Source organism: Cellvibrio sp., assembly GCF_039207905.1.
Lineage (GTDB): Bacteria > Pseudomonadota > Gammaproteobacteria > Pseudomonadales > Cellvibrionaceae > Cellvibrio.
This window is the reverse complement of record NZ_JBCECX010000013.1, coordinates 1-57,671: the sequence shown is the minus strand read 5'-3', so window position 1 is coordinate 57,671 and position 57,671 is coordinate 1. Positions and strand designations below refer to the sequence as shown.

43 protein-coding genes (1 of these 43 running past the window's edge) are annotated in these 57,671 nt (G+C 45.9%); 29 read left to right on the top strand and 14 right to left on the bottom strand.

Going from position 1 to position 57,671, the window contains the following annotated elements; translation table 11 throughout:
- The 23 genes from AAGC78_RS09800 to AAGC78_RS09690 all read left to right on the top strand — a co-directional run.
- A protein-coding gene (locus AAGC78_RS09800) for a LysR family transcriptional regulator (RefSeq protein ID WP_435783893.1) crosses the window boundary here: on the top strand, positions 1–712 show its 3' portion. Its footprint begins 194 nt before the window's first position; the window shows 712 of its 906 coding nt (coding positions 195–906); its start codon lies beyond the left edge, outside the window; it ends in the stop codon at positions 710–712.
- 75 nt (positions 713–787) lie between these two features.
- On the top strand, positions 788–3,721 hold the full coding sequence (locus tag AAGC78_RS09795) for a bifunctional diguanylate cyclase/phosphodiesterase (protein ID WP_435783892.1): 2,934 nt from the start codon (positions 788–790) through the stop codon (positions 3,719–3,721).
- 336 nt (positions 3,722–4,057) lie between these two features.
- On the top strand, positions 4,058–5,632 hold the full coding sequence (locus tag AAGC78_RS09790; protein WP_435783891.1) for a pectate lyase: 1,575 nt from the start codon (positions 4,058–4,060) through the stop codon (positions 5,630–5,632).
- A gap of 259 nt (positions 5,633–5,891) precedes the next feature.
- Positions 5,892–9,581, top strand: a complete 3,690-nt coding sequence (locus AAGC78_RS09785; protein WP_435783890.1) for a thrombospondin type 3 repeat-containing protein — start codon at positions 5,892–5,894, stop codon at positions 9,579–9,581.
- Positions 9,582–9,672: 91 nt separating this feature from the next.
- Complete coding sequence (gene dmeF, locus AAGC78_RS09780) at positions 9,673–10,626, top strand: CDF family Co(II)/Ni(II) efflux transporter DmeF (protein WP_435783889.1); 954 nt, start codon at positions 9,673–9,675, stop codon at positions 10,624–10,626.
- A gap of 167 nt (positions 10,627–10,793) precedes the next feature.
- Complete coding sequence (locus tag AAGC78_RS09775) at positions 10,794–11,369, top strand: DUF4255 domain-containing protein (RefSeq protein ID WP_435783888.1); 576 nt, start codon at positions 10,794–10,796, stop codon at positions 11,367–11,369.
- Between the two features lie 15 nt (positions 11,370–11,384).
- Positions 11,385–12,194 (top strand): hypothetical protein, encoded by an 810-nt coding sequence (locus AAGC78_RS09770; protein ID WP_435783887.1) that lies wholly within the window; start codon positions 11,385–11,387, stop codon positions 12,192–12,194.
- A 17-nt stretch (positions 12,195–12,211) separates the two neighbouring features.
- Positions 12,212–13,858, top strand: a complete 1,647-nt coding sequence (locus tag AAGC78_RS09765) for a phage tail sheath family protein (protein ID WP_435783886.1) — start codon at positions 12,212–12,214, stop codon at positions 13,856–13,858.
- Between the two features lie 137 nt (positions 13,859–13,995).
- Positions 13,996–14,454, top strand: coding sequence for a phage tail protein (locus AAGC78_RS09760; RefSeq protein ID WP_435783885.1), 459 nt, complete (start codon positions 13,996–13,998; stop codon positions 14,452–14,454).
- Between the two features lie 22 nt (positions 14,455–14,476).
- Positions 14,477–14,959 carry a phage tail protein gene (locus AAGC78_RS09755; RefSeq protein ID WP_435783884.1) on the top strand — a complete coding sequence of 161 codons (483 nt, stop codon included), beginning with the start codon at positions 14,477–14,479 and terminating at the stop codon, positions 14,957–14,959.
- A 39-nt stretch (positions 14,960–14,998) separates the two neighbouring features.
- Positions 14,999–15,178 carry a DUF5908 family protein gene (locus AAGC78_RS09750; RefSeq protein ID WP_435783883.1) on the top strand — a complete coding sequence of 60 codons (180 nt, stop codon included), beginning with the start codon at positions 14,999–15,001 and terminating at the stop codon, positions 15,176–15,178.
- Positions 15,179–15,181: 3 nt separating this feature from the next.
- Complete coding sequence (locus tag AAGC78_RS09745) at positions 15,182–15,859, top strand: peptidoglycan-binding protein (protein ID WP_435783882.1); 678 nt, start codon at positions 15,182–15,184, stop codon at positions 15,857–15,859.
- 4 nt (positions 15,860–15,863) lie between these two features.
- Positions 15,864–17,654, top strand: coding sequence for a type VI secretion system tip protein VgrG (gene vgrG / locus AAGC78_RS09740; RefSeq protein WP_435783881.1), 1,791 nt, complete (start codon positions 15,864–15,866; stop codon positions 17,652–17,654).
- Between the two features lie 44 nt (positions 17,655–17,698).
- Positions 17,699–17,989 (top strand): PAAR domain-containing protein, encoded by a 291-nt coding sequence (locus AAGC78_RS09735; RefSeq protein ID WP_435783879.1) that lies wholly within the window; start codon positions 17,699–17,701, stop codon positions 17,987–17,989.
- A gap of 31 nt (positions 17,990–18,020) precedes the next feature.
- Positions 18,021–18,428, top strand: coding sequence for a GPW/gp25 family protein (locus tag AAGC78_RS09730; protein WP_435783878.1), 408 nt, complete (start codon positions 18,021–18,023; stop codon positions 18,426–18,428).
- Positions 18,429–18,473: 45 nt separating this feature from the next.
- Positions 18,474–22,295, top strand: coding sequence for a baseplate J/gp47 family protein (locus tag AAGC78_RS09725; RefSeq protein ID WP_435783877.1), 3,822 nt, complete (start codon positions 18,474–18,476; stop codon positions 22,293–22,295).
- Positions 22,296–22,307: 12 nt separating this feature from the next.
- Positions 22,308–23,087, top strand: coding sequence for a hypothetical protein (locus AAGC78_RS09720; protein WP_435783876.1), 780 nt, complete (start codon positions 22,308–22,310; stop codon positions 23,085–23,087).
- 15 nt (positions 23,088–23,102) lie between these two features.
- Positions 23,103–23,441 (top strand): hypothetical protein, encoded by a 339-nt coding sequence (locus AAGC78_RS09715; RefSeq protein ID WP_435783875.1) that lies wholly within the window; start codon positions 23,103–23,105, stop codon positions 23,439–23,441.
- Positions 23,438–25,978 carry a hypothetical protein gene (locus AAGC78_RS09710; RefSeq protein ID WP_435783874.1) on the top strand — a complete coding sequence of 847 codons (2,541 nt, stop codon included), beginning with the start codon at positions 23,438–23,440 and terminating at the stop codon, positions 25,976–25,978. Before AAGC78_RS09715 ends, AAGC78_RS09710 begins: the two co-directional genes overlap by 4 nt.
- A 3-nt stretch (positions 25,979–25,981) precedes the next feature.
- Positions 25,982–30,370, top strand: a complete 4,389-nt coding sequence (locus AAGC78_RS09705; protein ID WP_435783873.1) for a contractile injection system tape measure protein — start codon at positions 25,982–25,984, stop codon at positions 30,368–30,370.
- 23 nt (positions 30,371–30,393) lie between these two features.
- Positions 30,394–31,749 carry an ATP-binding protein gene (locus AAGC78_RS09700; protein ID WP_435783872.1) on the top strand — a complete coding sequence of 452 codons (1,356 nt, stop codon included), beginning with the start codon at positions 30,394–30,396 and terminating at the stop codon, positions 31,747–31,749.
- A 6-nt stretch (positions 31,750–31,755) separates the two neighbouring features.
- Positions 31,756–34,773: a hypothetical protein gene (locus AAGC78_RS09695; RefSeq protein WP_435783871.1), complete on the top strand. Its 3,018-nt coding sequence runs from the start codon at positions 31,756–31,758 to the stop codon at positions 34,771–34,773.
- Positions 34,774–34,844: 71 nt separating this feature from the next.
- Positions 34,845–36,290, top strand: a complete 1,446-nt coding sequence (locus tag AAGC78_RS09690) for an eCIS core domain-containing protein (protein ID WP_435783870.1) — start codon at positions 34,845–34,847, stop codon at positions 36,288–36,290.
- A 39-nt stretch (positions 36,291–36,329) separates the two neighbouring features.
- Here the strand turns inward: AAGC78_RS09690 and AAGC78_RS09685 are convergent, their stop codons facing one another.
- From AAGC78_RS09685 to AAGC78_RS09665, 5 genes are all read right to left on the bottom strand, one after another.
- Complete coding sequence (locus AAGC78_RS09685) at positions 36,330–37,502, bottom strand: hypothetical protein (protein ID WP_435783869.1); 1,173 nt, start codon at positions 37,500–37,502, stop codon at positions 36,330–36,332.
- Positions 37,495–38,868, bottom strand: coding sequence for a pyridoxal-dependent decarboxylase (locus AAGC78_RS09680; protein WP_435783868.1), 1,374 nt, complete (start codon positions 38,866–38,868; stop codon positions 37,495–37,497). The genes AAGC78_RS09685 and AAGC78_RS09680 overlap by 8 nt, the downstream gene beginning before the upstream one ends.
- Positions 38,869–39,049: 181 nt before the next feature.
- Complete coding sequence (locus AAGC78_RS09675) at positions 39,050–39,814, bottom strand: ThuA domain-containing protein (RefSeq protein ID WP_435783867.1); 765 nt, start codon at positions 39,812–39,814, stop codon at positions 39,050–39,052.
- Positions 39,815–39,918: 104 nt separating this feature from the next.
- Positions 39,919–40,596, bottom strand: a complete 678-nt coding sequence (locus AAGC78_RS09670; protein ID WP_435783866.1) for a YkgJ family cysteine cluster protein — start codon at positions 40,594–40,596, stop codon at positions 39,919–39,921.
- A gap of 20 nt (positions 40,597–40,616) precedes the next feature.
- The gene (locus tag AAGC78_RS09665; protein WP_435783865.1) at positions 40,617–41,234 is read right to left on the bottom strand and encodes a response regulator; all 618 of its coding nucleotides are present in this window, start codon (positions 41,232–41,234) and stop codon (positions 40,617–40,619) included.
- A 129-nt stretch (positions 41,235–41,363) separates the two neighbouring features.
- On the opposite strand from AAGC78_RS09665, the gene AAGC78_RS09660 reads away from it, so the two are divergent.
- Both AAGC78_RS09660 and AAGC78_RS09655 read left to right on the top strand, forming a co-directional pair.
- Positions 41,364–43,517, top strand: coding sequence for a hypothetical protein (locus tag AAGC78_RS09660; protein WP_435783864.1), 2,154 nt, complete (start codon positions 41,364–41,366; stop codon positions 43,515–43,517).
- 69 nt (positions 43,518–43,586) lie between these two features.
- Positions 43,587–45,149: a TapB family protein gene (locus tag AAGC78_RS09655; protein WP_435783863.1), complete on the top strand. Its 1,563-nt coding sequence runs from the start codon at positions 43,587–43,589 to the stop codon at positions 45,147–45,149.
- A 91-nt stretch (positions 45,150–45,240) separates the two neighbouring features.
- On the opposite strand, the gene AAGC78_RS09650 is transcribed toward AAGC78_RS09655, so the two are convergent.
- The 9 genes from AAGC78_RS09650 to AAGC78_RS09610 all read right to left on the bottom strand — a co-directional run bounded on the left by AAGC78_RS09650 (position 45,241) and on the right by AAGC78_RS09610 (position 55,056).
- The gene (locus AAGC78_RS09650; RefSeq protein WP_435783862.1) at positions 45,241–45,861 is read right to left on the bottom strand and encodes a cation transporter; all 621 of its coding nucleotides are present in this window, start codon (positions 45,859–45,861) and stop codon (positions 45,241–45,243) included.
- A 15-nt stretch (positions 45,862–45,876) separates the two neighbouring features.
- The gene (locus tag AAGC78_RS09645) at positions 45,877–47,307 is read right to left on the bottom strand and encodes a hypothetical protein (RefSeq protein WP_435783861.1); all 1,431 of its coding nucleotides are present in this window, start codon (positions 47,305–47,307) and stop codon (positions 45,877–45,879) included.
- A 67-nt stretch (positions 47,308–47,374) separates the two neighbouring features.
- On the bottom strand, positions 47,375–47,518 hold the full coding sequence (locus AAGC78_RS09640; RefSeq protein ID WP_435783860.1) for a hypothetical protein: 144 nt from the start codon (positions 47,516–47,518) through the stop codon (positions 47,375–47,377).
- A gap of 176 nt (positions 47,519–47,694) precedes the next feature.
- Positions 47,695–48,123, bottom strand: a complete 429-nt coding sequence (locus AAGC78_RS09635; RefSeq protein ID WP_435783859.1) for a hypothetical protein — start codon at positions 48,121–48,123, stop codon at positions 47,695–47,697.
- Complete coding sequence (locus AAGC78_RS09630) at positions 48,120–48,851, bottom strand: TIGR02594 family protein (protein ID WP_435783858.1); 732 nt, start codon at positions 48,849–48,851, stop codon at positions 48,120–48,122. Before AAGC78_RS09630 ends, AAGC78_RS09635 begins: the two co-directional genes overlap by 4 nt.
- A gap of 120 nt (positions 48,852–48,971) precedes the next feature.
- The gene (locus AAGC78_RS09625; RefSeq protein WP_435783857.1) at positions 48,972–52,091 is read right to left on the bottom strand and encodes an efflux RND transporter permease subunit; all 3,120 of its coding nucleotides are present in this window, start codon (positions 52,089–52,091) and stop codon (positions 48,972–48,974) included.
- A gap of 18 nt (positions 52,092–52,109) precedes the next feature.
- Positions 52,110–53,345, bottom strand: coding sequence for an efflux RND transporter periplasmic adaptor subunit (locus AAGC78_RS09620; protein ID WP_435783856.1), 1,236 nt, complete (start codon positions 53,343–53,345; stop codon positions 52,110–52,112).
- Positions 53,342–54,595 (bottom strand): TolC family protein, encoded by a 1,254-nt coding sequence (locus AAGC78_RS09615; protein WP_435783855.1) that lies wholly within the window; start codon positions 54,593–54,595, stop codon positions 53,342–53,344. Before AAGC78_RS09615 ends, AAGC78_RS09620 begins: the two co-directional genes overlap by 4 nt.
- A gap of 95 nt (positions 54,596–54,690) precedes the next feature.
- Positions 54,691–55,056: a hypothetical protein gene (locus AAGC78_RS09610; RefSeq protein ID WP_435783854.1), complete on the bottom strand. Its 366-nt coding sequence runs from the start codon at positions 55,054–55,056 to the stop codon at positions 54,691–54,693.
- A 204-nt stretch (positions 55,057–55,260) separates the two neighbouring features.
- On the opposite strand from AAGC78_RS09610, the gene AAGC78_RS09605 reads away from it, so the two are divergent.
- The 4 genes from AAGC78_RS09605 to AAGC78_RS09590 all read left to right on the top strand — a co-directional run.
- Positions 55,261–56,610 carry a type II toxin-antitoxin system HipA family toxin gene (locus AAGC78_RS09605; protein WP_435783853.1) on the top strand — a complete coding sequence of 450 codons (1,350 nt, stop codon included), beginning with the start codon at positions 55,261–55,263 and terminating at the stop codon, positions 56,608–56,610.
- An 8-nt stretch (positions 56,611–56,618) separates the two neighbouring features.
- Positions 56,619–56,873: a helix-turn-helix domain-containing protein gene (locus AAGC78_RS09600; protein WP_435783852.1), complete on the top strand. Its 255-nt coding sequence runs from the start codon at positions 56,619–56,621 to the stop codon at positions 56,871–56,873.
- Positions 56,874–57,003: 130 nt separating this feature from the next.
- The gene (locus tag AAGC78_RS09595) at positions 57,004–57,366 is read left to right on the top strand and encodes a DMT family transporter (RefSeq protein ID WP_435783851.1); all 363 of its coding nucleotides are present in this window, start codon (positions 57,004–57,006) and stop codon (positions 57,364–57,366) included.
- Between the two features lie 22 nt (positions 57,367–57,388).
- Positions 57,389–57,671 (top strand): YnfA family protein (locus tag AAGC78_RS09590; RefSeq protein ID WP_435783850.1); only part of this gene is annotated, 283 nt, incomplete at its 3' end.

The window sequence follows — 57,671 nt, the reverse complement described above, 5'->3', positions numbered from 1 at the left end:
GCGTTTGTATCTGGAACAGGCCAAGGGTGCTTTCGGTTTGATTGATGACGCCGAGCGCGCGATCCAGCAAACCGGTGCCGAAACCGTCGGGCGCATCCGCCTGAGTGTGCCGACCACTTATGGACATTACCGCCTGCCTTCCCGCCTTGCCCGCTATATGGCGCAGCATCCGGCAGTTAAGGTGGATGTGAATATCACTAACCGCAATGTGGATTTGATCGCTGAGGGGTACGACTTCGCCATCCGCCTCGGCGCCTTAAAAGACAGCGGCTTGGTCGCACGCAAATTGGAAGAGGCACCGCTGGGATTATTCGCTGCGCCCGATTATCTCCAGCGCATGGGTACACCCAGCTCGCTGGAGGCATTAAAAACCCACCGCTGTATTTTGTTTTTGATCCCCAGTACCGGCCGCGCAATTCCCTGGCAATTTCAGGAGGTTGGAGTCGATATTGATTGGATGCCAGAGGCGGCAATTGAAGTGACCGATGATCCGCTCGGCGTGGTGTCACTCGCCGAGAGCGGGATCGGCATCTGCCAAGCCTACGACTTTATTGTCGCCGACCGTATAGCGCATGGGACTTTGGTCGAAGTCTTGCCAGAGCTGCGTGGGCGCTCGCGCAGTTTTTCGCTGATCTATGCGCCACACAAAACCCTGACGGCAGCGGCCAAGGCCTTTATTGATACGATGGTTTCTGATGAAAGTTTGGGCTAAATCGGGCGGGCAATAGGTCGGGTGGCTGCTATAGTAATCATTAACGATCACTTTTTCGCCGGACTTTCCCCCTCGATGCCTGATGCTATACCCCTCCTACTGCGCCGCCCCAAGCTGCTGGCGTTGGTAGTGTTGACTACTTGCCTGAGTCTGGCGGCGCTGGTCATTTGGCAGCTGGAGCAAAACCAGCGCCATGCGATGCGCGCCGACGTAGAGAATATCGCCCAGAACCACGCGTTTCTGGTGCGCGATAGTCTGGATCAGGCGCTGACGCTCAATTATTCCCTCGCTGCCCTGATCCGGCTTAGCCAAGGCGAGCCGCGCCGTTTTGATGATGTCGCGCGCGAGCTGCTGCCCTACTTCGAAAGCGTTTCCCACATCAGCATTTCACCCAACGGCATCATCAGCCAGGTCTATCCGCTTGCGGGCAATGAAAAGTCGGTCGGCTTTAACCAGCTTGAAGATTCAGCGCAAAACAAAGAGGCGATCCGCGCGCGCGATACCGGCAGGCTAACGCTCGCGGGCCCGGTGCAATTGGTGCAGGGTGGTGTTGGCGCCGTATCGCGTCTGCCGGTTTTTCTGGATGACCAAGGCGAGTCCCGTTTCTGGGGATTTACCAATGTGATCATCCGCATCAATCGCCTGCTGGAAACCGCCAACCTCTACCAATTAGAACAACAGGCGATGGCCTATAAACTCTGGCGTACTAATCCGGACACTGGTGAAGAAGACATCATTGCTGCCAATGCACCGGAATATTTACTTGATCCGATCCACAAATCCTTTGAGGTTCCCAATGGCACCTGGACGCTCAGTGTTGCGCCTATTGGTGGATGGATCGGCGGCTGGCGGTTGGTGGGTGAAATATTTATCGCATTGTTGATCAGCCTGTTGCTCTCCTACCAAAGTTGGTTGATGGTGCGTTTGCAGCGTCGCCGTTTAACTCTGCAAGATGCCGTCGCCGAACAAACGCGTGAGTTATTGAATGCACGTGCGCAACTGCAAGCAACCCTCGATGCGATTCCCGATTTGTTATTCGATATAGATGCGAACGGCATCATCCACAACTATCACACCAACCAACCTGAATTACTCACGGTCGCACCGGAGCGATTTTTGGGTAAAAGTTTTCATCAATTTTTATCGAGCCACGCCTGCGCAATTGTTCATGAAGCTATTGATGAGGCGATGGAAAAAGATGTCTCCATCGGCAAAAGTTATTCAATTAATTTGCCGCGTGGGCTAGCGACGTTTGAACTTTCGGTATCGCGCAAAGCGAATGATCACGATGGCCTCGCGCGTTTTGTGGTTTTGAGCCGCGATATTACCCAGCGCCGCGCTGCAGAAGATGAGTTGCGTGTAGCAGCAACGGCATTTGAAGCGCGTGAAGGCATGATGATTACCGACCCCGATGGTACCATCGTGCGCGTTAATAAAGCCTTTACTGAAATCACCGGTTATGAAGCTGACGAAGTGGCCGGAAAAAATCCACGCATATTAAGTTCCGGCTATCACAATGCCGAGTTCTATCAGCAGATGTGGGAAGCGATTATTGAAAAAGGAAATTGGAAAGGCGAAGTCTGGAACCGCCGTCGCACAGGAGAGATTTATCCTGAATGGCTCACAATTACTGCAGTAAAAGACCAGCAGGGAAAAATCACCCAATACGTTTCAACATTGGCCGATATTAGCGAGCGCAAAGAAAGTGAAGAGCGCATTAACAAGCTCGCGTTTTTTGATCCGCTGACGCAATTGCCCAATCGCCGTTTGTTACAAGAGCGATTGGAACAGGCCATCGCCAGTAGCCACCGCCAGCACACACTCGGCGCATTATTGTTTATTGATCTTGACGATTTCAAAACGCTCAACGACAACCGCGGCCATCACATTGGTGATTTATTATTAATCGCGGTTGCCGACCGTTTGCGCAATGCGGTGCGCAAACAAGATACAGTCGCGCGACTCGGTGGCGATGAATTTTTAGTAGTGCTCGAAGGGCTCGGACAAGTGCACGACGATGCTGCTGCGCAAGCAGAGCAAGTCGGCGAAAAAATTCTCTCTAGTTTGAACCAACACTACTCGCTTGAAGGCCAGGATTATTTTAATTCGCCCAGTATCGGTATTTGTTTGTTTGGCGATCAGCCCGCGCAAATTGATGAATTGTTAAAACAAGCTGATCAGGCGATGTATCACGCAAAAGCCGCCGGGCGAAATACCCTGCGCTTTTTTGATCCGGAAATGCAAGCCGTCACTGCGCAGCGATTTGCGATGCAAAACGAAATTCGCGAAGCATTGAATCAACGCCAGTTCCAACTCTATTACCAACCACAAGTGGACCACACCGGAAAAATTGTCGGTGCGGAAGCATTGATTCGCTGGTTGCATCCGCAGCGCGGTATGGTGCCGCCGCTGGATTTTATTCCGCTCGCCGAAGAATCCGGTTTGATTTTAGCGATGGGTAATTGGATCTTCGCCACTGCCTGTTCGCAGTTGGTGGTGTGGAGTAAATCTGTCGCCACTGCCGATATTATTCTTTCGGTCAATGTCAGCGCGCGTCAATTCCAGCACCCGGATTTTGTTGCGCAACTGATGTTGATTATTCACGGCAGCGGCGTTGATCCGCGCAAGCTGAAACTGGAATTAACCGAGAGCATGCTGGTCGCCAACCCGCAAGACATCATCACCAAAATGGATGCGCTGAAAACCCACGGTATTAAATTTTCGCTCGACGATTTCGGTACCGGTTATTCGTCGCTCTCCTATTTAAAACGCTTGCCGATCAGCGAATTAAAAATCGATAAATCCTTCGTCAATGACATATTGATCGACCCCAACGACGCCGCCATCGCGCGCATGATTATCCGCCTCGCCCAAAGCATGGAACTCACTGTGATCGCCGAAGGTGTAGAGACAAAAGAACAGCGCGACTGGTTGGAAAGTGAAGGTTGCTATAAATATCAGGGGTATTATTTTGGCCGCCCGGTTGCGGTCGATCATTTCAAAGCTTGATGTACTAATGTCTATAAAGAAACATCCTATTACTGAATCTGTTTCCCTCGCACCAAGTGTTGTAACTATTGGAAACGACCAAAACGGTCACCATCGGATAATCTGGATTTATCAACTTATAAGTGCAAAGATGCGCTCCACGGCCTGCAACTCATGCAGCGTCGGATCCGCATCCAAGAGCGTCTGTAGTGTAGATGGCAGTCTGAGGATGAAGGAAAGAATAACAATAATGCTTGAGTAATCCTTACAGGAAAAGTTGTACTTCCGCGTAATCGCAGCACGGCATCATCGGTCAATCCGTCCTTAATAATTAATAACTAAGACGAGATTGTAACTATGTTCACTACCAAAACAGCTGTATCAACCAAGAACGATATTTGTTTTACCCTTAAATCCATTTCTGCTGCAGTAGCTATGCTCACTGCAAGTTCTGCTTTTGCTGCGGCTACCGGTGGTTTCTCCACTACCGACGGCGGCAATATTTCGGGTGCGCAATCTTTTACTGCATCTACCTACGAGCAAATCAACACGATTATTGCCAACGCAAAAGTCAATGCGAGCGGCACTAAAGTGACTGGTGGTGCTTATCCGCTCATCATTACTTACACCGGCAATGAAGATGCATTGATCAATCAGGTGATTGCAGATCACACTGTTAATGCGTCTGGTAATTGCCCCAAGCCGCGTTGGAATGATGCGTATCGCTATGTAGAAATTAAAGAATTTACCAAAGGTATTACCATCATCGGTGCCAATGGTTCGTCTGCGAATTTCGGTATAGTCGTCAATAAATCCAGCAACGTAATTGTGCGCAACATGAAAATCGGCGCGCTCGCCGGTGCAAATAACGATGCAGATATGATTCGCATCGACAGCGGCACCAACGTGTGGGTTGATCACAACGAACTGTTTGCGGTGAACAATGAATGTAATGGTTCACCGGATGGCGATCTCACCTTTGAAAGTGCAATCGATATCAAAAAAGATTCACACAATATCACTGTATCTTACAACGTCATTCGCGATAGTAAAAAAGTGGGGCTTGATGGTTCCAGCAGTAGCGATATCGCGGGCGGCCGCGAAATTACTTTCCACCACAATATTTATCGCAACGTAAATGCACGCTTGCCATTACAACGCGGTGGTTGGACGCACATGTACAACAACCTTTACGATGGCATCACCGATTCCGGTATCAACGTTCGCCAAGCCGGTTATGCATTAATTGAAAGCAACTGGTTCCAGAATGCAAAAAATCCGATTACCTGCCGTTACGACAGCAGCAATTGTGGCTTCTGGGATTTGCGCAATAACAACGTTAAAAACCCGGGCGACTTTGCAACGTACAACATCACCTGGAGCAGTGGCGGCACCATCGACGCAACCAACTGGACCACTACCGCACCTTTCCCGATTAGCATTCCTTACAGCTATTCACCGGTAACACCGCAATGCGTAAAAGATAAACTCGATCAGTACGCCGGCGTAGGTAAAAACAACGCGCAATTAACCACATCGGTTTGTGGTGGCAGCACTACCAGCTCCGTAGCAAGTTCAACTACACCGGTTGCCTCATCAAGCAAATCATCCAGTTCAATCGCCGCCGTTTCTTCCAGCAAGTCATCAAGCTCAATTGCGGTTAGCTCATCAAGCAAATCATCTGTCGCCGCAAGCTCTATCAGCAGCGCTCCGGTATTGAGCGGCACCGGCGATTATCCAAGCGGCTTTTCCAAGTGCGCTGACTTAGGCGGAACCTGTGCAGTAGATTCCGGCGATGGCTGGGTAGCCTTCGGCCGCAAAGGCAAGTGGGTCACCAAAAAAGTAACCGTCGGTGGTTCAATCGCCTGCACTGTAGCAGCCTTCGGCTCTGATCCAGGCGGCAACCCAAACAAATGCTCTTACAAAAAATAATTACTTAAGATGTGAAATAAAAAAACCGATCCCAAAAGGATCGGTTTTTTCTTATCAATAGATAAACTTAAAGTCAAAGATGGCCAAACGTCTTGGGCACTTCCTGAGTGTTGATCCTCTGGCTCCTGGGCAAAGACAACAAGTTCAAATTTTTTATATCCTCTCACTTTAGTATCACGAATAACTTTATAATGATCCGGCCAGCCGTCCCGTATGGGATATTGCCCCTAGAAGGTCTTCATTACTCAAGGAGTTCGTCATGTCTGTGTTTCCAAAGGGAATTGCGTTATGCATGCTATTCCTGTCCACCCTGCTTTTGAGTGGTAATGCTGCGGCATTGCACGTAAGTACAAAAGTTGAAGGTGGATCTGTTTATTTCCTTTTCTCTGCACCAAACAAAATCGCCCGTTACGATATGGCTAGCCAAAGCCAGTTGGAAGACGTTGCTTTGTCCAAAGTGCCTACAGCATTTGCTGTCAGCGGTAACAAAGCCTATGTTGCCTTCCATCGCGAATTGCGTGAGATAGATCTCGCCACTGGCAACAGTGTCTTTATTCGCAATACCAGTAACGACATCACCAGTATAGTTGTGCTCAAGGATCATCTCTATGCTTCGGAAAATAGCGGCACAATTTACGTAATCAAGAAGACAGATTTTAGCCTTACAGAAACATCTTCCGTGAGTTATCGGGGTGCAGGTGGCAGTGTTGCTTCACCGACAAATAATGCAATCTATTCACGCTCTACAGGCGTATCCCCCTCTGATATTGAAAAAATGAGCGTGGGTAGCGACGGTAAAATTACTGGCAATATGGATAGTCCTTATCATGGCGCTTATCCGAATGCGACTGCTCTCTACCTGAATGCATCCCAGAGCAAAGTGTATGATAACGCGGGGATAATCTATTTTGCTGCTGATCTAAAATACGCCGGTAGTTTGGCCGGTAGCCTTGATGCAATTACTTTTATTGGCGATAACCCGGTGGTGTTGCGCAATACCAAATTGACTTTGTTTAACAGTAGTCATTTGGAATTGGGGTCTTTTAATTTAACAGAAAAGCCGGAGTTCATTTCTGCGTACAACGAGCGCATTTTCACCTTCAAAATTTCTGCCAGTAATGTGCAAAGCGCCAGCTTTGATGCCTCAGGTTTTGATCTTCCAAAACCCGGTGATGCAGTTAATCCTGTTGGATTGAATTACACGCCGGAATTTATTGTGCATGACAATAACAATATCGTGTATCTGGTTGATCGCGAATCCCTCAGCGTATTTCGCTGGTCACTTAATGAGAAAAAATATTTATCCACTTGGCCATTATTGGCTCCGCCAAGTTGGGCAACTTATTCGGAAGCGCATAAGCGGTTGTATCTGGGTTATGAGACGGGAAAAATAACCTATCTTGCAACCAATCAAGCTACTCCTGCAGAAACACATTTTTCAAGCTTGCCAAGCCAAACCCAGGGATTGTTGGCAACAGGTAATTTTTTATTTGCAGTTGATAATTCCGGAGCTTGGGCAACACATTATAGTTTTGCCGCAGATGGGCGTATTGTTGACTCGAAGGATTGGGCTTATATCGGGCGTGAATACGTGTGGAATCCAGTTACCCACCGCGTGTATTCACATCGCGATGACACTTCACCGAACGATATTGTGTGGCGTGAGTTGAATACAGAAACAGGTATGTTTGTAGATAGTGGCGATTCGCCCTATCACGGAGATACCTTGAATATTCGCTATCCATTGGTGGTAAGTAACGATGGTGAATACCTTCTTAATGGTGCCGGCCAAATTGTCGATGCGCATAACATCAGTGTGCTTAATGCCTTATCCAATAGCATCAGTTCCGGTGTTTGGATAAACAATAAACCGGTCACTATTACGCAAAGTACCAATACATTGCAGTTCTGGAATAGTGATTTTTCGCTCGAATCAAATTTCGCAATAACCGATGCTATTAGCGTGTCAGTAGCAAATGTGAATAATCAATTAGTGTTGATAAAACAAACTGCAACTGGCCCCGGTATTAGCGTTTTTGATGTGTCTAATTTGCCTGACACAGATGCCGACGGTGTACATGATCTTAAAGATAACTGTGTAAAAGTCGCTAACCCGAACCAGTCAGATTACGATGAGGATGGTATTGGCGATCTGTGTGATAGCGATGACGATAATGATGGTATCCCGGATGATATTGAAATTAGTTGGGGTTTGAATCCACGTAATGCAGCCGATGCCGATGGCGACCTTGATCAGGATACTTACTCCAATCGTGTGGAATATCTTTTGGGTTCCGATGCGAGAAATAAGCAGTCTCTTCCGGTTGCATTGGATATCTATAAAGAAAACTTTGAAAAAGGTTGGCCCAAAGGTTTTTACACACCCAATGGAAAATTGCCGTGGACTATTCAGTCTGGTGGCTATGAAAGTGGGTTTGCGTTGCGCTCATCACCTGTTCGTTCGACCAACGCATCGAGTGAAGTTAGTTTCACCGCACTTTTTAGTAGCACCAATGTTTCATTTCGCTTAAGTAATACCGGAAATAATAATTATGTTTTCCGTTTGCGTGTATTTGTAGATGGACAAGAAGTGTCATCAGCTTATGGGGATTATTCCAACAGTAATTGGTCAACCTTATCGTTCAGACTTAATCCCGGGTTACACACGATCACATTTAAAGTGAGCGCTGATTATCTTTGGGGTAATGAAAACGAAATAAGCTTCTTAATAGATGATATTAGCTTCGATAAAGATACTGACGGGGATGGTGTAGGTGACGCGCTTGATAACTGCCCTGCCGTTAGCAATGGATGGCAAGCTGATTATGATAAAGATGGTATTGGCGATGAATGTGATAACGATCCATTTAATCAGGATACCGATGGAGACGGTTACGGCGATGCGCGCGACAATTGCCCTGCTCTAGCGAACCCGGATCAAGCTGATATTGATCGCGATGGTTTGGGTGATGCTTGTGACTCGACCGACAATCGTCCGAAGGATACCGACAATGATGGAATTTATGATTACGCTGATAACTGCCCATTAATTTCGAATCCACTGCAAGAAAATATGGATTACGATAACAAAGGCGATGTTTGCGATGATGATATTGATGGTGATGGTATCAGCGGAGAGATTGAATCCAAATACAGCTTTATGAATGATCGCAATGCAGCAGATGCATTACTTGATCAGGATGGTGATGGTGTAGCTAATGGAATAGAAATCAAATCTGGATATGCACCAGACAAGGCTGACACGCATTCGGTAGTCAATTTATTTGATTATTATTTGGTAGGCGAAATTGAATACACCTATTTATCTTCAACTGGTAATTATCGCCGCTACACAATTAAAAAGGCGCAGGTAAAAGATCAATTCCAGGTCACCTCTAGCGATGGCTGGATGAATACAATTGATCGTCGTAGCGATGGATTTTATTTCCGCGAAACTGTCACTGTTGACCAGAGCTATCAGGCAAAGAACGTTTACACAAATTGGATGTTGATTCCTAAATCACTTAAATTAGGTCAGAGTCTAAAAACCAATGCTGTGTTGGATATGTACGATGACAACAATAAACCCTACGGTAAAATCAATTTTGAACGGACATTTCAATTAGTCGAAATTGGTGAGCGTGTCTGGAAAGGCAAAACATATCCATCAGTGACTTTGCAGATAACAAACTTGCAAGATGGAAATTACCCAAGCACTTATTTCATCACCTATCTTAAAGGTGTAGGGAATTTCGATGAGGGCGACTATAAGTTGGATTCAGCAGTATTAACTTCGGTAGATAAACCCGTTGTTGAAGGTGGCGGCGGTAATAATGGAGGCAGTGGTGGTGATAAGTCCGGCGGTGGCGGTGGTAGCAGCAATCTCTGGATGCTTATCCTGTTGGCTGGCTTGATGAGTTATTACCGTTTGAGTCCTGCGAAAGGGTAGAAAAACCTATAAAAGTATCGATGAGAAAGGAGGCATTTGCCTCCTTTTTCATTTATGGTAACTGCATTGTATTTATTTTTTGGTTATCGCTATGACTTCAACTTTCAAAACCTGCCATCACCCTATTCCCACCCAAACCAATCCGCTTGCGGAAAAGAACACACTGCGTGCATTGGTGCTTACGGCCGTGATGATGGTTTTGGAAATTGTCGGGGGCTGGTATTACAACTCCATGGCGTTGCTCGCCGATGGCTGGCATATGAGTTCCCACGTGGTTGCGCTTGGGTTGGCACTATTTACTTATATAGTTGCGCGCAAGCTGGCGGCGGATGGACGTTTTACATTTGGCGTGTGGAAAATCGAAGTGCTCGGCGGTTATACCAGTGCGATTTTATTATTGCTGGTGGCGGTGACCATGTTTTATCACTCGGCGGAGCGATTAATTAATCCTGCGCAAATTCATTACAACGAAGCAATCACCCTTGCGATTGTAGGGCTATTGGTCAATCTGGTATGCGCCTGGTTATTAAAGGATGGACACCATCATCATCACGAACATGCACATGATCACTCCCACGGTGACCATGCACATCATCATGATCACCATCACGGCCATGAAGATTTAAATCTGCGCGCTGCTTACATGCACGTGGTAGCCGATGCAGCGACATCGGTACTGGCGATCATCGCGTTGTTCGGTGGAAAATTATTTGGTGCAGACTGGCTTGATCCGGTCATGGGCATTGTGGGTGGCGTATTGGTTGCGGTCTGGGCGATAGGTTTAATGCGCACAAGCGGTCGCGCATTATTAGACGCGGAAATGGATGCGCCGGTAGTGGAAGAAATTCGCGAGGTAATTGCGGCGAGCCCTATAGCGGCAGAAATTCGCGATTTGCATGTGTGGCGAGTTGGGCGAAATCAATACGCCTGCGTGTTGTCATTAATCACACAAAACAATGTACAACCGGAATTTTTTAAAAACCAATTACAAATTCATGAAGAGTTGGTTCATATCACTGTTGAAATTATTAAGCGCGAAGAATAAAAAATAATCATTATTTTAATCCGATGTAATGCGCGGTAATAAAATTTGTCGTCGAACTCTACCAAAAACCTTTTATGACTGTGTTGGTATTTAAAAAAGAACAAGACGTCAAAATTTTTTGTGCTAACATCTTTCAAACATAACGAAAACACCGGTCAGGAGTTCAGGTGATCCAGGCTGCTCTCAGTCATTTAGCGAATCAGCTGAATGCTTATCTCAAACGTACTAATAATCTCACAGAAGATATTGTGGTAGTTTCGAGTTTAATAGAGAGCGATGGCAGCGCTGCACCTCATACAAATAACAAATTAGTTTTACTCCTGACTAATATTGAAAAAGACACTGTGCCCCAATCAGTTACGTCGCGCGCCTCTGGATTTGACGGTCGTGCGTTAGTTGGAAGCCGGTCAGTTCATTTAAATTTGTCGGTCATTTTGGCAGCGAATTTCAGTGGCAGTAATTATGCTGAAGCGCTCAAGTTTATTTCCAAAGCAATTGCTTTTTTTCAGATGCAGCCGGTGTTTGATAAACATTCATCACCGGATCTGGACTCCCGCATCGATAAACTCGTATTGGATATCGAGAACCTGAATATTCAGGATTTAAGTAATCTGTGGGGTTTGTTGGGCGGGAAGTACCTTCCCTCCGTTTATTACCGTGTGCGCATGGTAACCATCAATCCTGATAACGTATTGGCGCAAGTGCCTCTGGCAACGCGGCCGCAGAGTGATGTTCGCAGTTAATTCGGGTAACTGGCTATGGCCCATTTCACCACCCTTTTTACGCTGGATGTTGAACATACTTTTTTTGCCGATGGGCGCTGTAATAATTTGATATTTGTGCCGACCTCGCATTCGCAGCGAGTGTTGCAGCAATATCAATTGTTAGTAAAAGAAAATGAAAACGGTTTTTCGATTATTGCCGATCAGGAATTTGTAGTTCCTTTTGATGACGATGCTGTGCTGCGTTTTGATGTGTTTGCGCAAGATCCCTATTTTGGATTTTATACCGCAGAAACAAAAGGCCGAACGCAGCCGTTGTATTGCACGACAAAAAATATTACTGCGGATAACAGCAGTCTTGTGATCAGCAATGAACAACCGGCAGAATCGGAACAGCGTGATATCCGGCGCGCAAAGCCGGGAACAAAAACACCACTGTTGGTGTTAGACATCGAATTAAATGGCATTGAATTTTTGTCGGCACTGAAAAATGCAGCGCCGATTGCGCGCACTATTAAATTTAATACGCGCGATATTTATTGGAAATATTATTTTTTTGGTGAACTTGCGAAATTGGAATTGGACATCCATGATCTTAGTTCACAAATGGCAGCAGATTTTTATCCCAGTGATGAACCTGTTGCGAGAAATGGCAAAGCATTTATTTCGCATCACCCAATTGCGATGAGCAGCGAGCCGAAACAGCGCTTTCAGTTAAAAGATAAAAATAATTCGGGCAAGATCCTGATCAAGCGTTTACCTAACGCAGGAGTTAACTTGATCGGCAAGAGCAGGGACCTCAGGGGGCAGCAGATCCTTGTTGCAGAAATTTATGTAAATCAATAGCACTTAAAGGAAAGAATATGGCTGGCGCGTACAAAACTCCCGGTGTCTACATTCTCGAAAAAGACGCCTTCCCCAACTCCGTTGTTGAAGTAGCTACCGCCGTACCGGCGTTTGTTGGCTACACGGAATTTGCCGATAACAAAGGTAAAAGTCTGCTCAACAAACCTTGGCGTATTTCTTCAATGGCTGAATTTGTCAGCTACTTTGGAGGCCCACCGCCAGCCACATTTACCATCTCCCGCAAAGGCAGCACGGCGCCTACTCCCGCTACTTTTGTTGCATCGCCCGGTGCCTCGGATGATGAAAAGAAAATCGCTGCTGAAATTAATAATGCTCGCCAAGCGGTTGCGGCAATTGCCGGTGCAGATAAAAACACCGACACATTCAGCGGTGATGAAGAAGATTTTTCTACCGGCAAAGACGATAAATTTTTCCTCTCGCTGGATGGTTCCTACTATCTGCTGTATCGCAGCATGATGCTGTTTTTCCAAAACGGCGGCGGTGCATGCTATGTGGTTTCTGTTGGCGGCTACGAGAATGGAATTGAAGAAGGCGAATTGTCGGAAGGCATTCAACTGCTGAAGAAAGAGCAAGAGCCAACCATGTTGGTAATTCCGGATGCAGTGTCCCTGGCTTCGGCAGATTGTTACAAGTTGCAGCAAACTATGGTTGCCCATTGTGGCTATGAAATGAAAAATCGCTTTGCCATTCTCGATGTGTTTGGCGGCTTCATGGATAACCGCGACAACTCTTGCATCGATAATTTCCGCAATAAAATGGCGACTAATTTCCCCGCCTACAGCGCGGTTTATTATCCCTGGTTGAACAGCTCGGTTGTGCCGGTAAGTGAATTGTCATTCCGCAATATCCATGAAGACAGTTTGGATAATGTTGTTAGCCTGCTTAGTTTGGAAGTGCGCGAAACAATCGCTTCGCTGAAAAAACAAGAAAGCATTATTACTGAAATCAAAAAGCTGCCAGATACCCCGAACAAAAGCAGTGCCGAAAATAATGAACTGCACAAAACCCTTACCGCTGTTTGCCCGCTGTACACCAAAATCCTTGCGGGTCTGCAACACAAATTAAATTTGTTACCACCGAGTGCGGCAATGGCTGGTATTTACACCATGGTGGATAACACTCGCGGTGTATGGAAAGCGCCGGCGAATGTTAGCTTGAGTGCGGTATCGTCACCCACCGTAAATATCAATCACGAAGAGCAAGAAGATCTCAACGTGAATACCGCCGGTAAATCAGTGAATGCAATTCGCACCTTTATCGGCGAAGGCACTTTGGTGTGGGGCGCGCGTACCCTTGATGGCAATAGCCTCGATTGGCGTTACGTGAATGTGCGTCGCACCATGATCATGTTGGAAGAGTCAGTGAAACTTGCCAGCAAAGCTTATGTGTTTGAACCGAACGTTGCCAACACCTGGGTCACCATCAAAAGCATGATTGGTAATTTCCTGACCGGTGTGTGGAAGCGTGGTGGTTTGGCAGGTTCAAGTCCTGAAGATGCATTCAGTGTGCATGTCGGTTTGGGCGAGACCATGACTGCTGAAGATATTCTCGAAGGGATTTTACGCGTGACGGTATTGGTTGCCCTGAGCCGTCCAGCGGAATTTATCGAGATTACTTTCCAGCAACAGATGCAAAAATCTTAAGTGCTTATTTGTACTGCCGAGTCAGTACATAAAAATTAACGCGAGGTTTTTGTCATCAATTGTCAGCGAGATATCGCTGGCAAGCAGGGACTTCGCACATTTTTTCACCCCATAGATAAATTAAGGTAGAGATTACTATGGCAGAAGACGGCTCAACACAATCAGCCAATATTTGGCCACTGCCCAAGTTTCACTTTGAAGTGAAATGGGATTCAAACGTTATGTCCTTCCAGGAAGTCAGTGGACTGGATATTCAATCCGAAGAAATTAAATATCGTTCGGGCGACAGCAAGCAATTTTCCGTGATCAAAATGCCGGGCATGAAAAAATTCGGCAACGTGACCATGAAAAAAGGCGTGTTCAAAGGCGATAACAAATTTTGGGATTGGCTCAACCAAATTAAATTAAATACCATCAAGCGTGTTCCTATCACCATTAGCTTGCTCGATGAGAGCAGTGCACCAACTATGGTGTGGACTCTCGCAAATGCCTGGCCAACAAAAATTTCTTCTACTGACCTAAAAGCAGAAGGCAATGAAGTGGCTATCGAAAGCATTGAAATTGTTCACGAAGGTTTAACCATTGCGAATAGCTAATGGTTGGAGTGTGCAATAGCAAATGTCAGCAGCATCCCCAGCAGCAAATACAGAAGGCGGTTTTTATCCGCCTTCTGCGTTTTATTTCAAAGTAGTTTTTGGCAACCGCGCCAATAGCCCCGATTCGTCTTTTCAAGATGTATCGGGTATATCCAGTGAGATGTCGACTGAAGAAGTGCCTGAAGGTGGCGAGAATCGTTTTGTGCATAAATTGCCGACAGCGATTAAACATCCAAACCTGGAATTAAAGCGCGGCATTGCACCTAGCACTTCACCATTGGTGGTGTGGTGCCAAACGGTGATGGAGCGGGGTTTTATCGAAAGGATCGAACCACAAACTATCCGTGTTTATTTATTGGATGAAAAAGCGCAACCGCTACGTGGATGGGTATTCGTTAATGCATTTCCGGTGAAGTGGGAAGTGGATGGTTTTAACTCAACCAAAAATGAAGTGGCAATTGAAAAAATAACCTTCAGTTATACCTATTCAAAACGTATTAAATAATTGTAACCCCGGTTTTTGAAAATAGTTGGATAGGCCGCCATGGCAATAGAAATTAAACAGTTGATCATTAAATCCACGGTGGTGGATGAAGATGAGGATACAAACACCAGGGAGGCCTACCAAGACAGGGATTCAGTAAATGCCAATATCAAACACGAAGTATTGAGCGAGTGTCGTCGCTTGATCGTGGAAATGCTCAGCGATAAAGGGCTGCGTTAAATCATGACTTCTGCTACTGGCACTAAAATAAAATTAAGAATATCGCCTTGCGATGTCGCCGATGGTGTGGCAACTGTAAATGGTGATCCTTCATTTGAAGCCCTGATTAATCCCGCTGGCTACACCCACAGCTCATCGATCCAATACGCCGAAAACAAAGCATTTGGCCCAGGTACAGAAAAAAAATATTCAAAGTCCGAGCCAGATAAAATCGCATTCAAAGAAATGGTGCTCGATGGCACCGGTGTTGTTGAAGGAACACAAAGCAGCGTGCGTGAGCAAATTGCTCTGCTGCGCCAAGTTGTATATGACTACAATGGATCCGAGCATGAGCCACCGGTAGTAGAAGTTTCCTGGGGTCCGCTATTATTTAAAGCGCGCATGGAAGCGTTAAAAGTTCATTACACACTGTTCAAGCCCAGTGGTGAACCGCTGCGCGCGAAAATGGATTTAACGTTTACCGCGTACAAAAGTACGGAAGAAGTATTCCGTGAATCCAGTCTTGAATCTCCAGACTTAACCCATTTGGTCGAAGTAAAAGCCGGCGATACTTTGCCTATGCTTTGCTATCAAATTTATAAAGACAGTTCTTACTACGTCGCTGTTGCACGTCTCAACCAACTCAACAATTTTCGCCAGCTAAAACCCGGCCAATTGTTACGCTTTCCTCCGCTGGTGTAGTGCTATGGCTAATTCTCCCTTACTCACTTCTGGTGGCGTAGTTAAGCTGGATATTTTGGTGAATGGCAGCGTTATATCCAATGCATTTGAAGTCATCTCTATAGATATAAGTTGTTGTGTTAATCGGATTAATACAGCAACCATAGTATTTAATGATGGCAATATGCCGGAGGGAAAATTTCCCGGTAGTGATAGCGCCACTCTTTTACCGGGTGCAAAAATTACTATCAAGGCAGGCTACGATGCTGAATCAGTGGATATTTTCAGCGGAATCATTATCAAACACTCAGTAAAAATTAGTGGGATTAATGCGGCTCGTTTAATAGTTGAATGCAAAGACAAAGCAATTGGCATGACCGTCGGACGAAAAAATGCCAATTATATTGATAAAACAGACAGTGACATCCTCACCAGTTTGATCGGCAAGTGCGCCGGACTCTCTGCGGCAGTGACGGCAACAACCTACCAACATAAAGAGTTGGTGCAATTTTATTGTAGCGATTGGGATTTTATGCTCGCGCGTGCAGAAGCCAATGGCATGCTGGCAATTCTGGATGCAGGAAAAGTCACTATTGCTCCACCCGCCGTCAGCAGTGCTCCCGTACTTACAGTTACTTATGGCATAGACATTATTGACTTCAATGCGGAATTGGACGCGCGTCACCAATTTAGCAGCGTCACCACTAATGGTTGGGATTTGGCGACACAACAGCTGGTACAACAAACTGCGACAACGGAATCCCTAACCAGTCAAGGTAACGTCGAAGCGTCTACGCTGGCCGAGGTATTGGCGCTGAGTGATTTTCGCTTGCAAAGTACTACACCGCAGGGCACCGGTGCGCTTACTGCATGGGCCAAAGCGCAACAATTGAAATCGGCGCTTGCGCGTATTCGCGGACATGTGAGTTTCCAAGGCAGTGCATTAGCCAAACCCGGTGTGTTAATCGAGCTTGCTGCTGTTGGCGAGCGGTTCAATGGCAATGCATTTATCAGCGCAGTACACCATGAGATTAGAGATGGTAATTGGACGACGCGTGCTGAATTTGGCATGCATCCTAATTGGTTTACTGAAACCAATGAATTAGAGGCTCCATTAGCCGCTGGCCTTAACGCCGGCATAAATGGATTGCATATCGGAACGGTGATGAAACTGGATGCTGATCCGGAAAGCGAACACCGCGTGCAAGTCTCTATTCCTGAAATGAGTGCCGAAACGGATGGCTTCTGGGCGCGACTCACCAACTTTTACAGCTCAAATAGTTTTGGCGCTTTTTTTATTCCAGAAATTGGCGATGAAGTTGTGCTAGGTTTTTTTAATGATGACCCTTCCCATCCAGTTATTTTAGGCAGCGTTTACAGCAGCAAAAATCCACCAGCCTATGCACTGACGGCCGAGAACAATACCAAAGCTATTGTCACGCGCACCAAAATGAAAATGGAATTTGATGAAGATAAAAAAAACATCACCATCATTACGCCTGGTACCAACAAAATTGTGATCAGCGACGATGGAAAATCCATTTTGCTGCAAGATCAAAATAACAACAAAGTCACGTTGGACTCTGCCGGTATTACACTCGATAGCCCCAAAGATATTACGCTCAAAGCACAAGGCAAAATTGCGATGACGGCGAGCGGTAATATTGAAGCAACTTCGCAAATGGATATCAAACAAACCGGGTTGAATATCACCAGCACCGCCAACATAGGTTTCACCGCCAAAGGCAGTGCGACGGCGGAAGTCTCTGCATCTGGCACCACCACCATTAAAGGTGCAATGGTGATGATCAACTAATCCGGTAATCCGATTTTATTTTTTGACGAAAAGGAAATTAATAAATGCCACTCGCAGCGCGAATTACCGATATGCATGCCTGCCCTATGTTCACTGGCCCGGTTCCTCATGTAGGTGGACCAATTAGCGGCCCCTGTGTGCCTACCGTGCTAATTGGCAGTCTACCCGCAGCGGTGGTCGGTGATATGTGCGTTTGTGTTGGTCCTCCAGATTCAATTGTAAAAGGCTCAGCCACAGTAATGATTGGTGGCAGGCCAGCAGCGCGCATGGGTGATGCAACAGCGCACGGCGGCAATATTGTATTGGGTATGCCAACGGTAATTATTGGCGGCTAAACAAGTTAAAACAGAGTCACGACTATCTGCTATGAGCAATAAATCTTTTTTAGGTACCGGCTGGAGTTTTCCGCCGCAATTTACCAGCAAGGGATTAGCGACGGTAAGTGCGGAACAGGATATCCACGAGAGCCTGTTAATTTTGTTATCCACCACTCCCGGTGAGCGAGTGATGCAACCCATATACGGTTGCGGTTTGAAAGCTCACGTATTTGATACGCTCGATGAGAGAAGCTTTGCGCTAATGCGCGATACAGTAGAGAAAGCAATTTTATTTTTTGAACCGCGTGTAGTGGTTGAGCGAATTGATGTCAGTGATGACGACTATCGCGAAGGTAAAGTGCAAATCCATGTCCACTACCGGGTAAGGGCGACTAACAACCGCTACAACCTGGTGTATCCGTTTTATTTTAATGAAGGCACTAATGTCTCGCTTTAATGTGACCTTTCATCCATGGCCGATGTGCAATCAGCGAGTGCAAGTATGAGTATCGCACCGGTTACGCAAACAGTGCCGCCTCTGCAGCTGCATGTCCGCGATGGCATGAGTCGGCAGCGACGCTATTTGTCTGCGCTTGCGCCGGGTTATTTCAACGTCGATGAAATGTCATTCGAGCAATTGCTCACCCAGATGCAGGATTACGCGCGTTTGGTGCAATTGCCAGGAGTGGAATTTTCGCGCGAGGATATAGAACAAATACTATTTGCGCGCGACGAAATTGTAGTGATCGCGCAAATTATGGCCCTGAATGTGGATGATCTGGAGCGCCGTTTTAAAACTCGCTTGCAGCAGGAAATTGAGAGTGAAGAGTGGGCATTAAGCGAAGCACAAAATCCCGCCTCGGTATTGGGTTTGGCGCGCATGCTGGACCGGTGGCTGTGCCTGCTGAAACACCCACAAAGTGATGCCGGTGAAAATCTCTACGGCTTGATTGAAAGTGTCATCCTTGGTCTAGCCAAAGAAATGTACCGCGTGCACGGTGTTATGCCTGAACGGGTTAAACAATCGAATTATTTTTCCGCGCATTTTATGAGCCTGATTACCACCGGTGATGAGTTGGATGAGCAGCGCGATGAAGAAAATCAAAATCCCCATGTTGCGCTAAATATTCGCTCACTATTTTCATCGCTACTTAAAGCAGCGGATATGGTGCAAGTCGGTGCGCGGCAATTATTGCCGGAATCCATGCACAGCAAAAATCATGATCCCGCTCTGGCATTACGCGTTGCTTTCGTTACTCTCTATCAAAAATTACAGCTGCGCTTGAATCGCTTTACGCTGGATTTTATCGATTTTTATTTTACCCAGGTATTACAAGCAAAGCCGCGCCCGGTAAAACCGGATAGTGTGTATCTGGTATTTCAACCCGGTGCCAAAGAGCGGGAAATATTTTTACCCAAAGGTACAGAGTTTTTTGCCGGTATTGATACTGCCAGCCGCGATATTGTGTACGTCTCTGATGCTGATGTGATTGTTAACGATGCGCAGGTAGAGCAGTTATACAGTTTGTACTTTCCACGCTTCAATCTCGACTTGCGCAAGAACTTGGGCGCGCCAGCAACTCAAGAGAAAACAAAAGTAAGCACACGCGCTAGTGTGTCACTGGCAGAAGGCTGCTGGTTAAACGAGATCAATGCGCAACCAAAAGCGGAAAAAAAGCAGCGCGACAAATTTATTGCGCAACCTTTTTTTGGGGCTGGGCGCCATGTATTCGGCAGTGATGGACGCGCGGGCGATTCTGCTACAGCTGCACGGCTCGGATTTGCCATTGCCAGCAATGTATTGCTGCTGCGTGAAGGCCAGCGACAAATTACTGTCGATCTGACATTTGAAGAACTGCAGCGTCAACCCTGGAGTAAGCTCAATAATATCCTGCGCCATCTGCCTAATATTAAAGACAGTATCGCCGATGATAAAGCCAAGTTCTTTGCTTACTTTAGTAAATTATTTCAGCTCAGCCTTACGACGGCAGAAGGTTGGCTGGCGATTGCAGAATATAAACCGGCATATCAGGCGACTGACGCATCGATCAAACCTAATACGATACGCTTGAGTTTTCTGCTACCGGAAAACAGCCCGCCGATTTGTACTTATAAAACCGATCTTCATGGTGATCCTCTCACTACCGCTTTACCCGTTTTACGTTTCACCCTGAAAGAAAATTACTTGCAGTACCCTTACGACATTCTCAAACAGTTAGTGTTGAAAGAAGTTCGTATTCAGGTCGATGTGAGAGGTTGCCACGATCTACTGTTGCACAACAATATTGGCCAGCTATCGCCACTTGCACCTTTTACTCCCTTTGGCCCAATGCCGGATGTAGGTTCCTATTTTATTGTTGGCCATGAAGAAACCCGCAGTAAACAATTAACTGCATTAACAGTTGATGTTGAATGGAGCGGATTGCCTGTTTGCGCTGGTGGTTTTAAAAGCTGGTATCGCGGTTACACACTGCCAAAAGAAAACCATCAATTTGTTGCCAATGTGAGTGTACTGGCTGATGGCCGCTGGCAACCAGTAGTTGCAGATGCTAATGGTGCGCAACCTCTGTTTAATTATCCGCTAAAAAATGGTACTGCTCATTTGGTCGCTGCAAAAACATTATCAGCGAATGCAGCAATTCCATTTTATAAACCGCAGGATCAATACCAGGCCAAGCGCCCGTTTAATTATTCACCGTCAACGCGTTCCGGTTTATTTAAATTTACCTTGCAAGGTCCCCAAGGTGCCTTTGGTCATCGCGAATATCCAACGCTGCTTGCGGAAGTACTAACACACAATACCCGTGCAAAACATCCACGCTTATCGCAGGCAATTCCCAATGCGCCCTACACTCCGGAAATCAGTGCAATCCGCTTAAATTATTCGGCGATGTCGACTATGACACTCGCCGATACTGGACGCGAAGATGATCCTTACTACAAGGATCAATTTTTTCATTTGCATCCCATGGGCTGGGAATCCATATCACCCTTGCGTCATCCGCGTTTATATTTATTGCCGCAGTATCCGGACGACGGCTCTCTATTTATTGGTATATCCGCGAGCGATATACAGCAGCTGAGTTTGTATTTTCATTTGCAAAATAATTCGCTGCCTTTGGGTGATGAATTGTTGACCGAAACACAAGATAAGGGTCGCGCACGCGCGCTTACACCAGCGGCATTATTGAGTTGGTCCTACTTGAGTGATAACCATTGGCGGCCGCTGAATCCGCGTTATATTTTGAGTGATTCCACCGAAGGTTTTATGACTTCCGGTATTGTCACCCTGACCATGCCGGAAAAAATAACCACCACAAATACAATTATGCCCGGCGGTTTATATTGGTTAAAAATCAGTGCAAACAAAGCGCTCAATCATTTCAGCGATTTATTTTCCGTTTATGCGCAAGCAGTAAAAGCCAGCTGGCGCACCGGCGAGCATCCGGCCGCAGAACATCCGATGCAACTACCTGCCGATACAATCAAACGCACTCGTCAAACTATCGCTGGTATTACCGGAGTGAGCCAAATCAGCAGTTCATTCGGTGGCGTACCGGCAGAAGACCTTGCGCATTTACGCACCCGCGTCAGCGAGCGTTTGCGCCATAAAAATCGCGCGCTAACGCCACTTGATTACGAAATGTTAATCCTGGAGAAGTTTCCGCACATTTATAAAGTGAAATGTTTTGCAAATTTACGCAGCGATCCAGCGTCGCCTATATGCCCAGGGCATCTCTTAATCATTCCTATTCCTCATCACCATTTAAATGATGGCGACAACTTCAAACCCTATTTTGATGGGCATTTGATGTTGGCAATCAAAGAATTTATCCAGCCGTTAACTCCCAGCGTGGTACAGGTTGCGGTGGAAAATCCGGTGTACGAAGAAGTACAAGTGCGCTGTGCAGTGCAATTTAAAAAAGGTCTGCATTTAGGACGCCATCAAAATTTACTCAATCAAGCGCTATGCGATTATCTCTCGCCCTGGTGCGGCGTGGGCAACACTGTGCATTTTGGTTGGAGCGTTAATGAGCAGGAAATCAGGTCTTTTATTCACAATCTGGAATATGTCGATTATGTAACTGATTTTTCGCTCCTGCGCATCGCACCGCAAACCGGTGGTTTATTTATTCTCGATGACACCGGCGGTGTCGAGGGCGTTGAAAAATATCGCCAAACACTCACGCCGACTTATGCCTGGAGCACTATGGTTCCACTGCAGCATCATTACATCCAGACAATTGATCAACGCCAACAAATCCATGCCCAACGCACGGGTGTAGACGAACTGGAAGTGGGCAGCACTTTCATTATTCCCTAATAGGCCAGCACGATGGAAAAGCTAGATAGAAATGCGCTGAAAAATAAATTCAAAAAAGGAAAGATGCCGTCTGAGCAGGATTTTTCCAATTTGATTGATTCCATGGTCAATATCCTTGAAGAAGGATTTGATAAAACCAGTCGCGATGGTTTGAAAATTTCGCAGTTAATGGGATCGGGTAGATTATTCAGTTTCTATAAAAATATTGCGGTGGAAAGTCCGCAATGGTTTCTGGAGCTGAGCACCAGCGAAAATAAATTGCATTTTGGTACGCCGAATAGTCCGCGCGTATTGAGCCTTTATGCCCACAGTGAGGATGCGCAAGGCAACTTGCGTGTTGCGGTTGGTATTAACAAAGAACATCCGCAGGCGACCCTCGATGTTGAAGGAACAATTGCCTCGACCGGGCGCATGGGAAAAAGCGGCGAAATGGCCGCACCAGCCGACGGCGAGTGGCATGACATTACCAGTGCATTAACCGGTTGCGAAGCATTTGAAGTTGTTGCCGGTGTGGGTGGGCAGGACGCAGATGGTAAATACGCCCTGCTCCATGCAACTGCGCTAAATACATTTAATGGCAAAAGCAGCATCAACACACAGGATGCACACTTCGGTAATAAATGTAACCGTATTGAATTGCGTTGGCAGCCAGTCCCCGACCAAGGTCAATTTCATTTTAAATTGCAAATGCGTGTGCAATGTTCTTACGGCAAAGGCATTTGGATTAAGTACCACCTGACTCGCTTGTGGTTTGATCCATTGATGTTAGAGAGCAACCAAGCACCGGAATAATACCGAGAAAACATTATGACTGATGCCAGCAAACGCGAATTACATTTATATCTCACTCTTGATCAGAGCAGCTTGATTCTGGAAGCTTTGGTCGAGCAACCTTTTAAATTAGTGTTTGAAATTATTGGCCAGCTAAATCATCAAGTGCAGCAATTTTATCGTGCAGATGCTGAGCCTGATACTCCGGCGCTATTTGTAATTAACGCGGCAGATTTCAGTTTGTGTATTCAGGCGTTGGGAGAACTTCCTTACAACCGGGTCTGTCAGTTGGTAAATAATTTGCACCAACAATTGCACACCCAACATGGGCAATTGGCAACTGAAAATAAAATAATCCAGGGCATTGAAAGATGAGTTCATCCGAAGTCATTGCCCGTGCGCAACAAGATCCCGATGGTCTTGATTTTGCCAGCTTGCGCGCCGATGGAATTGCCCGTGTGCAGGAACTCGCTGGTAATATCTGGACGGATTACAACTTACATGATCCAGGCGTGACTATTCTTGAGCAGCTTTGTTTTGGTTTAACCGAGCTGGCTTATCAGGCCAATGTGCCGGTTGCAGATTACCTCGCCAATGAGCGCGGCATGATTGATTTCAATCACTATGCCCTTTATAAGCCGCAGGATATTTTTCCTACACGCCCGGTTACCGCGGAAGACTATTGCAAACGCTTACTGGATGAAGTTCCGGAGATAGATGCAATTAATGTATCCACTGCTGATTACCCCGGTAGTTATGGCGCATGCATTTATCAAATCTCAATAAAGTTATTGGAACCACTTACCGGACCGGCCTATAGCGAGGAGCAAAAACAACAAGTCATACAACAAGTGCACAGCGTGTTTGTTAAAAACCGCAACCTTGGTGAAGATCTTGAGCGCGTAGTGATTGAAAAAAGCGAGCCCTGCTTTTTAAAAGGAGTAATTGAAACAGATGGCAAGCGCAATCAAGCTGATATTTATGCGGATGTTTTCTTCCAAGCTGCACGAAAAATTTCTTCCAATATTCGCATGGAACGCTACGAGGCTCTTGCTCAACAAGACGTTGATCTGGCCGATATTTTTACTGGCCCGCTTACTCGCCACGGTTATATCTATAGTAATGATCTTAATGCACAGGCCACCTCCAAGCCTTTGGAAGAGCTGAATGGACTGGTTGCACAAATAGATGGTGTTAAAAAGGTATACCGATTGGAGTTGGTGGATAGCGACGGTAAAGCACTCGATACCCAGACGCTCGACAAGCGTTCATTCTTTTTGAAGTTTCCCGATGATATTGAGCAACAACAGTGGCTCAAAATTGATTTTAATCCGGGCAAAACGACTGACCCTGCCGGTGTGGTAAAAGCGCGTGGCCAGACGATTGAAAAATTAATGGATGAAACAAGGCGATCCCTGCAAAAACTCGAATTTGAATATCGGGCGTTTCGCAACAATAAAACCAATACCGCCAACTTTTATTCCTTGCCGCAAGGGCGCCCTCATCAGCATTCAGCTTATTACTCGGTGCAGCATCATTTTCCTGTGGTCTACGGAATTAATGCAGCAGGTGTGCCGGGCAGCGAATCTATGGAGCGAAAAATACAGGCGCAGCAGCTTAAATCTTATCTCTATCCGTTTGAGCAGTTGTTGGCGAATATGATGGAGCATATCCAGAATTTACAACAACTCTTTAGTTTGCAAGAGCAACCGAATCATAGTTACTTCGCGCAGTTTCTCGACAATCATAATATCCCGAATTTTGTTGGTCTCTATACAAATAACAACATAGGCCTTGCTGACATACAAGAAATTCAAGCGCGCCATGACCCTGCAGCTGATCGGAAAAGCCGCGCGTTGGATACGTTACTGGCAATTTATGGTGAAGAGTTTTCACAAGAAGCCTTATTGCATTTTAATTACTACCACCAGGAGCAACCGGACTATTGGGCCATCGATAATAAAATGCGCTACCTGTTGCATTTGGTGGAAATCAGCAACAGTCGTTCAGGCGCATTTGATACCAGTGAACCTCATTGGCAATCAAGTAACCTGAGTAGCCTGCATAAAAAATTAAATATTCTGCTCGGCATCCAGCAGCTGGATAGCCTTGTACCTTTGGCAAAAAGTTTCAGCGCCAATCACATTGATCTGGTTAGCGATGAGCAGATTGGGCAGCGGTTGAATGAAGCAGATGCAGCTGCGCTTGAACAACAGGCCGTTCCTATACTCAAGTCCGCGCAGCAACAAAAATTACAGCAGTGGAGTTACACACCAAGTAAAGCCTTGACATTGAGCCCGGCAATGATTACCGAAGGCACCAGTATTGATGCTTATCGCCTGCGCGCCCATGAACAAGGCGACCAAGTGGATGTGTATTTCTACTCGCACACACATAAACGTTGGACACCGTTAAAAAAATCCGTCTCGCGTGATCAAGCTATCGCATATGTGCACAAATTCAAAAAAATCATCACCGATATAAATGCCAGTTCGGAAGGTTTCTATTTACTCGAGCACATATTATTGCGCCCGAAAAACAATTCCGGTCCCAATTCAAATGGCAGTAGCCAAGACAATTATGACGATAATTTCTACAACTGCCGATTAAGTTTTGTTTTTCCAAAATGGACGGCGCGCTTTGCAAATCCGGCTTTTCGTCACTTTGCAGAAAAAACCTTAGCCAACCAATTACCTGCGCATTTATTTCCACAGGTATTCTGGCTGAACCTCACCGAGATGGAGCAATTTGAAAGTGTCTATCGGCCTTGGTTGGAATGTTTGCAGGAGCATGAACAGCAGAAATTAACTGGCGATCCAAACGCAAGCACTACAGCAAACCTCAACCAAGCCGCGCAAAAAGTACGCGATTGGTTAGAGAAACAAACGCCATCTGCGGCCTATTGGATTTAAACCATGTACGCCGAGCATCACATTGATGACCTGATTATTGATTTGTCATTTACGACAACCAGGCTCGCTCGCCATGAAAAAGCTGCGCTTGCGGAGTGGCTTAGCGATGATCTTTTGCCTGCAATAGATCAGCTATTTTCGCGTATATCGCCCGGTAAACAGATTCTGCGTTTTGAAACCCTGGAATTTGATTTTGGCAATCTGGATAGCCGCAACTATCAACAGAAAATTCGCGAGCAGCTGCTGGTGCAATTTACGCGCTTACTACAAGCGCAATTAATTGCATTGCCGCTAGCGAGTTCTGGACAATTCTTTTCAGCACAAGATGAACAACAGTCCCAAGCTGCCTTGGCACAGACGCTGGAATATCTGTCGACTGGGAAAATACGCGCGCATCACAGCGACCACAATGTGTCTGACTCTTCAGCTTTTTATGGAGCGCAGCGCCGGTTATCAGTGGATAAAGCTATTGCATCGCATGCGAACGACAACAAACAGGAAACATCAACGCCAAGCAGTGAAGCCTCGGTAAATGTGGAGGTTATCAAACCTATAACCGGATCAGGAATTCATGAGCAACTACTGGAACAAGTATTAGGGCAACACAATATTGCCGAACTCCTCCGACAATTTCCTGATAAAAATACCTTAGTGCAGCGACTCCTGAAACAGTTTTCCGAACAGCAGCGACTGGAAATTTTGCGGCAGCTGATACCACTACACTTGGAAACTGCAGTTACGCTATTAGATCTACTGCAATTTATTAAGGATAATTCGGGTGTGCACTACTCAATCAATAGTGCTGCAATAAATACCATCGATAACAAGCTACTGCATAACATGGTATGGCAAGAATTGCTTCTCGATGGATTGGAAAATGAATTTAGTGCAGGGAATCTATGGTTATCCAAGTTGATTAACCGGATCGCAACTGCGCTAAGCGTGCCAAGCGCGCAGTTGCAGCAATATTTATTAGCAATTCAATTACCAGAGCATTCAACAGAAAACGCGCCGGCAAAACTGCAACAACAGATTGCACAAACTGCAGCTTCTGCTGGTCGGTTTGATGCTGGAACCAATATAGACCAAATCAGTATTGCTGTAGATAATCAGTTAGATAAAAACCAGCGGCATAATCCGGATAATATACGCCTGTTAATTGCAACAGCTCTTGTCCGGGGTGATGCACATCCATTACTGGAACTCTGGCCAGAGTTAATAACCAGTGAATCACAACTTGTATCAACGGCATTAAAGCACTATTTAATTCGTCCGGAAATTCGCCAGCAAGTAATGCTGAATTTTCCTATCCCATTGCTGGTGGATATGGTGGGTTTATTAGCCCCACAACTCAACACGCTATTTTTGCAGCTGCAAGGAAAAGTCGTATTACTCATAGATTCAGTTCATGAGTTGTCAGGGTTTAGTGGACATAAATTATCTGTAGAGCAATTTCAACGACGTTTATGGGAAATTGCCATTGAACTGGTATTGAAGGATGAATCTGGAATCTCAACTGCTAATAGCAGAGCGAACGAAATAGATAGCACGACAGGCAAAGTTAATAATAGCTTAAACGAAAAAGCATTTTTAATAGCAGTAATTACTGCCTACGCTCAATCGAATTCAGTTGAACCGCAATCGTTACACCAACGCTGGCTTGCACTCCTAAATAATCTTCCCCTAATAAGATCGCCAAAAAGTACAAATCATAAGGACGATGATAATTTACCGATAGCCAAGCTTGAACATAGTCTGCTTGATAAATCTTCAGACACCTATTCGTTAGAGAACCAAACTCAGGAATATAGTGAAAATTGGCCACAAGATAGTTTTTCATCTAGCGCGCGTGATTTTATTGCAGAACGAAAATCGCCGATTATCACATCAAGTGATCTCACCAAAGTAAGCGATCATCAATTATTTGACTTATGTTTACGCTTAAAAAGTGGCGCCCTGACTTGGAGCCAGTTACCGGATGAAATTGAGTTATTGCAGCGGTTGATCAGTAGTTATATTCGGCTGGGTCATAGCGCTACCGCAGAAAACTGTGCTGACTTTGTTGCTGCTATAGATATGCAAGCTGAGACTACAGCGTCAAGAGTGAGTTTTTACACCAGGGTTTTACAGGCATTGATAGCGGACAAACTTGTTGATTTGGAAGAGATTGCATTAGGGTTAGCTACAAATGTAAACGTAGCTAAAAATTTAAATACAGAGCAAACTACAAATAACATCACAGCCAGTAATGAAGCCACCAAAGTCCGTACATTAACGGTAAGTGATGCAGCAACGAAAATCCGTTCTGAGCAAGCAATAATACCGATATTCAATTTTACTGCAGCGAATGTAGATAGCAGTTTGTCGCTGGATCAGTTAGCTGCTCAGCTTTACCAAGGGAAAATTCAACTCCAAGCATTGCAATTAAACCAGGATCAGCTCGCTCAATTAATTGACACATACGTTTATTCAAATACTGATATTGCCAAAGAAATGCAGCCTGAATTGCTTACTGCAATTCACCAACATGCCTGGCGAGTTAGCAATATCGAAGTGTATTATGAAAGAGTACTGCAACAGCTTATTGATAAGACAGCTTTGGATTTAACAGTCATTAGTGAACAGACAGACATTGCCCCACAAATAATAAACTCCACTCTTATATCGTCACCGTTGGAAACCAATTCAGCATTGGAATCAACAGCCATTGAAATATCTGTATATCAACAACGGGAAGTTGATTTATTGCCAGCAGCTGTATCAAGCAATCACACAACATCACTTACAAATAGCCAGGTTATTCGGCACGAATCAGCGTCCTGGATGGAGATTAAAGTTGTTCCTGCTAATGCTAGTGCAATTGTCCAATCCATTCTTGTTGCCTCTAATTCAGCTGAGCGCCTACGGCAATTGAATATTGATGCCCAGCAATGGCAGTTGCTGATTGCCGAATTTATTCGTCAAAGTAATAAAACAATTGGTGAGTACGATGATGAATTTTTGCAAGCCATTGATAATTTTGCACGCAGATCGGTAAATACCAATGTCTATTATCGTTTGGTAGCTAATGCCTTGGTAAAGCAGTTACCTATTGATCTGGAGGCTTTTGCAATCGCAACAACGGCCAACATCAGTTATACACCGCTTGTTAAAAGTGAACAGCTTGATCCTGCCCTAAATAATTCAATAACAACAGAAAATCAATCTACGCCTGTGGGTACGGTTAATAATATTTCACCAGATTCGGCAATAGAGTATTCACAGTTAACAGGGAGTGACGAATCCTTGCATAAACCGACGATTTCCTTGGCGCAACTACTGGCTGCGGAGCAGCCGTTGAATCAGGAACAATTATTGGCGCTGCAGCAGCACATTAATATTTTAATTAATCATTCAAATCCCGCACTGCTTGCTGAATGGCAAAAGTTGTTGGCGGATACCAAGTATTCACAACGGTTGGTGAATGAAGTACCTGCGCATCTGCTGCACAAAATAGTTATGCGCTTGCAGCCGGATGCTTATGTCTGGCTCGATTCCGTTGTTAAGGCGGTGATTGAGGCTTTGGCCCTGTTGATTACCGATATCAATAGTCTGGTTATTAAACAAATTAAATGGCTGTTTATTTTTAGCTACTTATTTTCACAGGATAAGAGCAATAACACTAAAACCGAAAATACAGCGCATGCAACTGAGTTATCGCGCGTATTGTGTGAGCAGCTTGCCGTCGCCATGGGAATGGACGATGTACAAAGGCTCATTAATTTAACGCAACGTCGAATTGCATTGCTAAGGCCACCGGCACAACAGAAGCCGTCAATGCGTTTACAAGATGTTGCTGCAATATCTAACCAGCAAAACGACGGATCTGCGCCGCAATGGGATGCGGGTTTGCATATTAATAATGCTGGCCAGGTATTGGCTGCGGCATTCCTGCCGCGATTGTTTTCCATGTTGAATCTAATGAGCGATGGAAAATTTATTGATCTTGGCGCAGCTGACCGCGCAATACACTTATTGCAATTTATGGTCACGGGTAACAGCCAAACTCCTGAATATGATTTGGTGCTAAATAAAATTTTATGTGGAGTCGGAACCAGTATTCCGGTTAGTGCAGGAATTGAAATAACAGAGCAGGAACAAACACTGATCGAACAAATGCTCACCAGTATGATCCAGCACTGGAAGGTATTGGGTTCAACGTCAATTGCCGGTTTGCGCGAAACATTTTTCCAGCGACAAGGTTGGTTAGTTCTGGAAGACGATTGCTGGCGATTAAAAGTAAAGGAGCAGACCTTCGACATGCTGATCGACCACCTGCCCTGGAGCATCAGTCTGATTAAACATGGATGGATGGATAAACCCCTGCGTGTTTCATGGCGCAATGATTCCTGACAACTACTTGAGATATCTGTGCAATGATTATTAGCCAAGCCAATGCGAAAACACTCGAACAGGAACTTGCCTGGTTTGATGCTGTGTTGAATTTGCGCTTCACCCATTATTTTGGCTCGCCTGATATCCAAAAGGAAACGGCTGATATCCGCACGCTCACACCCCCGGATTTAAGCAAAGACGAATCCGCTTACGCGCAGGTTATCCGCGATTATGAAATGGGGTTTGATGAGCGCCTGATATTTATTCTTTGCTTAATTCCGCATCTGCGTCCGCAGGCACTGGATATATTTTTCACCCAGAGCCAGGTTACTGGCCGGACTTACACTGAATTTGGTGGCTGGCGCGGCAAAGCCCACAGTGGTTTTTTGCCCACTGCAGAAACTGCCGTGTTTATTTTAGCGGGGCAGGAATTGAACCGGCGTTTTGATGCGCTGCAATTATTTGATGAACAGCACTACTTTTTAAAACAGCGGCTAATCAAGTTGGAGCATCAGGCGAGCGGTGAACCATTTTTAAATGCGACTATCTCGGTAACTTCTGAATTTTTGCATCGTTGTACCCATGGGCAAGTGCACAAGCCCGACTACAGTATTGAGTTTCCCGCAAAACTGATTACCAGCAAACTCACTTGGAATGATTTGGTGTTGTCGCAGGATGTGATGGAAGAAATTGATCATCTGCATACCTGGCTTCACCAAGGGAAGGAGCTGGTTAATCGCTGGGGTTTGGATAAATCAGTTAAGGCAGGTTATCGCAGTTTATTTTTCGGGCCACCAGGAACGGGAAAAACCTTAACCGCGACGTTGCTCGGTGCAAGTGTTGGAGTAGATGTTTACCGCATAGATTTATCCATGGTGGTTTCAAAATACATTGGTGAAACCGAAAAAAATCTCGCCGGTGTATTTGACCAAGCTGAAAATAAAAACTGGATTTTATTTTTTGATGAAGCTGATGCGCTCTTTGGCAAACGCACCCAAACCAGCAGTTCTAATGATCGCCATGCGAATCAGGAAATCTCCTATTTATTGCAGCGGGTAGAAGACTTTCCCGGTGTGGTGATTCTTGCCAGTAACATTAAAGCCAATATTGATGAAGCTTTCGCGCGCCGCTTCCAGTCTATTATTTATTTTCCATTGCCTGATGAAACGGAACGTTTGCGGCTGTGGAAAAATTTATTACCCAATGATTCGCTCTTGGCAAAGGACGTGGATTTAGGGGCGCTTGCAGAGAAGTATGAATTATCGGGCGGCTCCCTAACCAACGTTGTCCGCTACGCTGCAATTCGTGCGACGCGTATGAAACGCCAGCAATTGGAGCAAACCGATTTATTACAAGGCATCAATAAAGAACTTCTCAAGGAGGGGCGTACGCTCTAACTGATCATGACTATTGCCTCATCACTAAAATCGCTTGGTCTGCTGCTGGTATTTTTATTGCCAGTTGTAGCCGCAGCGCAAACCTTGCCCGAAGGTGCAACGGAAAATAAAGACAAGTGTCTGGGCTATGATTTGCCCTACAAACAATATTCGCGCGCGCTGGTTAATCAAATACAGGCTGACTTATTCCAGATATACCAGAATGATCCGGAATGGAAATCCACTGCAAAGCAAACTGGGCGCCCGTTGAATGATGGACTTTTAGGACCTATTACCTGGTCGTGGATGCAGCGTCTGTGTAGTCACTTTGCCCTTGAACAAGCAGTAGACATTGTCACGGAATTTCCGCAACGTTTAGCGGACTTGGCAAATTTCGCCAAGGCGTATCCAGCTGAAATAACACAATTAGTCAGTCGGGAATTTGCGCACTGGAGTGTGACCAATCCAAATCTATGCGAACTTAATGCACGCACCATTCTTTATCGCGGCAATAATGCGGAATTATTAAAACTGCTGCGTTGCTATCAAGACAGCTTGAAGCCTGCTGCACCGCCGCCGCAACAAACCCTTAGTCCGCAAAAAGCGCAACCCCATAGTTTGTATGTATTACGTGCGGACGATTATATTGCATTGGAAAAGCCGGACGGCTTGGTGACATTGGTTAATCAATTAAGCAACAAAACCTTTTCCGATCAAACCAGCGCTGCGAATGCGATTAATGAGTTGCTCAAGGACCAAAGTGAGGAGACGCGCAATGGTTTGCGCTCAGAAATCATTTCCAAATTGCAGATCGTTGAAACCTATCAACTGACCGATGAAATTCTAGCGTCGCTCTTTAAATCCGGTATTGGTGATGCACTGTTTGTTGAGCTCAAAGCAATACCGCAAACGCCATTTACCTCTGAAGCCAGTTTCAAAACTGCAATCAATGCAGCGATACAAAAAGCCCAGGCTGCTGAAACTGTAGTTTCAGAAAATCCTGCAGTTCAACCATCATCTGCTGAATCATCCTCGAGTACACAATCAACCATCAATACCAGTGGCGATGCAAATGGTAATAGCGCGGCGCAAAAAGCCAAGGCAAATTTGTTACTCATTGTGTTGGCGAGCAAGCAAAATAGCCTGATGTTAACGAAAGAGGCTGCACAAACTATCGCCAGCAGCATCGCGCATTTTCCACCGCGTCTGATAAAGCTATTAAAGGTCTTACAAGATATTGAATATCCAGAAGGTGAATTGCTGCACTACGCAATACAGAATAAATTGATTAAAGGGTTGTTGATTTGCAAAGTCGATAAACCGAATACACTTGATATTAATGTCGATCGACTGAGTGCAACCGAAAAAGAAGAACTGCGCTCAGAATTAGCAACTATCTTTCCTTCCAGCATCACTGATACTGATGAATTACCTATTTGCAATGACACACACTATCAAAATATCCAGCGCGAATATGACAAGTCGCTGCGCGCGGCAATCGAGCAAGTCTATAGCGAGCCAATGCCGGAATATAAACCGTTAGATATATTATGGAGCGGTGATGCCTGTGGTTGTGTGCCCAAAGAAATTGCTACCACGGCTTATGGCATTTATCCCTATTGGGCGACCGGTGAAAAAGAGCAGGAATTTGATTTCAGCACTTTCTCGCGTGTTGCTTATTTTGGTTTAACCGTTAACCAAAGCGGACATCTGGTACAAATCAACGCCAAAGGCCAGGCACAAACTTTAGTGCATGATAATACCGAGAAGAGTAAAGCCTTTATTTCGACCGCACGCCGTTACGGTAGCAAAGTAGATTGGGTAATCGAAAAAGATTGGAGCACATTTACAAATGAATCCATTGCTGCAAATCCGACGCAATTGGAAGTGGTATTGAATAATCTCAAATTGAACATCGTAACTCTTTTAGATACACCTATGACGGATGCTGAGTCTGTACTACGCCCTTACCTGAGTTTGGGGCTTGCGGGAAAAGCCACTAATGGTGACGGTGTAACCTTGTATTTTAAAAACTATCCGGATTCAGATGCAGCCAAGAAAATATTCGCTGAGTTTTTTACCTCAGTAAAAGATGAACTAAAGAAACTGAGTAAGAAACATGCGAGCTTTCATCGCAAAGAACCAAAGCTCTATTTTAACTTAATGATAAGGCAAAATGATTTCACTGCCGACGAAGGCGCTTTCACCAGCACCAATATTGAACAGCTGATTAAAACCCAGAATCTGGTGGATACCAATTTATCGCTTATTGAAATGCAGGATCGGTTGGAATCAGTAGTGCTCCTTGTTCTGGAGGAGCCCTATTACAACGCGCTTGATGAAATTTATGCGTTGACCTCTGGTACCAGTCGCTCGGTGATTATGCCGATGATGATTGCCAACTATGCAGATATGAATCGGCAAGAACAACGCGAAGCCTTGAGCAAAGGTATGGCGAGTGATGAACGTTTTAAAAAGTTGGCGTACATCCATGAGAGTTTTGGTGGTGGCGGTTTCTGGCCAATCACTACCTGGAATAAACCGGGTTATGAAGGCTTTAATGATTACGTCGCAACCCATTTTGCACCGGGTTATTCAAAGTCCGGTTGGAATGAAAAGCTTTGCGCGTATCGTTGGCAGTTAATCAGTGTGATGAATATCTGGCTGATACTTGCGCTTATTTTTGTGCTGGTAGCGTTTTATATCTACCCACATAAATGCCGCGAATTACCGTCAGCAATTAGTTGGTTATTAAAGCCATTTACATTAATTATTTTGCTATTACCACCCATTATTTTATGGGACTACCTATTGTTGGTGGATAACCAATTCCCATTGCTCAGCGTGACGAGCCTTTTAAGCATATTGCTGATTGTGCTCTCGTTGTGGGCTGTGCTGGATTCAATCAAAGAACTGAAAAAACAAAAGCCTAATAGAAATTTATTGCAACACCAGAAAATGATGGCAGTACCAAATCGATCTATTAATTCCACAGTATCGACAGATGAAATAGATGACACGGATGTAAGCGATAGTAATAAGTAAATATTGTAAACAACGTTAGTATGAACTTTACTCAACCTTATTAATTACGAAGGATTATCCAGGAGCGAACCATGTCCTACACCAGCAAACAAACCGCGCCAGAATCACAGCGCATTGAAAGCGGTGCGAATAAAGTTGTATCGCCCAAATTTGCCGACCAACGCGCCTCAACCAGCGTGCAATTAAAACAACAGGAAATGATGGGCGCAGTACAACGTGCAGGAATGGAAGAGGAAGAACCTCTGCAAGGTAAATTCGCTACCGCACAACGCGCTGAAGATGAAGAATTGCTTCAGGGGAAATTTGAAACGGCACAGCTAGCCGAGGAGGAAGAAGAGCCACTGCAGGGAAAGTTTGAAACCGCACAGCTCGCAGAAGATGAAGAATTGCTTCAGGGAAAATTGTCTAACTCTGATGCGGCTCAACTAGAAGAGAAACCGAATAATACGGGTTTACCAAACCAACTTAAATCTGGGATTGAGTCGCTTTCGGGAATGAGCATGGACAATGTGAAAGTCCATTACAACTCTGATAAACCTGCACAACTAAATGCGCACGCTTATGCACAAGGTACTGATATTCATGTAGCACCGGGGCAGGAACAACATCTACCACATGAGGCTTGGCATGTTGTTCAACAAGCGCAGGGGCGTGTGCAACCTACAGCACAAATGAAAGGCACATCAGTTAATGATGATGTGGGGTTGGAGACTGAAGCTGATGTGATGGGAGCAAGAGCAATATCTTATTCTACGAAAACAATGCAACGTAAGGTGTTAAAACCGATAAATAAGGGGCATTGTTTTTCCGCACAAAGATTGGCTTTTTATCATGGAGGCGGAAAAAGCTTTGTTGAATCCGCAATAGCCAATCCACATGCTGCAAAAGCATCAGAGGGGGAATTAGGTAGCAAGGGCATGTATTATTGGAAGGATGACGAAAATGCAGCTTTAATCTCAGCGGTGATTTACAACGCGGCTAAAGATTGGGCTGTGATGAAAATTGATGTAAAAAAGGAAGTGTACGACGCGAATCAAAATGCAATTAAGTCACTTGTATTCGCAAGTGATAGCGTTGCGCCGGTAAAGACTATAAACGGAACGAATAAGCGGGTATTAGGTGTTCATTATCGATTTATCCAAAACAATCTTGAAACGAAATTGAGTGATGCCAAGCCTGACAATAGTACAGAGGGTGTACTAGCAGATGAATATAAAAATATGACCGGACGCGAATTTCTTGATAGTTTTGATTTGATAATTTCACCGACCAAAGCCGATGCTTATATTCATAAAATGAAACAAGCCAGAGCAAACGATACGGCACTAACAAATATAATCTACGGTGAAGCCGGTGACGGAACTAAAAATACTTTCACCAAAACTTGGGAAGGGAAAATAACCGATGTAGGTCATCAGGCAACATTAGTGAATATGGGGTTGTCCAAAAAAAATGAAGTGCCTGATGTTATCCAGGGGCTGAATGGTAAAAAAGGAACGGTAGTAACTAAAAGCTAACTCCTGCACACAGAAGTTTATACCATTCAATTATCAATTTTAACGATTTTGCTCCAATCTAGTTGGCTCATGACTACAACTTTCCACATTCAATGTAGTCGGGCCAATTGCGCTGGCTGGTGCATCCATGCTGGAGTGTTGCCAGTTGAGCCAGTTGGCAAAACCAAAACCTATAACGAAAAGCAATGCAATCCAGAAGTTTTGTTTTGCGGTGAATTCGCGATCACAACGTAGTTCTACCAGATGGACGATTAGTTGTAGGAATATTGAGATAAACGAAATAATAATAATTTTCCCGAGGAAAGTGCCGTAAGGAAGCTTGGGGATTGAATCGGTGATAAAGAAGTTGAAAGCGTAGACGGTTAGCATCAGCGTGCTGATCAGTGATAATTGAGTTGCGCCATCTTTTACAAAGAAAATGCTCCAGGCACACAGCATAATGACGGTGAGCGGCAAAAAGATCTGTAGTAAAAAATATCCCGGGATGCGCTCAACCGTTAAGGTAAATGCGAACTGGGTAAATTTTTTCTCTGCTGTACTGTCTGCTAGATATTGATATTCCGCCTCACCGATTTGGCAAGCCCGTTTGGTGGCATGCCATTCCAGCATTGGCCATGAGCTAAGTTCTGTTGGGTAAACCCGGCTCTGTTCAGAAAAACGAACTTTGGATGCTGAATAGGAAAAAGGTTCAATCATTATCTGCAGCTGTTGCGTATCGAATGGAAACTTGCGGAAGTTCATCGAAGACTGCAAGGTTGCATTAAAACGCTCGTTGTAAAAAACACGCCCATCTTTGTAGATAACCAGTCTTTTATTGGAAACATCTTTAACACCTAACACATTGATTATTTCCAGTGATGGCATCCACACGTGCTCATGCCAATCATCAACGTGACCATCCTCTAGCGTTATCGAGTCTTTTCCTTCTGGTACTAATTCGCCTGCGCGAGGATCTAACCAATTTGCACCCAGATAAGCATCGACATTAAAACTTTCGTCGACTGGGCGTATGTCGTAAATTTTATTGATGTTGAGCGTCAGACGCACATCGATAGGTAAGTCTTTAACCGGTTCCTGCACAGGAATAGCGATGGTCTCGTTATCGCCGATAATGACAGGATCTGGAGTAGCGCTTTTGCGGCTACTAACATCCGCTGCTGCAGATGTTGCGCACAGGCAAAAAAGCGTAAGAAGCAGGAATAGCTTATTCATAATGATGTTCTTGTTTCAGATGCTTAACAAAGCGGTCAATTATTGTTGTAGTGACTTGTTTAAGGATAATGATATGGCTGAGTGTGCCCTGCACTGTGTCTTCACTCGCCAATGAGAACAAATCGATAATGTTTTTACTTGGTTGGGTAAAACAAATCATGGGAGCAAGATAGTTTGGGGCAAAAACCTGAAAAGGTTTTTCGTCGATCCACAAGCGCCCTTCCAATTTTTTTAACTCTGTGTAAGCGTAATTCACCATCGTTTGTAAGGCTTTGACTTCTAGCAGATGTTCTGCATGAGTCTTGGTGGCGAAGTAATGCCACGCGTGTACGCAGGCGAGTCCGCTGCGCGAGCCGGAAAAAGTGGAGTCCGGTGAGCCGATATATTTTGGATGCACCGGGGGTTGCAAGCGGAATTGCCCGCGGGTGAGATAAACCCCAAAAGGAAAAGGTGCACCAATCCATTTATAAGGGCTTGCGCAAATGGAGCTGACTTGTGGAATACGGAAATCAAAGTGGGGAAAATTTTCAGCTTGTAATTCAAATGGCCAGTCGCCACTTTTTTGGCATTGTTCGATCCAGGGCAAGGTATTACCGCAGATGGCTGCATCGACATGAATCCAATAATTACGTGCAGAGCAATCATTAAAAATCTGTGGTAAACGCGCTACAATTTTTTCAATCGGATCAAATCCGCCTTTAAAGGTGGTGCCCATATTGAGTGCAAAAATAAGCGGATGGCCCTGCGCAAATAACAACTCAGCCCAATGCACTAATTCATCAATTGCAATCGCACCCGTGACATCCGAGCCAATAAAATCCGGTGCGCGTTTTTCCTGTGCGTCGCGATAGCTAAAACTTGAGGGTAAAGCAATTCCTAAAATATGCGCTGCTTTGGCAACAGAGTAGTGAGTCTCGCGGCTGGTCAATAAAACGGGCGGTAGTTGTTTGCGCGCAGGCGCATCGTGTTGCGCCTCGGCAAACCAGGGCGTTCCACCGGTTAGATAATCGCGCGCATTCCACAGGCCAAATAAATTTCCTTCGGTTGAACCCATGGTAGTGACGTAGCCCCAATAAGAACCGGCGCTGTTGGGAGTATCGGGATTCGGGGCATTCCAATGGCGTGCATAAAAATCCAGCACCGCTTGCTCTTGCGCTTTGGCATTTACGCGAAAATTGCCTTCGGTATAGGCATCGCCCAAATTCAAAAGATTAAGATTCAATAGCGGATAAAGTGCGGGATCAAATTGCACATGTTGGCTGGTTTGGTAACCGAGAAAATTTTCAGCGAGTTGGGTCGTTTTTTGGATAAAGTCATCAAGCTGTTGCTGATGATTCTCTGGTGAGAGTGAGTGAGCGTCGGGCATAGCCAATCCAGGGGAATATGTTTTTAATTGTTGTGCCTCCCTGCCATTACCTCGTTTGAGGGCGGCATGCTAACAACAAAAAACTGGATTGGCTATTTCAGTTTATTACGGCTGTTTTATTTTTTTATGGTCAGTATTTAAGAATGTTTTAAGCGACACACATTTATAAATTCGGTGCGTTTTACTTTTGGATTCCCTTGCCCGTTGCGGTCCAATAAATTCCACCCATCAAATGATTGAGATAGTTGGGATCTTTATACATTTCCACGTTATGACCCAGTGCTGTAACAAATACTCGGCCACCGTCATGTTGGTGATACCAACTAACCGGATGATCTTTTCCCATTCCTGTAGCAGTTTGCCCCGGCCATATTTTGGTGGGATCGTAACTATTTTCATCCACAGCTAACACCGGGTTGATTTTTACTTTATGCGGATTGGTGAGTTCGTACCATTCATCGCTCCAGATCCATTTTTCTGGCAAGCCAAAGGTTGCGGGGAATTTTTTATCCGCAACATTAACTACTGCGGTTTGTAACATCGGATGGATTTTAAATGAGCGCCCTACTAATTGTTCATACCAGGGCCAGCTACCCGCTGTGGTAATGATCGCGCGATGGACCACAAGTGCGTTACCACCGGTGCGAATGTAATTTTCAAATTGTTTGCGCTGTTGTTCGTTGAGTTCATCACCGGGTGTATTTAAAAACATCACCGCCGCGTATTGTTTTAGATCGCCCTCAAATACCTGTGGCTGGTTCGTCCAAGTAAATTCAAACGCGTGCAGTTTTGCGAGCTTTTCCAAACTCTCGCGCGCGACAGGAATATATTCGTAGTGATATTTGTTCGGTACGGCAAACACGAGCAATTTGAATTGGCTGTCTGCCTGAGCAATGGAGGTGCACAGGCACAGATAGGAAAGTGTCAAAAGAATGAATTTTTTCATTGAGCTGGCTGTCTTGTTTGTTATTCGTTCAGGCAGCTTTGCGTATTTTAAATTGGCCGGCAAGTCTATTTAACTAAATTTACCCAGATCAAAAAGGAAATTGTTTAGATAACCTCAATCGCATTGGGAAATGTTTTTTTACCGGTTTTGTAACGCTTCAGTGCGTTGGGTTCGGTGAAGACTTCAATCAGTGCTGTATTAAAATCATAGATGCGTGCGTCGCGCCCCGTCTGCTCTGCTGCTGCTTCAAAACCCTGGGTATGCGCATCGGCGTAAATAGCGACATCTTCGATCATGCCGGTTGCGATTTCCATGTTGTGCGGGTCATTGTGGGATTGCTCGCAAGCATTGGCATCGGTGGAGTGGAAATTGCGGCAGCGAAATGGGCGCACGGGATAAATGCTGCATTGATTATCTTGCAAGAGCGCGCATTTTAAATTGGTTGTCAGGTGCTGCTCAGGGGTAATGCTGCGGATAATCGCAGCGTTGGCTTTTGCTTCAGCCAGTACCGTCTCGATTTTTTCGGCGGTAAATGTTTTACCCATGTAATCGCGGATCAATAACATCTCATGCGCGCGCGCTTCTACTTTGTAATGACAACAAAATGCGCAACCTGCTTTGCAGGCTGGCTTGGTGGTTGAGTCATTAATCGCCTTGGCAATCAGATTGTCATAGCGCTCGTAGGATTTTTTTAATGCCACTAACGAATCCTTTCCCGTTGCAATCTGGGATGCGGATTTTTGGTATTCGCTGAGCGCGGCGGATTGGAATATATCGGACATAATAAACAACGTGTTTGTAGTTATACCAATCCTAGTTGGATGGCTTTGCGTGTAGCTTCAGCACGCGAATTAACTTCCAGTTTTTGGTAGACATTTTTTAAATAGCTTGCCGCTGTATTGTAAGTAATACCTAACTCACCAGCAGCGCGCTGGACACTGTAGCCCCGTGCTACCAGCCCTAAAAGTTCATGCTCACGGGGTGTAAGATCTGATTCTTGTGCAGATGGTCTGAAGGTTTGCAAAATCCGTTGCGCGATACCAGCAGATAACGGTGGTTTACCTTCGAGAATTCCAGCGAGTGCGCTATTAAAAACATCTCCCGCATCATCCTTTAATAAATAACCTTTGGCTCCCAGCCGCAGTGCTTCAAAAAGATGTTCGTCATCGTCAAAAATAGTAGTAATCACAACCCACACTTTTTCATTGATAGCGCGGTGCAGTAATAAATTGCTACCGCGCCCGTCAGGTAAACCCAGATCAAGCAAAATAATATCAGGTAATAAATCATTAACCTGCTGTATAGCAGAAGCTAAGGTAGCGGCAGTCCTTACCTGAATATCAGGAAATACCGCTTGTAAAGACCTGGTCATGGATTCAGCCATAGATTCTATGTCTTCTACAACCAGAGCTGATTTCACCAGTAACCTCGCGTATTAATTTTTGGTTATAACATTTGGTTTTGCAATCTGTTTATGCTTGACGCGATTATAGTCTATGGGGATTATGACTGCTTGGGATTTTCTTAATGGAATGGTGTTAATAAAAATATGTTAAATAATCAATCACCTTATGCGCTGGTTTCATTTTCGGTAGTATTTTGCTCCACCGTTGCATTGGCATGTCTTTATCTTGCATTGCATTCTCCATGGCTTGGATTAACAATCCAATACAATGCGGGTATAGAAAAATGGCAACTTGTCGCTGTGCACCAGAGCAGTGTCAATCGCCATTCCATTGAAAACTATTTAAAAGAAAATAATTTGCAATTACCGCTTAACCTGAAAATCCTCCAGGCGGGTAGAGAACAAATCGCTTTATCCGAATCTCTTTTTATGGAAGAGCCGGATATACTGCCTAGTTACCTGCAATTTAATACTCTGATGCAGGAACAGCAGCAATTGTTTTTGGCGAGCAAAGATAATCAGCTTGCATTGGTTGGCGAAGACGGAGCTCATATCGCACTGCAAACGACCAACCGACCTATCGATAACCTTCCTGGTCTATTCTGGTTTCAACTATTCGTCGGTGTTGGCGGTGCATTGACGGGGGCTTTGGTATGGGCTTCACGGCGTAATGACACAGCGGCAATTCTTTATGCTTTGACGGGAGTGGGCTATTTGATTTTTGCTCCTGCGGCTGCAATTTACAGTACGCGTGAACTCATTATTGATGGTGAATTATTTCGCATGCTGTCAGCAATAAATCACTTTGGCGCTCTATTTTTTACTGCATCACTTACTTCTTTATTGTGGACTTATCCAATCCAGTTGGGCAGTTTCCGTATTCCTTTATTACTTTACATTGCAGCACTTACTGCGTGGGTTACTAATCTTTCGCAGTGGGTTTCACCTGCAGTGATGCATCTTGCCGTGTTGGGAATTTTCTCCATCAGTTTTATTTTTGCGACTATCCAATGGCGAAAAACACGTATTGATCCTCGCGGTCGTGCTGCGCTTCGCTGGTTCCTTTTGTCGATTTATACTGCAACAGGTTTATTTGCCGGGTTCATTATTATCCCAGCTGCATTACATATCCAACAGCCAGCACCGCAAGGATTAATGTTTGGTGCGTTTTTAATTATGTATTGGGGGTTGGCGCTTGGCATTGTTAAATATCGTTTATTTCAATTAGAGCAGTGGTGGTACTCCATCACCGGATGGTTTGTTAGCGGTTTATTTATTGTTGTTTTTGATGTGTTACTGGTGAGTGGCTTGGCATTGCCACAAGATGTGGCGCTACCGCTTGCTTTGGCTATTGCAGGCTGGGTTTATTTTCCTTTGCGTCAATCAGTGTGGAAGCGTGTTGGGAAACAAAAAATCCCTTCAGTTGATAGCTGGATTGGAAATGTTTTACCGTTGTTGATCGATAAGGAGGCAGGTGATTCCATTAAGAGTGGCAGTGATCGCTGGATTGATATTTTACGTGCAATATGGCGAACGCCCCATGTAGATATCTGTTCCGGATCATTAAGTTCGCCAACTATTACTAATGATGGTTTGCGCCTGTTGGTACCTTCTTATCCTTCTAATCAATCCCATCATTTTTGTGTAGATCTTCCGGATGCAGGTGCTCGCTTATTTACCACTGCAGATATTCAAACGGTAAAACATGTACAACAAATAGTGGGCTTGGCGCTTGAACGTATTGATGCGCGCAATCAAGGTGTGCAGCTGGAACGGGATCGAATCAGGCGTGATATGCACGATGATCTGGGCGCGAGCTTGCTCTCACTTTTGCATGCAAGCTCAGCCGAAACTAAACCCTTGGTCAGCAATGCCATTGCGGAAATGCGCCGACTGGTTTCCACTCTGGATCAATCCCCTATTACCAAACAAGTAGCGTTGGTAAATTGGCGGCGTGAAATAGAAAAGCGCTGCCAATTGGCTGGTTTAACTCTTATATGGAAAGATGATCAGGAAACCTTACCAGAAATATTATCCGCTCGACGTTACAGTAATTTGTCGCGGATATTGCGCGAGGCAGTTAGCAATGTACTGAAGTATGCATCGCCACGCGAGTTAGAACTAGTGATTAGTGGAAATAGCATCCTGTTGAGCAATCCAGTTGTTGCCGAAGGTGGCTCGGGCGAGGGGTTTGGACAACGCATAATGCAAGAGCGAGCCACAGAAATTGGAGTAACACTGACGCAGTCATTCTCGGGTGTCTCTCATTCAATGCTCATTATCATCCCCCCTGAATAGGGGTGGTAAAAAATCAGGCGCTGCATGATGCTGATTGGCTCACTCAATCGCTAAATAGGAAAATGCATCATGAGAGTAAATATCAGTCCTGTAGCTGGAATTATTGTGGGTCTATTACTGGTTGGATGTGGCAGTGATGACAACAAGAAAAAGCCAACCAGCTCTTTCAGTAGTTCTGTTTCATCAGCTGCGGCCAGTAGCATTGCGCCTTCGAGTACAGCTCCCTCCAGTACAGCACCATCAAGTGTTGCTGCTAGCAGCATAGCAGCGTCCAGTATTCCAGTTAGCTCTGTACCCGCCAGTTCCAGCGAAGCCAATTCATCTGCAGGAGGAGTACCTGCGTCAAGCAGCGGTATATCCTCAGTTCCGGCTAGTTCTGCCGCTGCAAGCAGCGTAGCGAATGTCACTTTAACGGGTACAGCGGCAGTAGGTGCGGCTATTGTTAATGGTACAGTTATCGCAAAATGTGCAAACGGTAGCGGGTTTACCCAAACCGTAACCACCAATGCTCAGGGTGCGTTTTCAGGAAGTTTGCCATTGGCGTCGCTTCCTTGTGCACTACAAATCGCAGGTGGTACTCCGGTGGTAACCTTGCATAGCTATGCATTAACCTCAGGAACTGTGAATATCACTCCACTGACAGATTTATTAATCGCGAGTGCGTCCACACAACTTCCTTCAGCCTGGTTTCAAAGCACTAGTTGGCAAATTGACAGTACCCAGTTACAGGCTGCGCAAAACAATTTGAAAACTGTCTTGACCAATGCAACCTACAGTTTACCTGCAGGTAATTTTGATCCCTTCACTATTAGCTTCCAAATTGGTGACGCTTGGGATCAATTATTAGATCAGTTACAAGCGGCCATAGATTCATCTAGCACCCTTTCGAGTTACGCCGATTTATTAAATTTGGTGAAGGACGGTAATTTCAATGCGATTCCACCAAAAGCGACAGGTGGTGGAAGTGGTACTGGTAATGCGGCGTCTTGCTTTAATCCCGATGTAGTGAAACAAGGTACCCATATAGTATTGAACTACAAAACTACGGATGGTGGTTCTACTGCTATGGTGAATTTTTCCTCTGATATAGAAGTTAAAGGCAGCGCAACATTCAATGGCAAATCCGCGGTTGAGTCTGCGAGCACGACACAAGCGACAGGCGATGCGCCTTCTACTTCGACAACCAAAAGTTATTTGAAAGTTGATAACAACACAAAACGTTTTAGCTATTACGGCAGTATTGTCGAGACTACCGCACCTATAGCTTCCAGTAGCGAGCTCACAATTACACCTGAGCGCATCGAGCGTTTTGATTTAGCTGCGGGTGAAAGCTATACCCAAAGTTACTCTATTGGGACAAAGACAGTAGTAATGGGGTTCCCGGTTACAGTAACCAGTGAACATGAAAGTACAGTCACCTTTAAAGGCACTGAATCAGTTACTGTGCCTGCTGGTACATTTAACACTTGCCGTTTTGAGACTAGTACGAAGACCACAGCATCTGGAGCCACCAGTACCGGTGTATCTACCACCTGGATTACAGTGAACACCGGTGTTTCTGTACGTACTGAGGCTGATGGTGATGTCACAGAACTAGTTTCTGGGACCATTAATGGAAACGCAATTAAATAAATTATTTCTTAATAAAAACCCCCGGATAGAGTGATCTGTCCGGGGGTTTTTATATTAGGGCTATCTCACTATCTAAAATTTATTGGAATTATTAATGGTGACGTTGGAGTTCCTTACGCGCTTGGACCACTATCTGCTTGGCGGCGGTTAATGCCAATGAGGCCATGATCACCGCAACAATTAAATCCGGCCAAGCCGTACCGGTGCCGAATACGCCGATAGCGGCGAGGACGACGGCAATGTTGCCCAGTGCATCGTTGCGGGTACACAGCCACACGCTACGCATATTGCTGTCGCCGTTGCGGTAGGCATACAGCAACCAGGCCACACCGAGGTTGGCGGCGAGTGCGAGCAGACCAATGACGCTCATGGTTTGGGCATCGGGCACCACACCGACAATTGCGTTCCACACGGCATGCACCAACACAATAATTCCGAACAGCGCCATACAGGCGGCTTTAAAAAGCGATGCAGTTGCGCGCGCCCTGACACTCATCGCCAACACCCAGAGGCTGATGCCGTAGTTGGCAGCGTCACCCAGGAAGTCGATAGAGTCGGCAAGCAGAGAAACAGAATTCACTTGCAGGCTGAAAATAATTTCAACCACAAACATCGCGAAATTCACGATTAATGCAATCCACAAAATACGACGATATTTGGGATCGGGTTTGCTTGACGGTTCGTGATCGTGACTACAGCAACTTGCACTCATGGTCTGCTCCTGTATTTACAAATTTGCTTCAAATTGGATTTTTTGTCCATTTACCAAGCGATCACTTTCAATCGTCAATAAAGGTTGTACTCCGCCGCTATCAATATCAACCGTGAGCGATTGATCGGGTAGCAAACCTTTTAGCGACTGTTGCGCGCGCACGCCGTTGATCGTAACAAACGCATCGTAATAAATAGGTGCGATACCGCGATTAGTGACGGTAATGCGCGAATGCGAAAGTGATGCTTTGAATTCAGTGATATGGAATTTATAACCATTTGCCATACCCGCTTGTTTAATTCGCTCATTGGATTGATATTCGGGTTGGTCATTGCCGATCATGTAGGTGATGAAAAATTGTTTGCTCAATGTTTCATAAGTGCGGCCATACATCCCGGCAACATTGAGCGCGTTCTTTTGGTCGAAATCAGAGTAGTAACTCAGCTCGCCACCGTGAGGTGAGTGTTTATAACGCTGCGTATAACCAAATACAGTCCACATACTTTTGTTGTAATCGGCGTGATCCTTGTGCATAAACGAATCATCAAAATTGCCAAATTGCAGCGCTAGTAAACTTGCATCTGTAGCGATAGGTGAATTGTCGCTATCTCCTGCATCAATCGAGATACTCCATTGTAATTCAGTGAATACCTGATCAAGATGTTGCAAAAAAGTTTTCTGGTAAGCCTTGGATGGAAAGTTTACGCCCAAATTTTCACCTGGCTCATAAATATGGTACTCGCCCCACAAACCAAAGCCAGCTTGTACAAATGCGATGCGCGGATCATGGTCATAGCGGGCTGCAAATGCAGTGTAAAAATCGAGTGTGGCTTGTTGTAATTTTGTATTAGACCAATCCGGAAAATGCGTTAATTGCCCTTCAGTCATACCGGTTGTTTCATGATAATCAGAGCGAGCTTTTATATAGGAAGGCACAGCGGTTTCGCGACCGGGATAAACATAGTACCAACGCAAAATCGCCTGGTTACCACGCGCGCGAATCTGCTCCAATAAATTATCGACGGCATTCCAGTTGTAGATGTTATCGCCAGTAACCACATCACTCGGACGCACGTACGCGTATTCAAGCTGGATATATTGGTCATCGGTTTTTAATGCGGTTCCATTATACGACTCAGCCCACAACACAATTCCGGTCATCGGCTGAACTTTAGTAATTTTGCTTTGTAGTGGGATATTTACCAAGTTATCTGCTGAGGAACCAACACTGGATTTTGATTGCGACGATAAAGATGCGAAGCTGCTTACCAAGCTCGATGACGAGCTATGCGCAGAACTTACAGACGCAGATGAAACGCTGATGCTAGTCGCTATTGATGATTGTCCGCTGCTGGACGCCACCGGTGTTGAAGTGTTTGATGATGGCGATGACCCTGACGAAGAGCCACCACCGCCACAAGCGGTGAGAAAAGTTATAAAAAACACGCAAACTATCTTAAGTTTGTATTTTGTTAGACTCATAAAATTTCCCACCACTTTTAACAGTTACAGATTAGCTTTTCTTGCGATGCACCAGCGCATACAACACTGGTAATACCAACAAGGTTAGCAGTGTGGAGGAGATAATTCCGTCGATTACTACCGCAATGCCTGAATAGCGCAATAAGCCAACATCGGCGGACATGGATAAACGCATGCCTCCCAGCCAGAGTGCAAGGGGCGCGCCGGTAAAAATTCTCAGCGCATGTGGCGAAGTGCGAGCTCCTTGAGCATTGCAGTAATAGTAAAAATGTAGTTCCATTAAATAAAAACCCCCGGCTTTGGCCGGGGGGTTAACAGCGATTTGTGCACCGAAGGGATTTAAATTTATTATTACTCGTCTAAATAAGCTTTGGTGAACAACCATTTGCCATTCACGTACTCAAAGACCAGCTGTTCTATCTGGTACTCTTCACCTTCCTTCGCATCTGATATAAGCTGAGTATTGTCAACAATTTCCCTCATGCTGGTTTCAATCAAGCTATCATCATCATGTGGTAAATAAGTCTTTTGTTGCATAAGCCGGCTAAACACATCTTTGAAATCATCCTTTTTAAAATATTCAGTAGGCATTGAATCATCAGGCCCCCTTATCTCAAGAGGAAATTTCGTAAATTTTTCAAGACTTTTATAATCATTATGGATAGCCGCAGCCCTAAATTCCATCCAAAATATTTGAAAGGAATTATCAGATTTTCCAGACGCGCACCCGGATGAAATAATTAATATAAAAAATGATATTGCTCTTAAAAATGAATTCATACAGTTACCTCAGATTTTTTGGGCCATCGATAACCTCTCAATGTCCAACTGCTTTTTGGATAGAATGTAGTCCTCACTCGGTTACTTTGATTTCCACCTAGCAGCTCGTAATGAGTTGCGGTTTCTTGTATGAGAAATCCAACATGATTTCCAGAGCTTGTTAGGCTTGAGTTGGCTGCGTTCGAGTTACGGATTATCGTGATGGCGCCATTTTTCGCCGAAGATTTTTCACCCCAGGCTAACCAACTGGCTGCTGCCGCCGAGTTAGTGCCTTGCATACCAGCTTCTTTTATTACCCAATTAACAAACGATGAGCACCATGGTGTTTCGTCAGATTTGGATTTTAATGTTGTAGATGCATGATACTTAATAATGCGAGGATTACTCCCCTTCCCACCAACCTCTTTTTGTCCAATTTCTTTGTTCGCAATTTTCATCCAACTGCTATTCAACACAATAACCGGGTTGATAGCTTGCGGCGATGCCTTTGTTATACCAGAGTTTTTATTACTTTCTTTGAAACCTAGGGCTTTCCATGTTTTGGGACCAACAACGCCATCGATACCCAAGCCTTTTTCAGCTTGAAAGCGCTTTACCGCCTCATTTGTCGCTCGACCGAAGTCACCATCAATTTTAAGAGCAGGATTTAAAAGGAGAGTGGTATTGAGTAGTTCTTGCAATTTTTTAACATCAGGCCCTTTACTGCCTGTCCGCAGGATATTAGTCATATGACTTCCTTATCAAGAATTTAATCAGAGTGGGAGACGAACAAGTTGGCATTAAATACCGCATCCATGTTACTTCTAACATGGATGCGGGAGCTTACTAGTTTCCCGATGAAGAATAAATTACTTACTGAATTTTCGAACCGATTTTTTTTGTCCGTGAACCAGCCCATACAATACTGGCAATATCACCAGCGTTAATAATGTGGAAGAAATAATTCCGCCGATTACTACCGTTGCGAGTGGTCGCTGTACTTCTGCGCCAATCCCTACATTAAATGCCATGGGCACAAAGCCCAAACTGGCAACCAATGCGGTCATTAATACCGGGCGCAAGCGTGTTAATGCACCCTCGATAATAGCGTTAATTAAATCGCCGGATTGGTGATAAAGCTGGCGGATGAACGCGAGCATTACCAAGCCATTTAATACCGCAATTCCTGATAGCGCAATAAAGCCGACACCGGCGGACATGGACAGTGGCATATCGCGTAACCAGAGTGCGAGTACGCCACCAGTTAGCGCGAGCGGTACGCCGGTAAAAATAATTAGTGCATCTTTTAGTGAGCCGAAAGCCATCACTAAGAGTGCAATCACCATTAACAACGTGAGTGGTACTACGATTGCCAAACGTTTACTCGCGGATTCAAGCTGCTCAAAGGTGCCGCCGTAATCCAGCCAATAACCGGCGGGTAATTTCACTTGCTGGTTGATTTTCGTTTGCACATCGCTGACAAACGAACCCAGATCGCGGCCACGCACATTAGCGGTGACGATGATTTGGCGCTTGCCATTTTCACGACTGATTTGATTGGGCGCGGGCGCTAATTCAATAGTGGCAACTTCGTTGAGCGGTACAAAACCCGGCTCACCTTCAGTGGGAATTGGCAGGCGTTCCAGTGCCAGTAAATCGGTGCGCAACTTTTCCGGCAAGCGCACTACAATTTCAAAGCGACGATCCCCTTCATACATCAAACCAGCATTTTCTCCCGCTATTGCAGCGGCGATAAAATCCTGCACTTGATCCACACTTAATCCATAAGCGGCAAGTTGGCGACGTTTGGGTGTGATGGTTAGCACCGGTAAACCTGTGACTTGTTCCATACGCGCATCGGCTGCGCCGGGAATTTTTTCCAGCACTTCCAGAATTTCTGCGGCGGATTTTTGTAATTGTTCGAGATCATCGCCCACCACTTTAATACCGAGATCTGAACGCACTCCGGAAATTAATTCGTTAAAACGCATTTGGATCGGTTGGGTGAATTCATAATTGTTGCCCGGTAATTCGCGCACCGCCTCTTCAATGGCGTCGACCAAATCCTGTTTGGGGCGTTTGGGATCTGGCCATTGGTCGCGTGGTTTGAGGATCACAAAATTGTCGGCCACAGAGGGCGGCATGGGGTCGGTTGCAACATCGGCAGTACCGATTTTGGCAAACACTTTTTCTACTTCCGGAAATTCTTTAATGCGATTTTCCAGCAAGCTTTGCAATGCCACTGCTTGATCCAAACCGGTACCGGGAATACGCAAGGCGTGCAGTGCAATATCGCCTTCGTCTAATTGCGGAATAAATTCTGAACCCAAACGCGTTGAAAGCCACAAGCAACCGATCACCAACAATACTGCTGTGCCGAGAATCGCCGCTTTGTAATTCAATGCGGAAACCAGTAGCGGTTGGTAGCGCTCTTTCGTCCAGCGCATTACGCGATTTTCATGCTCGGCAATTTTGCCGTTCATCAATAGCGCGATAGCCGCCGGCACAAACGTCATCGATAAAATCAGCGCTGAGGTCAATGCGATCACGACGGTAATTGCCATAGGATGGAACATTTTTCCTTCCACACCGGTGAGTGTGAAAATCGGCAAGTACACGAGGGTGATAATGCCTACACCAAACAAGCTCGGACGGATGACTTCAGCGGTCGCATCGTAAGCGAGTTGCAAGCGCGCTTTTAAATCCAGCGTTTGTGTTGGGCTTAAGCCACGTTGTGCTTCACCCAATCGGCGAATACAGTTTTCAACAATAATCACGGCGCCGTCCACAATCAAACCGAAATCGAGCGCGCCCAAACTCATTAAATTTGCAGACACTCCCGCTTCTACCATACCGGTGATGGTCATTAACATGCTGATGGGAATAACAGCAGCGGTAATCAATGCTGCACGCAAATTGCCGAGCAATAAAAATAAAACGGCGATTACCAGCAATGCACCTTCAAGCAGGTTTTTTTGCACAGTGTCGATGGTTTTATCAACCAATTGCGTGCGGTCATATACGGCGGTTGCAGTGACACCTTCCGGCAGCGAGCGATTAATTTCTTCCAGTTTGATCGCCAGTGCGCGTGCGACAGTGCGTGAGTTTTCGCCCATCAACATCATCGCGGTGCCCAACACAGTTTCTTCGCCGTTTTGGGTTGCAGCACCGGTGCGCAATTCTTTGCCAATCGCCACTTGTGCAAGATCACTGATGCGAACTTTTACTCCGGTGCGATTGCTGACAATCACATTTTCAATATCGTTGGTGCTCTGTAATTGTCCCGGTGTGCGCACTAACAATTGTTGGCCGTTGCGCTCGATATAACCTGCACCGAGATTATTGTTATTGGCGTTGAGCGCCCTAACAACATCTTCGAAGCTGAGTTTCCATTGCAATAATTTCACCGGATCGGGTGTGATGTGATATTGCCGCGTGTAACCACCAATCGCGTTAATTTCAATCACACCTTTCACTTGCATTAATTGCGGACGAATTACCCAGTCCTGCAATTCGCGCAATGCCATCGCATCGAATTTCTTTGTATCTTTTGCTTCCACCGTATACATAAAAATTTCACCGAGACCGGTAGCGATGGGCCCCATGGTGGGTGAAATATTTTCCGGCAGCGACGATTTGATTTGGCTGATGCGTTCGCTAATTAAATTGCGCGCAAAATAAATATCCGTGCCCTCTTCAAACACGACTGTCACTTGCGAGAGACCGTAACGTGAAATCGAACGGGTATAAGACAGTTTTGGTAAACCGGCGAGCGCAGTTTCCACCGTATAGGTGATGCGCTGTTCTGTTTCCAATGGCGAGTAACCGGGTGCTTCGGTATTGATTTGCACCTGGACGTTGGTGATATCGGGCACTGCATCAATGGGCAGTCGCTGGTAATTCCACAGGCCGAGAATAATCAGCGCCGCCACACCGGCGAGCACCAGCCAGCGCCGCGCGATGGCAGTGTGCAGGATTGAGTCAATCATAGTGGCAATCTCCTGTCCTTAGTGGTCATGGCTCGCCCCGGATTTCTCCAGGTCGGCTTTCAGGACATAGGCGTTTTCCACTACGTATTCGTCGCCCGAATTCAGGCCGCTAATGACTTCGGTGTAAATGCCATCGCTGCGCCCCAATTCCAGTGGGCGGATCTCGTAGGTGGTTCCGACTTTGATAAACACCACCTGCCAATCGCGAAAGCTTTGCAGCGCGCGATTTTCAATCCGCACCGCCACCGGTGTTTCCGCAATGCTTACCCAACCTTCCACCGCTTGATTGGGCACCCAATTGCCCGCGCTGTTATCGACCGGCGCGTGAACTTCCAGTGTGGGTGTATCGCCATAGCGCGGGGTGATGTATTCAATTTTGGTGTGTGCCTCCTGATCATTGCCGTAGATCACAATCGCCTGGCCGTTTTTGACTTTGGCGGCATCGGTGGGGAACGCCTGCAGGTGCAATTCAAGAACGCGTTCATCAAGGATGCTGAACAGCACCCGATCCGCGCTGAATTCACCGGCATTCGCATGGCGTTCTACGACTGTGCCATCAATTGGCGACAGCAGCGGATATTCGCGTAGGCTTTCATTGGATTCGACTGTCGCCAACACGTCACCAGCTTTAACGCGCATGCCGATAGTGGGTTTGACCGAGCGAATCAGGCCGGGGTAGCGCGCTTGTATATGGCTCAGGCGCAGCGGGTCAGCAACTATATTGCCGTAGAGTTTGATGCGTTCCTGTAGCACACCTTCACCGGCAATGGCTGTTGTTAAACCCGATGCTTGCGCCAGTTTGGCGGGTAATTGCAGGCGGCCTTCGTAGGAATCGAAATCCCAGTGATAGCGCTGCTTGCCGTGGACGGCGGTGACGCTGACATCAAAGGAATGAGGTTCTTTCACTACACCCTGTCCACGCAAAAAATCCTGCTGTGGAGCAAAGCGGAAAGTGTCTGTTTTACCGCCTAGACGGGAGAGTTTTACCTCCAGTTTCCAGTCGCCGGGTTTGATGGGCTTGCCACCCAGCGTTGCCCAGGCGCGGTATTCGGGCGGTACGTCTTGTTCAAAGATCGCCAATTCCACGATGAAATCACCCTTCTCCAATAGGCGGCCATTGTGCGGGCCTTTTTCAACTTCGGCTTCTTCGTGTTCTTCTTCGCCGTGACCATGGTCGTGATCGCTATGGGCCAGTAATGGGTTAGCAGCGCAGAGGGTTAGTGCGAGTAATAAGGTTTTTACAAAAAGATTCATTGGATCACCTCGGTAGCGGCTGGCTGGCTAGAAGCAGTCAATCGCTGCAGTTCAATATGGGTTTCGTGGGCGCGCAGGGCAGCGCTGATCAGTTCGGCACGGGTATCCAGCAGTTCGCGCTGGGCCATCGCCAATTCGAGCGAGCTGTAACGCCCCTGCTCAAAGGCGTTAGCAGTAGCGCGGCTGGCGTCCTGCATCAGCGGCAAAATGCGCTCGCGCAGGCTTTGGACTTCGCTCCAGGCTTGCTGGTGGGCAACAAACGTTTGGTTCAAGCGGATTTCGAGGCGGGATTTGGCGGTATCTTCGGCGAACTGCGCAGCATCTTGCTCGGCGCGCGCGGTTGCTATGGCTCCACTTGCACGTTTGCCACTTGCCAGCGGAACGCTTAAACCGAGAACCAGTGCTGCGTCTTTACTCTCCTGTATCTGGCGCACACCGGCATTCCAACCTAGCGCTAACTTGCCCTCGGTTTCGGCTTTGCGAAGCTCGGCAGCGCGCAGGCGGGTTTCATCGCCCAGCAATGCCAAATCCGGGTTTTGGGCGAGGCGGGCTTTCCAGCTGGTGAGACTTTCTGGGTTAGTAAGCACAAACAAATCACCGCGTGCGTGGGTGAAGTCGGGAGTGGGATCGGCCCAGTAAGCACTCAATTGCAAGGCTTCTTCATGGGCTTGCTGGCGAGCTTTTTCCAGTGCGATGCCAGTGCGGGCATGTGCCGCGCGGGCGCGCATCAATTCCGCTTGCGGGGTGCTGCCAGCTTGCACGCGCTTGACCAGGCTATCGACCAGATTCTGCGCCAGTTGCTGCGCCTCCTCTTCCAAGCGCACCTGTTCCTGCGCCGCTAGCAAAGCGATAAAGCGATAGTTCACCGCCGCGACCAGATCCAGCACAGCCACGCGCTGTTCGTTCGCAAGCTGCTGCTGGCGGGCGGTTGTCACCGCGAGGCGGCTATCACGTTGGCCGCCGAGTTCAATAATCGAGGCAAATGACAGCGTTAATTCCGCCGCATCAGCGCCTTTAAAATCACCTGAACCGGCGATGTTTTCCGCTTCCAGTTGGACACGGGTTTCTGGTCTTAAACCAGCGGTAGTTTGCTCGCCTACCAAAGCGGCGCGGCGAAATTGGTAGGCCGCCAATTGCGGGTTTTGCTGCAAGCTAAGGCTTAGCGCCTGCTGCAGGTTGATCTCCTGCGCAGACGCGCAGGCAGCAGTTGCACTGGCAATCAATACCAATGCAGATAACAAGGGTTTCATAACAAATCCTGCCAGTTTTTCTCAAGTTGGGCGCACGTCATTCATCAGAGCGACATTTGCAGCTCATCGGAACGAACAATTCACACGAAAGATGGTTAGGCAGTAAAAGGTGGGGCGCGCAGGAGCGGTCGAGCAAAGGGGATATGGGCGGGGACAAACGGGGAATAGTGGCTGACCAGCACCCGCGTCGGCTTGAATACCAACAACAGGGCAACAACTGCTAGCAGGATTAAACTTTGGTCCAGCTTCACTTTAGCGATAGCCGATTGCAGCAAATCAACATCGGCATCCTGATGGTCTTCATCGGCATGGTGCGGCGGATGATCGCCCAACATGTGCATATGCACCGATACCGGCGGCTCCTGCCCATCAAAACAAAAATGCCCATGTGCACCCAGCCAGCTGCTTAGCAGCCAGAGCACGAGTGCCGCAAAGGCAAATTGATAAGATGGTTTGGACATGAGAATTCTTTGCAATTAAGACCTTGGCTAGCATAACGGGAGTGAGTCTAATCGGCAAACCTCAATTTTGTTGAGCGATTGGGCTTTTATGATGAGCAAAAAAACACTCAAAATATTAATATATCTATAAAAAAGAGAAATATATTGCTCAAATAATACCAAAAGTCCTATTATTGAGAAATATTTTGCACATCGAGACATGAGATGCAACTCACTCTGCAAACCTATCTCCAAGGTCAATGGCACGATGCAGCACAGCTGACCCTACCTGAACCTGATCAGGGGCGCACCAGTGAAAGTCTATTGGGCTATCACCCGCAAGCTTACGCTCTGAAATATATGGGGCGCGATGATCTAGCAGCCTGCAGCCTGCGTTTTCCCGTTGATTTAATGCAAACTTACCGCAGCAAACCCTGGTTCGGATTCCTTGACGACATTATGCCAGCCGGTGCAAGCCGCCGTTATTGGGTAAGCCATCTGGGTATCGGCCATTTATCGCCTGGCCAACAAGACGCGCAATTGCTTGCGCGTGGGACTATCGCACCGGTAGGTAATCTGCGCATCAAGGAAGCTTTACCAGTAATGCCCGCAAGCAGCAAGCTAGCGCATATGCGTTTTGCACTTGCGGATGTAGTTGAACGCCAAAATGATTTCCTCGAATACGCTCAAGCTATGGGGGCTGCCAGTGGCGGTGCGACTGGAGCTGGTGGTGAGGCTCCCAAGTTATTAGTGCGCGCATCTGTAGCTGATGAGATCTGGATAGATACCTGGCAGGACGATGCGACCAATCAGGATCAACATTATTTAGTAAAATTTCCGCGCGGAAGACGCAGCCAGGATGACTGCGATATTTTGCGTGCAGAATATCATTACTATCATGAGCTTCATGCATTGGGCATGGATACCATTAACATTGCATCCATGCGTTTGTTGGAAGGCGAGCAGTATCCTTCTTTATGGTTGCCACGTTTTGATGTGAGTTTTCACTCGGGTCGTTGTGAGCGCTATGGACTTGAATCAGTTTATTCCCTGCTGGCAAAAGCACCAGGCAGTTTTCTGAATCATTTTTCTGTGTTGCGTGAATTAATTCAGATAATGAGACTGCAATATTCAGTACAAGAGTTAGGGCAACAATTTGATCAGGCCGCGTTTGTATGTGAATGGGTTAAACGCGATTTTTTAAATGTGGTGTACGGCAATTCCGATAATCATGGGCGCAATACCGCACTTATCAAACGCCCGCAGGGAATTTGGTTATCGCCCATTTATGATTTTGCGCCAATGAAGGCTGACCCTGAAGGTGTTACGCGCACTACAACCTGGGGCTCGCCTTATGAAGAGGCAGGGCGTTTTGATTGGATTGCTATTGCACATGCATTGAGTGACTTAGTAGAGCCCGAGCAAGTAATTAATGAGTTACGTAAACTGGCTGCACAATTAAGTGATTTACGCGAGCGATTGGCAGCGCGTGGCGTGCCTGCACAGCTACTCGCAAAACCTACATTTGGTTTCGATTTTCTCAACGAAAAATTAAAACAATGGCAATTGGTATGAGTCAATTTATGAAAGAGCTCAGTCCTTTGGAGCGCGAAGCTTTTTTGCGCGATTGTCTGCAGGATTTATTAAACGGTAAAACAAGCGAAGGAAAAATTCTCACCCGATTGCGTAAAAAAATCCTGGGCATGAACCAAAACGATTACGCAGCATTGGTGGGGTTAAGTCGTCGTACGTTATCCGATATTGAAAATGACTCAGGCGACCAAAGCCTGAGTGTAGTAACTGCTGCGTTTAAACCTTTCGGTTTAAGGTTGGGCTAGTTGCCGACGCATCAGCATCTATTGGTTGACACCGTAAAAAGTCTGCCCACTGCAGAGAGTACTCACAAAATTGTGGGCTTTCAACGCTAAATTTTTGAAGCTTTAGGCAAGCCGGATTGGTTTAATTTTTTTGAGCGAAAGCAAACAGTATCAGGGGAAATTGATGGGCTGGATTTATCTGCTCGCCGCAGGTTTGTGCGAGATTTTTTACGCGGCCGCCATGCCCAAAACAGATGGTTTTACTAAGCTTTGGCCGAGCCTGTTTTGCCTGTTGTTTATCGCTGCGAGTATGTATTTGCTGTCTTTATCTGTGCGCACTTTGCCGATAGGTACTGCTTATGCGATTTGGGTTGGCATAGGCGCGGTAGGCACAGCAGCTTATGGCATGATCGCATTGAATGAGGATACAAGTGTTTTGCGCCTGCTTTGTTTTGTACTGATTATTGCCGGCATTATTGGGTTGAAATTATTGTCGGCGCCCTCTGCTAATTAACGAATTATCTTATAGGCCATTCATGCTCAAAATTTCGCTGTTATATGTCGTGACCGCGCTGGCAGAAATTATTGGCTGCTTTTTGCCATATCTTTGGTTGCGCAAAGGTGGGTCGATTTTATTATTAATCCCTGCTGCCGCGAGCCTCGCATTGTTTGTCTGGTTGCTTACTTTACACCCTGCAGCGAGCGGGCGCGTCTATGCTGCATACGGTGGTGTTTATGTCGCAGTGGCCTTGTTGTGGTTGTATTTTGTCGATGGTGTGAAGCTGTCAGTTTACGATTGGGTGGGCGCGAGTGTTGCGT

Bases quoted from the DNA above. Each gene is read 5' to 3' on its own strand.
- AAGC78_RS09660 (WP_435783864.1), top strand. From the start codon at position 41,364: ATGTTAAATAATCAATCACCTTATGCGCTGGTTTCATTTTCGGTAGTA.
- AAGC78_RS09770 (WP_435783887.1), top strand. From the start codon at position 11,385: ATGGCCCATTTCACCACCCTTTTTACGCTGGATGTTGAACATACTTTT.
- AAGC78_RS09700 (WP_435783872.1), top strand. From the start codon at position 30,394: ATGATTATTAGCCAAGCCAATGCGAAAACACTCGAACAGGAACTTGCC.
- AAGC78_RS09605 (WP_435783853.1), top strand. From the start codon at position 55,261: ATGCAACTCACTCTGCAAACCTATCTCCAAGGTCAATGGCACGATGCA.
- AAGC78_RS09635 (WP_435783859.1), bottom strand. From the start codon at position 48,123: ATGAATTCATTTTTAAGAGCAATATCATTTTTTATATTAATTATTTCA.
- AAGC78_RS09670 (WP_435783866.1), bottom strand. From the start codon at position 40,596: ATGTCCGATATATTCCAATCCGCCGCGCTCAGCGAATACCAAAAATCC.
- AAGC78_RS09750 (WP_435783883.1), top strand. From the start codon at position 14,999: ATGGCAATAGAAATTAAACAGTTGATCATTAAATCCACGGTGGTGGAT.
- AAGC78_RS09765 (WP_435783886.1), top strand. From the start codon at position 12,212: ATGGCTGGCGCGTACAAAACTCCCGGTGTCTACATTCTCGAAAAAGAC.
- AAGC78_RS09790 (WP_435783891.1), top strand. From the start codon at position 4,058: ATGTTCACTACCAAAACAGCTGTATCAACCAAGAACGATATTTGTTTT.
- AAGC78_RS09680 (WP_435783868.1), bottom strand. From the start codon at position 38,868: ATGCCCGACGCTCACTCACTCTCACCAGAGAATCATCAGCAACAGCTT.
- AAGC78_RS09710 (WP_435783874.1), top strand. From the start codon at position 23,438: ATGAGTTCATCCGAAGTCATTGCCCGTGCGCAACAAGATCCCGATGGT.
- AAGC78_RS09620 (WP_435783856.1), bottom strand. From the start codon at position 53,345: ATGAATCTTTTTGTAAAAACCTTATTACTCGCACTAACCCTCTGCGCT.
- AAGC78_RS09760 (WP_435783885.1), top strand. From the start codon at position 13,996: ATGGCAGAAGACGGCTCAACACAATCAGCCAATATTTGGCCACTGCCC.
- AAGC78_RS09720 (WP_435783876.1), top strand. From the start codon at position 22,308: ATGGAAAAGCTAGATAGAAATGCGCTGAAAAATAAATTCAAAAAAGGA.
- AAGC78_RS09685 (WP_435783869.1), bottom strand. From the start codon at position 37,502: ATGAATAAGCTATTCCTGCTTCTTACGCTTTTTTGCCTGTGCGCAACA.
- vgrG (WP_435783881.1), top strand. From the start codon at position 15,864: ATGGCTAATTCTCCCTTACTCACTTCTGGTGGCGTAGTTAAGCTGGAT.
- AAGC78_RS09630 (WP_435783858.1), bottom strand. From the start codon at position 48,851: ATGACTAATATCCTGCGGACAGGCAGTAAAGGGCCTGATGTTAAAAAA.
- AAGC78_RS09640 (WP_435783860.1), bottom strand. From the start codon at position 47,518: ATGCGTTTATCCATGTCCGCCGATGTTGGCTTATTGCGCTATTCAGGC.
- AAGC78_RS09690 (WP_435783870.1), top strand. From the start codon at position 34,845: ATGTCCTACACCAGCAAACAAACCGCGCCAGAATCACAGCGCATTGAA.
- AAGC78_RS09695 (WP_435783871.1), top strand. From the start codon at position 31,756: ATGACTATTGCCTCATCACTAAAATCGCTTGGTCTGCTGCTGGTATTT.
- AAGC78_RS09735 (WP_435783879.1), top strand. From the start codon at position 17,699: ATGCCACTCGCAGCGCGAATTACCGATATGCATGCCTGCCCTATGTTC.
- AAGC78_RS09730 (WP_435783878.1), top strand. From the start codon at position 18,021: ATGAGCAATAAATCTTTTTTAGGTACCGGCTGGAGTTTTCCGCCGCAA.
- AAGC78_RS09755 (WP_435783884.1), top strand. From the start codon at position 14,477: ATGTCAGCAGCATCCCCAGCAGCAAATACAGAAGGCGGTTTTTATCCG.
- AAGC78_RS09655 (WP_435783863.1), top strand. From the start codon at position 43,587: ATGAGAGTAAATATCAGTCCTGTAGCTGGAATTATTGTGGGTCTATTA.
- AAGC78_RS09715 (WP_435783875.1), top strand. From the start codon at position 23,103: ATGACTGATGCCAGCAAACGCGAATTACATTTATATCTCACTCTTGAT.
- dmeF (WP_435783889.1), top strand. From the start codon at position 9,673: ATGACTTCAACTTTCAAAACCTGCCATCACCCTATTCCCACCCAAACC.
- AAGC78_RS09625 (WP_435783857.1), bottom strand. From the start codon at position 52,091: ATGATTGACTCAATCCTGCACACTGCCATCGCGCGGCGCTGGCTGGTG.
- AAGC78_RS09705 (WP_435783873.1), top strand. From the start codon at position 25,982: ATGTACGCCGAGCATCACATTGATGACCTGATTATTGATTTGTCATTT.
- AAGC78_RS09785 (WP_435783890.1), top strand. From the start codon at position 5,892: ATGTCTGTGTTTCCAAAGGGAATTGCGTTATGCATGCTATTCCTGTCC.
- AAGC78_RS09650 (WP_435783862.1), bottom strand. From the start codon at position 45,861: ATGAGTGCAAGTTGCTGTAGTCACGATCACGAACCGTCAAGCAAACCC.
- AAGC78_RS09675 (WP_435783867.1), bottom strand. From the start codon at position 39,814: ATGAAAAAATTCATTCTTTTGACACTTTCCTATCTGTGCCTGTGCACC.
- AAGC78_RS09600 (WP_435783852.1), top strand. From the start codon at position 56,619: ATGAAAGAGCTCAGTCCTTTGGAGCGCGAAGCTTTTTTGCGCGATTGT.
- AAGC78_RS09795 (WP_435783892.1), top strand. From the start codon at position 788: ATGCCTGATGCTATACCCCTCCTACTGCGCCGCCCCAAGCTGCTGGCG.
- AAGC78_RS09610 (WP_435783854.1), bottom strand. From the start codon at position 55,056: ATGTCCAAACCATCTTATCAATTTGCCTTTGCGGCACTCGTGCTCTGG.
- AAGC78_RS09615 (WP_435783855.1), bottom strand. From the start codon at position 54,595: ATGAAACCCTTGTTATCTGCATTGGTATTGATTGCCAGTGCAACTGCT.
- AAGC78_RS09745 (WP_435783882.1), top strand. From the start codon at position 15,182: ATGACTTCTGCTACTGGCACTAAAATAAAATTAAGAATATCGCCTTGC.
- AAGC78_RS09725 (WP_435783877.1), top strand. From the start codon at position 18,474: ATGAGTATCGCACCGGTTACGCAAACAGTGCCGCCTCTGCAGCTGCAT.